Below are 55,581 nucleotides of genomic sequence, written 5' to 3' on the forward strand. Positions count from 1 at the left end.
CCCGGTTACATTCCGAACCCGGAAGCTAAGCCTTTCAGCGCCGATGGTACTGCAGGGGGGACCCTGTGGGAGAGTAGGACGCCGCCGAACAAATTTTGGGCCGTGGCCCCTGGATTTCGATCCGGGGGCCACGGCCATTTTTGCGTTCTGGGGGCATGCGACCTTCTAAGCTGGGTGGCATGACTGAACGCCGACAAGCGGCCGAGGGAGAGCCGGACGGCCCTGAGGACGGCCGGCCGGCTCCTGAGGACGCTCAGACGCCAGCTGAATTCGTCGCGGTGATGCGACAGTTACGGCAGTGGGCGGACCTGAGCTATCGCCAGTTGGAACGGCGTGCCGAGGCAGCGGGCGATGTGCTGCCTCGTGCGACTCTCGCCGGCGCGCTGGGACGCCATGAGTTGCCGAGGGAAGAGCTCCTCTCGGCGTTCGTGCGCGCGTGCGGGGCTGACGACGAGACCGTGAAGTCGTGGATGCGGGCCCGCAAGCGACTTGCTGTAGGGCTTCCGCCGTCGGCCGTCGAGGAGAGTGACGGCGCGGATGAGCCGGTCGAGTCGGATGAGCCGGCCCTGGTCGAGCTGGATGAGCCAGATGAGCCGGACGAGGCACAGTCGTACGAGCCCGAACCCGAGCCCGAGCCGGCACCCGTGCCGGGGCAGGGCGACGCTCCGCGCGCGGCCAAGGTCCTGCGCTTTGTGCGGCGGCCCGTGGTGGTCGTCACCAGCAGCGCCGTAGCGGTCCTGCTTGCCGCAGCCGCCACGTTCGTCTCCTCCCCTCCCGATGAGGGACGCCGGGGTACGGGTCCGGGCGCGCCCGGCAAGGGCGGCACCACCCCCTCCGCGTCGGTGCCGTCCGTCCCCGCCCCGAGCAGCGTCGGGTCCGCCGTCCCCGTCACCGATCCGACCGGTTCCGGGAAGAAGGCCACCCGCCCCGCACCGCAGCGGACGCCGAAGGCCACGTCGTCGAAGTCTCCGGGGAAGACGACTCCACCGCCCGGGCGTGAGGATCCGCCACCGCAGTGGCCCACGCAGGACCCGCAGGACCCGCCTCCGTACGAACCCCCGGATCCGGCCCCGTCGTCCTCGTCGCCGACAGGTGGGGATCCGTTTCCCGAGGAGACCTGTTGGGACGCGACCGAGGACTGCGGGATGTGAGCGCGTTCAGGACGGGGTGACCAGCCGGGTGTCGTACGCCAGGATCACCGCCTGGATCCGGTCGCGGGAGCCCGTCTTCGCCAGGATGCGCGTGATGTGGGTCTTCACCGTGGATTCGGCGAGATGGAGGCGCTCGGCGATTTCCGTGTTCGTCCAGCCCTGACCGACGACCGTGAGGATCTCCCGTTCCCGTTCGGTCAGGTTCGCCAGCCGAGGGTCGGTCGGCGCGGGGGCGCCCGGTGCGGGTGGGGCGGACGGCAGGTGTTGGGCGTACGCGTCCAGGAGGCGGCGGGTGAGGCTCGGGGCGACCACCGCGTCGCCGCCGGCCACCGCGCGGATTCCGGAGAGGAGTTCCTCGGGCAGAGCGTCCTTGATCAGGAAGCCGCTCGCGCCGGCGCGCAGGCCTTCGTAGGCGTACTCGTCGAGGTCGAAGGTCGTCACCATCAGGACGCGGGTGCGGGCGCCGGCCGCGATGATGCGGCGGGTGGCCTCGATGCCGTCGAGGCCCGGCATGCGGATGTCCATCAGGGCGACGTCCGGGTGGTGCGCGGCGACCTGGCGCACGGCCTCGGTGCCGTTGGCGGCCTCGGCCACGACGGTCATGTCGTCCTGGCTCTCCAGGAGCATGCGGAACCCGAAACGCTGCATGGGCTGGTCGTCCGCTATGAGCACGGTCGTCACGAGGGGGTGTCCTCCAGGGGGATGCGCAGCCGGACCGCCCAGCCGCCGGCCGGCAGTGGGCCTGCGTCGAGTCTGCCGTCGTACAGGGCCGTGCGTTCGCGCATTCCCGTGATGCCCTGGCCGTCCGGGGGCGGATGTATGCGCGTGCCGGTGTTGGTGATCAGCGCGTCCAAGGACTTCCGGCCGTACGTCAGCGTCACATCCGCCGTGACGGTGTCCGTGCCCGCGTGCTTGAGCGCGTTCGTCAGGGCCTCCTGCACCACCCGGTAGACCGTCAGTTGGCGGCCGGGGGACGGGGAGAGGGCAGGGCGGCTGCCGTGGATCGTGAGGCGTACGGGAAGGCCCGCGCCGCGGACCCCGTCGATCAGGGCCTCCAGGCTGTCGAGCGTCGGCTGCGGGTCGCGCGAGGCGACGGCGTCGGGGGACTGTTCGCGCAGGACTCCCAGCAGGCGGCGGAGCTCCGACAGGGCCTGGCGGCTGGTGGTGCCGATGGCTTCCAGGGCTTGGGCGGCACGTTCGGGGTGCTGGGCGGCGGCGTACGATCCGCCGTCCGCGAGGCCGGTGATGACCGACAGGTTGTGGCCGATGATGTCGTGCATTTCCCTGGCGATACGGGTGCGTTCGGCGGCCGCCGCCAGCTGGGCCTGCTGGTCGCGTTCGACTTCGAGCTGCCGGGCGCGTTCCACCAGCGAGGACGTGTACTCCTTGCGGGTACGGACGGCGAGACCGAGGAGGGCGAGGAAGGCGAAGCCGTACATCGCCGGGACGAACTGCTGGTCCCAACTGCCCACCGGGTAACGGGTGGCGCCGACGGCGACCGGCACCGCCACGATGGCGCACGACCAGGTGAGCGTACGCAGCGGCAGGCGCAGCGCGATGTGGAAGATGGCGACCAGCTGGAGGAGCGAGGCCTGAAGGTGGGCGCCGGTCCAGGCGTTGGCCAGGGCGAACGGCAGCATGACCAGCAGGGTGGTGAGGGGCCGGGTGCGCCGCCACAGCAGTGGTACGCAGAAGCCGAGGGACATCGCGACGACCAGCGCCACCGGCACGTCCTGGTTGAAGGCGATGTTGCGCCAGCCGCCGGCGGCGTCGACGGCCGCCGCCGCCAGCCACAACCCGGTCAGGAGCAGGTCCCACACCAGGGGCCGGCGGCGGTCGTAGGCGCGGAGCCGTTCGGTGAGGCGGTTCAGTCGGCGGGTCAGCGGCTCGGCGCCCGCCGACCAGCCTTGTCCGCCCGGGTCCCTCGGGGCTTCTTCCGTCATGGGCACGTCGACATCCTCGTGCACAGGCCTCTCATACGTCCCGACGCTTCGTCAGCGCACCCGCTGTCACCAGCGTCACCGCCGCCGTCAGTACCAGTGCCAGCAGAGCGCCGCCCGGTGACGCCGCGCCCGCGGCCTGCTGGGTGGTGGTGAGGGCTTCGACCGCTCTGGCCGGGAAGTACGGGGCGGCGTCGCGGACGATGTCGTACGGAAGCATGGTCAGCACCTCCGGGAGGATCATGATCCCGCCGACGAAGGCGCCGATCGCGCCCGGTACCGAGCGGACCAGTGAGCCGAGGCCGAGGGCGATCAGACCGAGCAGCGTCAGGCCGGCGGCGCTGCCTGCCAGGGCCCGCAGCACACCGGGGTCGTTGAGCGAGGCCGCCTGGTCGGTGCCGGAGAAGAGGGTCTGGGCGGCGAGGAAGGTGGTGAGGTGGGTGAGGAACGTGACGGCGAAGGCGACCGAGCCGAAGACGGCGGCCTTGGACCACAGCACCGGTGTGCGGCGCGGTACGGCGGTCATCGAGGCGCGGATCATGCCGCCGGCGTGTTCGCCCGCGATGGTGAGGATGCCGAGGACGGCGATTGCCACTTGCGCGAACTGGGTGCCCATCAGGGTGATGACGACGACGTCCATGTCGGCGGCGTCGCCGCCGGGCTCGTAGGTCGCGCCCATCATCAGGCCCATGCCGAGCGTCAGCCCGCTCGCGGCCAGCAGGGTGATCCACGTCGAGCGCAGCGTCCACAGCTTGTGCCATTCGGAGCGCAGGACGCGGCCGGGGGTGATGCGGTACGTCTCAGGGGCGATGGGGGTCACGGTGATCATGCCGCGGCTCCTGTCAGGTCCATGAAGGCCTGTTCGAGCGAGGCCGTCAGCGGGGTGAGTTCGTGCAGCGGGATGGCGTGGGCGGCGGCCGTGCGGCCGATGTGCTCGCCGTCCGTGCCGCGCACCTCCAGCTCGCCCGGGGCGCGGGAGGTGATCTCGACGCCCGGTGCGGCGAGCAGCTCGGCGAGGGTCCCTGCCTCGGGGGAGACGACCTTCACGGCGTTCGCGCCCGAGGTCCGTACGAAGTCCTCGACCGTCGTCTCGGCGAGGAGCCGGCCGCGGCCGATGATGACCAGATGCTCGGCCGTGAGCGCCATTTCGCTCATGAGGTGGGACGAGACGAAGACGGTGCGGCCCTCGGCGGCCAGGGACTTGAGGAGCGTACGGATCCACAGGACGCCCTCCGGGTCGAGCCCGTTGACCGGTTCGTCGAGGATCAGGGTGGCCGGGTCGCCGATCAGCGCCGCCGCGATGCCGAGGCGCTGGCCCATGCCGAGGCTGAAGCCCTTGGTGCGGCGGTGGGCGGCGTCGGCCAGGCCGACGGTTTCCAGGACTTCCGTGACGCGGGAGCGCGGGATGCCGTGGGTGTGGGCGAGCGCGCGGAGGTGGTGGTGGGCGGTGCGGCCCGGATGGACGGAACGGGCCTCCAGCAGCGCGCCGACCTGGGTCAGCGGGGCGCGGTGGGCTGCGTAGGCGCGGCCGCCGACGGTGGCGCGGCCCCGGGTCGGGGCGTCGAGGCCGAGGAGCATGCGCATGGTGGTGGACTTGCCCGCCCCGTTGGGGCCCAGGAACCCGGTGACCGTGCCGGGGCGGACGGTGAAGGAGAGGTCCTGGACGACGGTTCTGCCGGTTCGGCCGCCGTACCGTTTGGTGAGTTCGTATGCCCTGATCATGTCGTCGACGCTACGGAGCGGGCGGGGGCGGGGCGTCCGACCGTGGGCGGGAGCGGGGCGCGGGGGGTCGTACCGGGGTACGACGGAATTCCGTTGTCGGGTGTGGGCCGGGCGGGCCAGTATCGGCGGATGGACTACGTCATCCGGCCCGTACGCGCCGACGAGTGGGAGAAGGTCCGCGAGGTTCGCCTCGCCGCCCTCCAGGACCCGGCCGCGCCGCTGGCCTTCCTCGATACGTACGAGCAGGCCGCGGTCCGGCCGGCGGAGCACTGGCAGGAGCGTACGAGTGCCGCGGCGGCGGGGGTGAGGTCCCGGCAGTTCATCGCCGAGGGGCCCGACGGGCGGTGGGACGGGACGGTCACCGTGCTCGTCGAGCGGGTGGGCGACGACCTGCGGTTCGGGGCGGCGGCGCGGGTCGACCAGACGCATGTGGTGGGGGTGTTCGTACGGCCCGGGGCGCGCGGCGGCGGGCTGGCCGATGAGCTTTTCCGGGCGGCGGTCGAGTGGTCGTGGTCGCTGGAGGAGCCGTGGATCGAGCGGGTACGGCTGTATGTGCACGAGCGCAACGCACGGGCCTCCGCCTTCTACCGGAGGATCGGATTCACCGCGTCCGGGGAGACGATGCCGAAGCCCGGTGATCCCTCGGCGCGCGAGGTGGAGTACGAGATCCGGCGCCCGGCGGGGCGGCGTGGGCACCTGGATGCCGGGGAGGGCGGGGGCTCACGCGGGGTGGGGTGAACGGAGGTTCGGTGGCCCGGGTGTCGTGGACACGCGGGGGGCCGACACCGACCGGGGCCGTCGGCTGACCGCTTGTCAGTTCGAGGCTTTCGGTGCGTCTCTCCCTTGCCTCCCTCCACCGATTTGTGAGTGCCGCCGAGAACCGGACGCGTCCCGACGTGCGTGATACCGGAGAACGCGTTGGCATGCACACGGGGGCGGGGGAACGCGAGTGGGATCAACAGCACGCGCGAGAACGGCGGCACTGGCCGCCGTGGTGGCCGGGGCGCTGGCCATGGGAGCGGCATCGGCCGGCGGCCAGGCGGCGCAAGCCGCCGGCTCCGCCGCGCATGAGGGGGCGAAGGCCCCGGCGAAGGCGAAGCCACCGGCGACCGTCACGCTGATCACCGGCGACCGCGTGGTCGTCGGCTCCGACGACCGGGTGGTCCGGCTCGTGCGCGGCAAGAGTCGCGAGGGGATCGGCTTCTCGGTGCGGCGCCAGGCCGGCCACGCGTACGTGATCCCGCAGGACGCCCTGCGCCTGGTCGCCGACGGCGTGCTCGACCAGCAGCTCTTCGACGTCGCGCAGCTGGTCAGGGACGGGTACGACGACGCTCACCGCACCACGCTGCCGCTGATCGTCGGCTACCGGCAGGACGGCGCCGAAGCAAGGGCCTCCACCGCCGCCGACGACCCGTTCGCGGGCGTGGTCGTCCGGGAGCGCCGTGCGCTGCCCGCGGTCGGCGGCGAGGCCTTCGAGGCGCCCAAGGCCGGTGCGCCGGCGCTGTGGGCGGCCGTCACCGGCCGCTCCAAGGCGCGTACGGCAGGCGGTACGGCCGCTCCCGCACGGCCCGTCGCCCACGTCTGGCTGGACGCGAAGGTCCGGGGCTCCCTGGCCGAGAGCGTGCCGCAGATCGGTGCGCCCGCGATGTGGAAGTCGGGCTACACCGGCAAGGGCGTCACGGTGGCGGTCCTGGACTCGGGCGTGGACGAGACCCACCCGGACCTCAGGGGCGTCGAGATCGCGCAGAAGAACTTCAGCGAATCCCCCGACGTCAAGGACCGCTTCGGGCACGGCACGCACGTGGCCTCCGTCATCGCCGGGAGCGGTGCGAAGTCCGACGGCCGCTACACGGGCGTGGCGCCCGGCGTGAAGCTGCTGGACGGCAAGGTCCTGGACGACGACAACATGGGATCGACCTCGAACATCGTCGCCGGCATGCAGTGGGCCGTCGACCAGGGCGCGAAGATCGTCAACCTGAGTCTGGGCTCCCTCGACACCCCGGGGGTCGACCCGAAGGAAGCGGCCATCGCCCGGCTCTCCGACAAGGCCCTGTTCGTGGTGGCCGCGGGCAACTCCGGCGCCGGGCCCCGCACGCTCTGGTCGCCCGGCAGCGCCCCCGCGGCACTCACCGTCGGCGCCGTGGACAAGCAGGAACAGATCGCCGACTTCTCCAGCCGCGGTCCGAACCTCGACGGTACGCCCAAGCCGGACATCACCGGCCCCGGCGTGGACATCACCGCCGCTCTGACCACGCAGAACGAACTGCCCCCGAGTGAGGACTACGTTCCGCTCTCCGGCACGTCGATGGCCACCCCGCACGTCGCGGGCGCCGCAGCCCTGGTGCTCCAGCAGCACCCGGACTGGAGCGGAGCCCGGCTGAAGGCGCTCCTGACCGGTTCGGCCAAGCCCAACCCGCTGCTGAACGCCCATCAGCAGGGCGCGGGCCGGGTGGACCTGGCGCGCGCCGCCACCGCCTCGGTCGCCTCCGAGCCGGGCTCCCTCGGCTTCGGCACGCACGCCTGGCCGCACGCCGACGACAAGCCGGCCGCCAAGACCCTCACCTACCGCAACTACGGCACCCAGGCCGTCACCCTGAAGCTGAGCGCCTCCGGGACCGACCCGGCGGGCCGCCCGGCCCCGGACGGCATGTTCACCGTCAAGGACGCCCAGCTCACCGTTCCGGCCGGCGGCACCGCGAAGACCACCGTCACCGCCGACACCCGCAAGGGCACCGTCGACGGCGTCTTCGGCGGCTCCGTGCTGGCATCGGGAGGCGGCCAGGAGGTACGCACCGGTCTCGTGGTCGAACGGGAGGTGGAGTCGTACGACGTCACGGTGCGGCACATCGACGCCGACGGGGCGAACCCGCCCACCTACGCGACGATGGTCACCCCGGTCGGCGGTCACGGCGCGCGCATCGAGCTCCCTTACCGCGCGAACGGCACGGTGGTCCAGCGGCTGCCCAAGGGCACGTACCAACTGGAGAGCATGGTCTTCGCCAAGGACAACGAGCTGGGCTTCTTCGTCCAGCCGGTTCTGCGGGTGACCGGGAACGTCGCGGTCACCCTCGACTCCCGCAAGGCGAAGCCGTTCGCCGTGAAGGTCCCGGATCCGGCCGCGAAGCTCGTCACCTCCACCGTCGGGTACGACGACGAGGCCACGGGCGCGTCCAACACCTGGTCCAGCAACGGCGTGCCGCCGATGCGCACCGCCGCCCTCGGCCCGGCGTCCGACACGATGCGGGCCCAGTTCATCGGGGTGTGGAAGAACCCCGGCGCGGCCGGCAAGAACGTCGACTACCGGCTCGCCTTCCACCGCAAGGGGAGCTTCTTCACCGGCCTGACCCGCACCGTCACCCGGGCCGATGTCGCCGAGGTGAAGCTCGGCTTCGGCGCCTCCGTCACCGGGGCGAAGGGCCAGGTCCTCATCACGCCGATGGACGAGCGCGGGATGACCGTCGGCACCCAGGAACCGCTGGAGCAGAAGCTTCCGCAGGCCACCACGCACTACCTCAGCACGACCGGCGTGCGATGGTCCTGGTCGGCCACGCAGCTCAACGCCGGCGGCGAGGAGCGCATGCAGTACACGAAGGAGTGGGTGGCCTACCGGCCGGGCTCCAGCCACACGCTGAGGTTCAACACCGGTGTGGTCGGCCCCGATCTCGCGGCGGGGAGCCCGGAACAGCAGGGCGCCGAGCGGACCGGCGACCACATCAGTGCCAGGATCCCGCTGTTCAACGACGGCAGCGGCAACCCGGGGTCCTCGGTCGTCACCAGCGGCTTCGCCCGGCTGGAATCCGGTGGGCGGATCCTCGGCGAGGGCTCGGCCACGGACTGGCTGAGCACCGAAGTTCCCGCCGCATCGGCCGTGTACCGCCTGACGGTCGCGGCGAGCCGCTCCGCCGAGGACACCTCCACCAGCACGAAGGTGGCAGGGGTGTGGACGTTCACCTCGGCCCGGCCGGCGTCGGACGGCACGGCCAGGCTGCCCCTGTCGACGGTGCGGCTCGCGCCGAAGCTGAGCCTGCACGGGACGGCTCCGGCGGGCAGCACGCTCACGGTGCCGCTGAAGCTGAGCGGCGCGGCCGCCGCGGCCGGACAGGTCGCCGCCCTGACCGTGAACGTCTCCTACGACGGCGGCCGGACCTGGCAGCCGCTCACCGTGACGACCGACGCGAAGGGGGCGCGCTCGGTGAGCGTGAAGCACCCGGCGACCGCCAAGGCCGTGTCCTTCCGGGTGGACCTGAAGGACAAGGGCGGCAACACCGTGCGCGAGACGATCACGAACGCCTACCGGCTCGCTCCGTGAGGTGACCCCGCGACGTTGACCCTCCGACGGTGGCCGTGGCACGGCGCCAGGGCCGTCACGAAGGCGATGACGACAACCGGCGCCGGTGCTCAGCAGATGGTGACAACCGGCGCCGGCGCTCAGGAGCTGAAGGTCTGCTCCGGCCAGCGGGACCGGGCCTGTTCGCGGGAGCGGAGCAGGACGAGCGTGGGCAGGCCCTGGTCCTGGCCGCCTGCCAGCAGCTCCGGGAGCTGGGGGAGCGGGGCCACGGCGGCGATGTCGTCGAGGACGAGGGTGAGTGGTGGGTCGAGCCGACCGTCGGATGACCGTGCGGCCATGCGGCGGCCGTGCTCGACCACGCTTGAGGCGAGGGCGGTGAGCAGCGGCATCGCGCCGGGGCGGCTGCGCGGATCCTCGATTGCTTCACCCACCACATAAAGCGTGCCCGCCTCGGCCACGAATGATTCCAGGGCGAGCGAATCGGCTCGGTTGGGCGTGCAGGCCTCGCGGATGTGGATCGAGGCCAGGCAGGCGAGGGCACGGGCCGTCAGTTCCTGGGCGGTCTCGCGCCGTTCGGGATGCGCGGTGAGCGCGGATTCGAGGAGCCCGGCGAACCCGGAGGCGGCCTTGGGGTGGGTACGGAGGATACGTACGGGCTCATGGGCGCCGCTGCCCTGGGCCCACCGGTGGACCTGCTTGAACGGGCGGCCGTCCACGGCGGCGGCGTGCAGCCAGCAGCGCAGCAGCGTCTCGGCGGTGTCGGCGACGGCCGCGTCGATGCGGGCGTGGGGACGTACGGGCGCGAGGAGCGCGACGGCGCGGGCGGCGGCGGCGACCGGGTCCTCGCAACCGGTGGTGGGGGACCAGTGGACGCGGGCGGGGGTGTCGCAGAGGTGGCCGGGGTCGTAGACGAGGACGGGGCCGAGTTTGGCGCGGGCGTCCTTGGTGTCCGCCCAGACGGTGGGGTCGGAGGTGACGACGAGGGCGGGGCCGTCGGCGTCCTGGATGGCCTGGAGGGTGGAGGGGCGGCGGGTGGGCGGGTCGCCGTAGAGGATGTGGGGGGCCGGGGAGGGGGTGCGGGGTTCGCGGGGGGCGGGGACCGTGGGCTCCGCCTGGGGAGGGGTGCTCTCCTGCACGATCGTGGTGGCGGGGACCGGGGCCGGGTGGGGCTCCATGCGTTCCGCGTGGGCGGGCGCGGCCGGGACGTACTCGCGCGGGGCCCGGCCCGCGGCCCGTCGCCGGGCCCGTACCGCACGCCACCGCGCCAGCGTCCCCACGACGAAGACCGCGAGGACCACCAGCACCATCAGCTCACCGATGAGCAGCCCCCAGAACAGGCCGTACCCGGAGAGCTGCCCCGCCGGGGTCCCCGGCCAGGCGCCCGGCAGGTCCTGCGGCTGCGCCACCAGGCCGCGCACGGCCACCGGCGTGTTCCCGAAGGTCACCCCGTCCGGCCACGCCCCGTGCGCGAGGAGCCCCGCCAGGCCCGTCGCCGACCAGACCAGCACGGTCAGGCCGAGCAGCAGGGCCAGCAGGGCCACCAGCAGGCCGTCCGGGACGCCGCCGCGTGCCTCGCGGGGGCGGTCGTCGCGAGCCGTCGCCATCGCCTGCGCCCCCGCCTACGCCACCGTCGACTCGGACGAGTCGCGTTGGTGATGGCGCTGTTGCTGCTGCTCGATGAGGGCCGCGCGCTGTTCCGCCTCCCACTCCGCCGCTCGTACGTCCTCCGGCAGATCGTCGGACAGCCCGTCGGCCGGCGAGGACTCCGTCATCGCCCGGTCCGTGTAGACCAGTGGTCGTTCCGCCTCGGTCACCAGGTGCTTGACCACCTGGACGTTGCCGTTGACGTCCCACACCGCGATACCGGGCGTGAGGGTCGGGATGATCTCGACCGCCCACCGGGGCAGCCCGAGCACCCGCCCGGTGGCCCGTGCCTCGTCGGCCTTCTGGGCGTAGATCGTCCGGGTCGAGGCCATCTTGAGGATCGCCGCGGCCTCCCGGGCCGCCGCCCCGTCCACCACGTCGGAGAGGTGGTGGACGACGGCCACGAAGGACAGACCGAGCCGTCGGCCGAACTTGAGCAGCCGCTGGAAGAGCTGGGCGACGAAGGGGCTGTTGATGATGTGCCAGGCCTCCTCGACGAGGAAGATGCGCTTCTTCCGGTCGGGGCGGATCCAGGTGTGCTCCAGCCACACGCCCACGATCGCCATCAGGATCGGCATCGCGATCGAGTTGCGGTCGATGTGGGAGAGGTCGAAGACGATCAGCGGCGCGTCGAGGTCGATGCCGACGGTCGTCGGCCCGTCGAACATGCCGCGCAGGTCACCGTCGACCAGCCGGTCCAGTACGAGCGCGACGTCCAGGCCCCAGGCCCGTACGTCGTCTATGTCGACGTTCATCGCCTCCGCCGACTCGGCCTCGGGATGGCGCAGTTGCTCGACGATGTCGGTCAGGACGGGCTGGCGGTCGGTGATCGTCTCGGTGACGTAGGCGTGCGCGACCTTGAGGGCGAAGCCGGCCCGCTCGTCGAGGCCGTGCCCCATCGCGACCTCGATGATGGTGCGCAGCAGCGCCAGCTGGCCGGTGGTGGTGATGGACGGGTCGAGGGGGTTGAGCCGGATGCCGCCGTCCAGGGCGGCCATCGGGTCGAGCCGGATGGGAGTTATTCCCAGCTCCTGGGCGATGAGGTTCCACTCGCCGACGCCGTCCTCGCCCTGCGCGTCGAGCACGACGACCTGCCGGTCGCGGAAGCGCAGCTGGCGCAGGACGTACGTCTTCTCCAGCGCGGACTTGCCGTTGCCGGACTCGCCGAGCACCAGCCAGTGCGGGGCGGGGAGCTGCTGGCCGTAGAGCTGGAAGGGGTCGTAGATGTAGCCCTTGCCGCTGTAGACCTCGCGCCCGATGATCACGCCCGAGTCGCCGAGTCCTGGCGCGGCGGTCGGCAGATAGACGGCCTGGGCCTGGCCCGTGGACGTACGCACGGGCAGCCGCGTCGTCTCGACCTTCCCGAAGAGGAAGGACGTGAACGACTCGGTGAGGACGGAGAGCGGATCTCGCATCGGATTCAGGGCCCCTATCGGCGCGCGGCGCTATCGGCGGATGCCGGTCGCGAACGGCAGTGTGTTCACAAAGGCCCGGTGGTGTTCGCGGTCGCACCACTCCAGCTTCAGATACGACTTGCCGGCCGAGGCCCTGATCGTGCGCTTGTCCCTGGCCAGGGCCTCGGGCGTACGCGACGACACAGTGATGTACCCGACAAGGTTGACGCCTGCCGCGCCACTGGCGAGATCTTCACCCCGCTGGTCGAGCCTGCCGTGCGCGGCGATGTCGCGGGGGTCCACGGTGCGGTTCATCTTGGCGGCGCGGCTCGCCTCGGCCTCGTCGTTGGTCTTCTCGGTCAGCATCCGCTCGATGGCGACCTCGGTGGGTTCGAGGTCCATCGTGACCGCGACCGTACGGATCACGTCCGGGGTGTGGACGAGCAGCGGGGCGAGGAAGTTGACGCCGACCGGGGTCATCGGCCACTCCTTCACCCAGGCGGTGGAGTGGCACCAGGGGGCGCGGGTGGACGACTCGCGGGTCTTGGCCTGGAGGTACGTCGGCTCCATCGCGTCCAGCTCGGCGGGCCACGCGTTGCGCTTCGTCATCGCCTGGATGTGGTCGATGGGGTGGTCCGGGTCGTACATCGAGTGCACGAGGGAGGCGAGCCGGCCCTGGCCGAGGGGCTGGCGTACGCGGATGTCGGCCTCGGCGAGGCGGGCGCAGATGTCGGTGAGCTCGCGGGCCATGACGACGGCGAGGCCCGCGTCCTTGTCGAGCCTCTTCGCGCCGGAGGCCTGGCGGGCGGCGCGGGCCATGGCGTGGGCCTCGGCGGCCAGTTCGCGGCTGTAGTGCATGCAGGCGACGAGGTACGCGCGGTGCTGCTCGCTGGAGGTCGACACCATCGACTGGAGCTGCTCGTACGACTGCTGGAGCCAGGTGGGGGAGTTCGCGTCGCCGCGCTGGGCGACGTCCTTGGCGTGCGCGTCGGGGTCGGCGGGCAGGGTGCGGGCCAGCATCTGAAGGCGGGTCACGAAGCCGTCGCCGTTGGCCACGTGCTTCAGCAGGGTGCCGAAACGGTCCACCAGGGCTTCCTGGTCCTCGCTGTCGCGCAGGCCGACGCCCGGTCCCTCGATCTCGATCGCGGCGGTGACGGTACGGCGGTCGGCGTGCAGGAGGACGGCGATCTCGTCCGGACCGAAGGGCGCGGCGAGCCAGTTGATCCGGCCGATGCCCGGCGGCGGGCCGATCTCGACCTCGCGGCCGTCGATGCGGGTGCCGGACTCCATGGCGGCGGAGCGGTAGGTGGTGCCTCGGCGCAGGCTCCGCTTGTAGGAACGGTTGATCTCGAACCAGCGGTAGAAGGTGCGCTGTTTGTACGGGACGTACACGGCGGCCAGCGCGAGCATCGGGAAGCCCGTGAGCAGCGCGATCCGCAGCGGCAGGAGGGGGACCAGCAATCCGCTCATCATGCCGAGGAACGCGCCGGCGATGATCAGGGCGATCTCGCCGGTCTCGCGGTTCTTGCCGACGATCGCGTTCGGCCGGGCCCGGCCGATCAGATACGTGCGGCGGGGCGCGATGGGCTGGGACTGCGTCGTCAACGCCCTCCCCCTCCTGTGTTCCCTGTGGTTCCGGTGCCGCGGTTGGTGCGGCTGCTGTGCGGGGTGCCCGCGGTGGGGCTGGTGCTGCTACGAGGCGGAGGTGCGGCGGAGGGGACAGTTCCGCCGCCGACCCCGCCCCCGGTTCCGATGCCGCCTCCGCCGCCGCCGATGCTGCCGCGTGAGCTGTGGGCGGCGACCCCGCTGGTGACCGCGTTCGCGGGGCGGGGGGCACCGCCGCCGCCTCCGCCCTGCTGGTCGCTGCGGGTGGAGTGGGTCTTGATCCCCTGCGAGACCAGGCTGGCGGGGGAGCTGATGACCGCGGCGGCCTTGTTCTCCGCGCCGCCCTGGACGCGGTTGTTCCGGGAGGCGATGATCTCGTCGCCGAAGCCCGGGACAAAACGGTAGATCATCGCGGACGCGAAGATCGCCAGGAGGATGATGGCGAGGCCTGTGACGACGGCGGACATGGCGTCCGGCCCGTCATCGGTGGCGAGCGCCCCGGCGAGGCCGACCACGATCACGATGACCGGCTTGACCAGGATCACCGCGATCATGATCCCGGCCCAGCGGCGTACGTGCCCCCACAGGTTCTTGTCGACGAGGCCCGCGTACACGACGACTCCGAGTAGCGCGCCGACGTAGAGCAGGATCGCCCGGATGAACAGTTCCAGGAACAGGATGCCCGCGGCGAGCACGGTCACGAGGGACACGATGATCAGCATGATCGGCCCGCCGCCGATGTCGTCGCCCTTCTGGAGCGCCTGTTTGAAGGTCCCGAAGAAGGCGTCCGTCTGGCTGCCCGTGCCGGACGCGATGACCTCGGTGATCGCGTCGGTCGCGGAGACGACCGTGTAGAGGATGAGCGGCGTGAAGGCCGAGGCCAGGACCGTCAGCCAGAGGAACCCGATCGCCTCGGACATGGCCGTCATGAGCGGGACGCCCCGGATGGCGCGCTTGGCGACGGCCAGCAGCCAGAGGAGGAGGGTGAGGAAGGTGGCGGCGGCGAAGACGATGGCGTACTGGGTGCGGAAGGTGGCGTTGGTGAAGTCCACGGTGGCGGTGGAGTTCAGGGTCTTGGAGAGGTAGTCGACGACCCACACGGCGGCGTCGGCGCAGCCCTTGGCCAGGGAGGCGAGGGGGTCGAGGGCGGTGGTGGGGTCGTCGATGGAGGGGGCACGGCGGGCGGGGCCGGTGCCGGCTTCGCCGGTTTCGCAGTAGTCGCGGGCGGGGCCGGCGATCAGCTCGCAAGGGTCGCTGCTCTGGCCGGGTGTCGGGGTGGGGCTTGGAGTCGGTGCCGCGATGGCCCGGGTGGCGAACAGGATCAGCGCGGCCTGGACGGCTGCCAGAGCCGCCAGGATCGAGAAGGGGCGGCGGGGGGCACTAGCGGGCATACGTGAACCCTCCGAATTCCTCGACCGCGCCAGCAATCTCGTCGGACCCCGAAACGGGGTTGTCTCCGGTCACGGGAGTCGGGCCGGTCTTCTGGCTCGTCTCCAGGACCTTCCAGTCGGAGCCGTTCCACTTCAGCTTCACGGTCACTGTGAACCAGCCGCTCGTCACCGGCTTGGTGGACTGCTCGCCGGTCAGCCCGAACAGGCCGACGCACCACACGTCTACCTCGGCCGCGTTGCTGGTGAAGTTGTTGACCTTCGCGCCCGCCGGGAGCGTGCGGTTTACGAACGTCGCCCCGGCAGGAGCGCTGCCGTCCGCCTTGAGGCCGATCTGGGCCAGGAAAGCCGGCGAGTAGTCGGCGTCGAATCCGGACTGGAGCTCGCTCCTGGTGCTGGAATCGGCGATGGAGTCCACGATGTCGTGACGGGACTGTTCGTTGAACATGCCGTCAGAACCGAGCGCCACCGCGTAGTTCGCCGCCGCACTCTGCGCCCCCTGCTCATCCCGCGCGAACCCCGCCGGAATCTGCCCGTTCTTCCCCGCCACCGGCCGCACCCCCGTCGCCGCCGTCGGCTCCGACTGCGGGCCCTTCGCGGTGCTGCCGCCGCCGGACTCCTCCTCGCCGCCCCCCCGATTGGCGAACGCGATCGCCGCGATCAGCAGCACCACCACGCCCACCACGGTGATGAGGGAGCGCGAGCTGCGTACGGGCCGCCGGGCGCCCCCGTAGACGTCGCCGCTGCCGCCGCCGTCCGGGAGCCGGGTACGGGTCTGGCCCGTACCGCCCATGCCTCCGCCCCCGCCGAAGTCGTCGTTCTCGTCGCCGAAGCTCATGCCGTGCACGCCCCCTCAGCCGTGTGCGGTGCCGCGCCATATCCGTAATAGGACGGTAGTAGCAGCCGTGCTGGTTCCCGCGCGGGCGCGGTGTGGTGACTCGACATCAGGGGGACGCAACCTCTGCCGGTGGGCACGACGGGCGGATGGGCTCGGGGGCGGGTGGAGTAGTCGGGTGGTGCGACGGGACGTCAGACAGCCATTCCGTACACAATCGTGAAAAGGGTCCCCAATGACCCGATGATGAAGACTCCGGTCAGCCCGGCGACGATCAGGCCCTTGCCCTGTTCCGCGCTGAACGTGTCGCGCAGCGCCGTCGCGCCGATGCGCTGCTTCGCCGCGCCCCAGATCGCGATGCCCAGGCAGAGCAGGATGGCTACCGCCATCACGACCTCGATCATCACGCGAGCCTCGTTACCCAGGCCCCCGAAAGGCCCCCAGTTCGGGGCGATTCCACCGATGATGGTTGTGATGTCACCCTTCTCGGCTGCCAGGATCATGTAACTCACCGCCCCTGTCGGGTAGTTCGACGCCCCTGCCCCACGGCACGGGTCACCCTCTATCTTCGCTGATGAAATCGGTCTCGTGCGCCGACTTGCCCGGTCTCTTTACCCGACTCTCGCACAGCTGACCGACCCGGCCACCATGACCTGCGGCGGTGGCGGGCTGGTCCTGCGCGAAGAAGCGTATGGTCACTCTGTGTATCACGGTGCGTGACCCCGAGCAATGACTGTCGTTATGCCACCTCTGTGGGTGATCCATGCGGCGAGCCCCCTGGAGTGCATACGCCGAACGGGCCAACTCCACCCCTCGCCCGCCCGGTTCGAACTAGCTTGGCCGCATGACACATGCGACCACGCCCGGCCCGGACAGCCGTATCGACACCTCCCGCCCGCACACCGCCCGTATCTGGAACTACTGGACCGGCGGCAAGGACAACTACGAGGTGGACCGGGAGGCGGGTGACCAGATCCGGAACCTTCACCCCGGTATAGGGGAGTACGCCATCGCCGACCGGCGTTTCCTGGGGCGCGCGGTGCGGTATCTCGCCGCCGAGGCGGGCATCCGGCAGTTCCTCGACATCGGTACGGGGCTGCCGAGCGCGGACAACACCCACGAGGTGGCCCAGCGCGTCGCGCCCGAGTCGCGGATCGTGTACGTGGACAACGACCCGCTCGTCCTCGCGCACGCCCGCGCGCTGCTGACCAGTACGCCCGAAGGCAGGACGGACTACCTCGACGCCGACCTCCGCGATGTGGACGCGATCCTGGGGCAGGCCGAGAAGACGCTCGACCTCAGCCGGCCGGTGGGGCTCATGCTGCTGGGCGTGGTCATCTTCATCGAGGGTGACGAGGAGTCGTCCGGGCTCGTACGCCGCCTCATGGACGCCCTTCCGTCCGGCAGCCACCTCGTCCTGTCCCACACCATCACCAGCCCCGCGATGCCGGACGTGGACGCGGCGGTCGCGTTCTGGAACGAGCACGGCACGCCCCGGCTCACCCAGCGCACGCCCGAGCGCGTCGCGCGCTACTTCGACGGCCTGGAACTGCTGGAGCCGGGGGTTGTCTCCTGCAACCGCTGGCGCCCGGACGCGCGCGTCGTCGGGGAGCCGGAGGAGGTCGCGATGTACTGCGGCGTGGGCCGCAAGCCCTAGCCTTCCGCGACCAGGTGGTCGAACTCGCCGGCCCGTACGCCCAGGACGAAGGCGTCCCACTTCTCGCGGGTGGTCGTGACGACGTCGGCGTCGCCTCCTTGGAGCCGGACGACGTCTCCGGGGCCGTACGCCACGTCACCGCCGCCCCCGGCCCTGATCGTGCGGAGCAGCTCCGCGAACGCGTCGGGGGCGAGGGTGACGATGCCGCGTGAGGGGTCGGCGCTTTCGGTGAGCTTGACCGTGCGATCGGCTGCGCGGGCGACGTGTATGCAGGATTCGCCTTCGCCGCAGTACGACGACTTCTGCCAGTTGTCGGGGAGCAACGGGACTCCTTACAGGTGTTTGGCGATGGTGTGGATGAAGTCGCTGGACGCCGCAGGGGTGAGAGCCAGGTGCTCCAGGCGGTCAAGGATCCGGCGGTACTTGTCGAGCTGGGCCTCGGCGTCCAGCAGGGCGATGCCATGGGACTGGTCCAGCTGCACGGTGTCGAGCTGGGGCACGGGCCCGTGTACGTAGTAGATGGGCTGGCCCGAGCCGGGGTACCCGTCAGCGTCGAACGGGATCACGAGGATGGTGATGTGCTCCCGCTCGCCCATGGCCAGCAGGTGGTGAAGCTGGGCTCGGGCGACGTCCCGGCCGCCGAACCGCATGCGCAGCGCGGCCTCGTGGACGACGGCCCGGTACGGGGTCGGGGCGTCCTGGTACAGGACCGCCTGCCGCTTGATGCGGAACGACATCCGGTGCTCGATCTCGGGAGGGGCCAGTTCCGGTACCACCTGCCGGAAGACGGCCCGAGCGTGGTCGGTGGTCTGGAGGAGGCCAGGCAGGCCTGACGTGTGCGCGGTGCGCAACGCCGTGCCGTGGTGTTCGAGTTCGGCCAGGTCCAGCAGCCCGCTGGAGAGGGTCTCGCGGTACTCCTCCCACCAGCCGCGCCTGCGCTCGCCGGTCATGGCGGCCAGTGCGTCGACCAGGTCCTGGTCGGGGCAGTCGTAGTGGCAGGCCAGAGTGCGCACGCGGTCGGCGCTGACGCCGTAGCGGCCCGCCTCGATGTTGCTGATCCGTGCCTGGTTGCCGCCGAGGAGCTTGGATGCCTGCGTTGCGGTGAGGCCCGCGCGCTCGCGGAGCCTGCGGAGTTCGGTGCCAAGTCGTTGACGACGTGCCGTCGGGGTGGTGCTGGGCGTCATCGACCGCTCCCTGTCTCCCTGGTGTGCGTCACCCACATGAGCGTACCTGGGTGCAATTCCATGGAAGCCCTGGAATGTATTCCATGGAACGCCCTACGGTCATTCCCAGGACAACCGCTTGGAAGTGCACCGCTCGACACAGCGGCAGAGCCACCAGGCGCCCAACAACAGTGCCGCGAAGGAGACTTCCGATGGCAACCGTATCCCCGCCCTGGGCCTACACCCTCCAGCTCCCCCACGACCCCCGCGCCCCCGGCGTCGCCCGTCACGCACTGCGGACCGTGCTGGCCGCGCACGACATGGCCGAGCTGTCCGCAATGGCCGAGCTCCTCGCGAGCGAGCTGCTCACCAACGCGCACCTGCACTCCGACGGGCCGTACACCCTCCGCCTGCGCGTGATGGAGCACGACCGGCTCCGGGTCGGTGTCTGGGACAGCAACCCCGACATCCCGCCGCCCTTCAAAGGCGGCGCCGCCCCGCGCCCGCCCGACGACCAGGAGCGCGGGCGCGGGCTTCACCTCGTCCAGATGCTGGCCGACAACTGGGGCGCGTACCCGCTCGGCGCGGGCGGGCCCCTGGGGGAGGGTGGCGGGAAGCTGCTCTGGGTGGAGTGCAAGCCCTGAACGGCTACGGCTTGGCGAGGACGCCGCCGTACTCGTACAGGCCCTTGTTGCGCTCGGTGGCACCCAGGTAGGGCGCCAGTGCCGGATGTACGGAGGCGAGGGGCGGCTGGCCGGGGTCGGGGCGCCAGTCGGGCAGGTTGACCAGGCCGGGCTCCACCGGCTTCAGCCCGTCCAGGAGAGCGTCGAACTCGGCCGGGGTCCGGGTCTGCCAGGGGATGCCGCTGGCCGTGATGTGCGCGCTCATCTCGGCGCCCCGGGCCGGGTCGTCGCAGACGACCTGCGACAGGGCCACATGGCTGCCGGGTGCCGCGTGGTCGATGACCGTCCGCAGGATGCGGCGGGGGTCGTCCGCGTCCTTCAGGTGGTGGACGACGGACAGGAAGAGCACCGCCACCGGCTCGTCGAAGTCGATCAGGCGCTTGATGTCGGGGTGGTTCAGGACCGCGTCCTGGTCGCGCATGTCGCCCGTGATCACCGTGGTGGAGTCGTCGTCGGCCAGCAGCGCCTGGCCGTGCGCCAGCACGATCGGGTCGATGTCGACGTAGACGACCCGGGCATCCGGTGCGAAGCGCCGGGCGACCTGGTGGACGTTGTCGTCGGTGGGGAGCCCGCAGCCCATGTCGATGAACTGGCGTATCCCCGCCTCCTGCGTCAGGTGGCGCACCGCCCGGTACAGGAACTGACGGTTCTGCCGCGCGATGTCCACGCATTCGGGGAAGGACGGCAGGGTGGACAGGAGGAAGTCCCGGTCGACCTCGTAGTTGTCCTTGCCGCCCAGCATCCAGCCGTAGGCCCGCGCCGAGGTGGGCACGTCGTAGGGGATCGAGGCCGTCCCGGGCTGAGGCCCGTCACCTTCGGGCCGGGGCTCGTGCTCGGGCTCTAACCGGTTCTCGCTCACCACGCGTGCTCCCCGTCTGTCTGTCAGGCCTCGGTCAAAGGCGTGCGCCGCGAGGCTATCAACTCGGCTCAGTCCGAAGGGAGTCGGCGGGGACGGCGGGCTGCGCCGGGTTCCAGTCGTCCGGTACGACTGCCGCCTCGCGGGCGGCCTCGGGGGCGGTGAGGAAACTGCCAGTGTCAGGCCCATGACTTAACGTGACTGAATGGGTGACGAGCCTGCCGATTCGACGGAAGGGGACCGGGATGTCCGAGGCCCACACATACACGTGGCAGTACGGTGGAGGTGCCGCCGAGCGGGACACAGGACCTCCCCCTGACCCCACTCGCGCAGCCGAGAAGCCCGAACCGGCGAGAAGGGGGCCGCACATCATGTCCGAACTGCGCCCCCTGCGCGCGTACCCGGGACAGCTGCGTGAAGTCGCCGAGCAGATCGAAGAAGCAACAGGTCTGCGCGTGCAGATTGTGGGAGGAAGCCTCATGATGTCCCCGACTCCCCGTGGGAAGCACGCGGGTGTGGTCTACCGGCTCGAGGAAGCGATCCGGCCGCATCTGCCGGACAGTCTCGTGGCCGCCGAGCTGGCGTCCATCGAGATGCCGGGTGATCCGGACGACTACGTGACGCCGGACCTCACCGTGTGCCCCGCGGAGTTCCTGGAGTCCGACGACTGGCTGATCGATCCGGAGGACGTCGAGCTGGCTGTCGAAGTCATCTCCCAGTCAGAGAAGGCCCGGGACATCTCCCAGAAGAACGACTGGTACGCCGTCGCAGGCGTCAGGGCCCTCCTCGTCATCGACCCCCGCCACGGCACTTGGGCGCTGCGCACCCGCCCTGCGGACGGTCGCTACGAGGACGTCCTCCCTGGCAAGTACGGCGAGGACATCCCGCTCCCGGAGCCGCTGTCGCTCACCCTGGCCACGGACCGCCTCCCGGTCTATGGGCCCCAGGCGAAGGCGAGCTGAGGGCGGGACAGCCTAGGCCTGTTCGGCGCGGCGACCTGGCCGGACGCGCGGGTGTGGCGCAGGCGGGGGACTTCTGGGGGTGCCTGTGGCCTGCCGCAGCGCGTCGTACGCGTACGCGGCGGATGCTGGGCGCATGTCTCATCACCTCAGCGGACCCAACCTGCGGTCCCCCATGGGCGACGCCCGGCTCGACATGACGGACCTGTTCGCGTTCACCGTGCCCGGCGAGCGCACCGTCCTGATCATGAACGTCAACCCGATCGCGCCGACCGGCGGCGACGCCTTCCACCCGGACGCCGTCTACCGCGTCAACGTCGACACCGACGGCGACCACCAGGCCGACGTGGCGTTCAGCTGCGTCTTCTCGCAGCCGCGCGACGGGCGGCAGACCGTCACCGTCCACCGGGCGACCGGGGAGCGGGCGCGGGACCACGAGCCCGGCGGGGAGGCGATCATCAGCGACGCACCGGTCAGCTTCGGCCCCGAGCCGGCCGTGGTCGACGCCGGGGCGTACACGTTCTCCGCCGGTCTGCGCAGCGATCCGTTCTTCGCCGACCTGGACGGCATCGTCAAGGACTTCCAGTGGACCGGCGTCGACTGGGGCGCCGACAAGAACGTCTTCGGCATCGTGCTGGAAATGCCGAACGAGGAACTCGGCAACGACCCGGCCATCGGGGTGTGGGGCCGGGTCAGTGTGCGGCAGAACGGCCGCCTCACGTCCGTCGACCGCGGCGCCCACCCGTCCCTGACCGCGTACTTCAACGCCGATGAGGTCAAGGACGCCTACAACCAGGGCGAGCCCGCCGAGGACTGGGACACCTACCGCGAGCCCTGGACCGCGGTGCTCCAGCACCTCGGCGGCTACGATCCGCAGGCCGCCGAGCAGGCCCTGCGCACGGTCCTGCCCGACATCTTGCGCTACGACCGCGCCAAGCCCGCCGCGTACCCCAACGGGCGTGCGCTCACCGACGACGTCACCTCGGCACGGCTGGCCATGGTCACCGGCGGGAAGGTCGCCAGCGACCACATCGGCCCGCACACCGACCTGCTGCCGCGGTTCCCGTACCTGGGGACCCCGCATCCCGTGCCGCCGGGCACCTGACGCACGGCGCGCACCGGCCGGCCGCAGGAGAGCAGCAGCCGGGGACCGGCAGCTGGAGACCGGCAGTCCGGTCGGCCTGGTCGGTCCGCTCACCGGTCAGTCCCCTCAGCCCGCCGTGATCCGGGCAGCCAGCTTCAGTCGCTCGTCGATCCCCTTCCTGACCGCGGCGAGCTCTGTCGCGTGCTGCTCGATCATCTGCTTCTGGTGGGCCACGTCGACCGCGTACCAGACCCCGGTGACGTTGTTGTCGATCTTGCACTTGGCGTCCGCGGTGGCCGTGGCCTTCTCCTCGGCGGAGCCCGGCTTGGCGGGCCAGCGCTTGTCGTTGCTCGCCTCCATGGGGCTCGCGTACGCGTACCCCTGCTTCTTCATGCACGCGGACCACTTGGCGAAGGCGTCCTGGACGCGCTTGTCCTCGAGGGACTTGGAGAAGCTGTTCAGGTTGACGTCGTTGGCGATCTGCGCGTCTCCGATACCGGACTCGGGTGTGCCGCCCAGCTTCTGCCTGGCCTCTCCGATGCAGCCGCCCTGCGGCACCTTCTGGCCCCGGAAGTTCTGGCCACCGGTCTTCCCGGCCGAGTGGGCGGCGGCCTTGGGGTCGGTGGTGCCGAGGAGGACCAATCGCTCGTCCTTGGACATCCCGGCGCTGTCGTCCTGCGCGGCAGGCCCGCCGGCCGCGGCCGATGCGGCGAGCGCGGACGGCGTGCGGTAGCCGTGCTTGCTCGTGTACTGCGGGTCGAGCACTCCGTAGCGGTACTCCGACAGGGTCTGCCCCGGGACCTGCTGCTGCGGCGTGGAGGTCTTGTACGTGAGGCCGAACCGCTGCATGCAGCGCTGACGCAGCACCTCGTCGGCCTTGCCGAGCTGGACCCACTGTTTGTCGGACAGCAGATAGCCCTCGATCGGTACGGGCTTCTCCACCCGCGTGGTGAGCGTGGGAATGCTGTCGACGGTTGCCGCCTGGGCGTTCGTATCAGCCCTGCCGTTCCCGGCCGAGGCGCCCTTCGAGGAGCCGTTCGCGGAACCGGCGGAGCAGCCGGTGAGGGCGGCGAGGGTGCCGAGGGCGATCACGGGCAGCAGCGCGGTCAGCTTCGGGGCGCGCGGGCGGAGCTGGGACACGAGCTCAACTTCCTTGGTGCGTCGGTGCGTCGGTGCGGCGGCGCGTCGGTGCGGTGGTGGCTGCCGGTCGGAGGAGAAGCCACAGCGCAGCCCGCGCGGGTGTGGTGCGCGGGCTGCGGGGCATACGCGGCGGGAATACGGGAAGGCGATGAGCGGGGCGCTCCGCCCGATAGCGGCGGGCGGGGCGCCCGTGAGCCTTCCTCGGAGGGCCGCCGGGGTCTTTTCCTTAGATGAAGCGGCCCGAGGCGTTGTTGTTCTTCATCGTCGAGTTGAGGTTTCCGGCCGTCCAGGCACCGAACGTCTGGTAGGCGTAGCTGGTGCCGTAGTTGGAGTTGTAGTAGACGCGGAAGCTCTTGCTGGTGTTGTTGTTGTTCACCGACGCGGCGTTGTTCTTGACGCCCTGGCCGGCACCGCTGCCGCCGTTCGGGTAAGCGGAAGTGACGAACTTGTAGCCGTCGTAATTCGCAATTCCGCCGGTCTGGGAGAAGATGGCGCCCTCGAAGTCCGAGTTGTAGAACAGGCAGGCGGCCTGCGACGGGCAGCCGGCCGCGGCGTTGGCCGGGGCGGCGGTGGCGAGACCGGCACCGGCGATGGCGAGAACGGTGGCGCCGACGGCGGCGAAACGCTTGAACTGCATGAGAAAAACTTCCCTTTGGTAGGTTTTCCAGAACGGAACCGGGAAGCACTGCATAAGCGGACCCCAGCCGCTTATTGCCCCCCGACGGCGATGACCGTAGCACTGATTTTCGGACAATGGATCATCAATTCTTATGCGAATAAAGGGAATTCAAGAATCCGGCAAAGGGTGATGGAATTCAGGTGAACGGCAGGTGGATTTCTCTTGCTGTCGCCGTGGAGGGCCGTATCCAGCGTGAGGCGGAGGCGGATCGTCCGCCGGTGCCCGGCGTCGCCGGCCCGGCCGTGGACATGCCCCGGGCGGCGTAACCGTGGCGCAAAGTCGCCTTCGTGCGCCCCCCTGAACCGGCACCCCCGCGCCTACACTGGCGCTCGGAGGACTCCTGTGTGGTGAAGGGCGGTTGACGGTGCGTAAGGCATGGCTGGTCACGGCAGGCGCCGTCGGGCTGTGTCTGAGCTTCGTCGCGCTGCTCGTCGTCGGGACGTACACCGCCGCGGCCGGGATCGCCAAGGGCGGGGGCGGCGGTGCCGTCGCCCTGGTCAAGGGAGCCGTGCCGGCGCTGTACCAGCCGCTGGTGGAGAAGTGGGGCACCCTCTGCCCGGCCATCAACCCCGCGCTGCTCGCCGCGCAGCTGTACCAGGAGAGCGGCTGGAACCCGAGGGCGCAGTCCCACGCCGCCGCGCAGGGGATCGCCCAGTTCATCCCGGGGACCTGGGCCACGCACGGCATCGACGGCGACGGTGACGGGGACCGCGACGTGTGGGACCCGGCCGACGCGATCCCGTCGGCGGCCTCGTACGACTGCGAGCTCGCCGGGTACGTGAAGAAGGCGCCCGGCGACCCGACGGACAACATGCTCGCGGCGTACAACGCCGGGGCGTACGCGGTCATCAAGTACGGCGGGGTGCCGCCGTACAAGGAGACGCAGAACTACGTCAAGGTCATCCGGTCGCTGGAGAAGAGCTTCGCCAGGCCCGTCGGGCGGGTCGCGCCGTCGCGGCAGGCGGCCGGAGCGATCTACTTCGCGCAGCAGAAGCTCGGTACGAAGTACCTGTGGGGCGGGAACGGGACGCCGGAGCAGGGCGGGCGGTTCGACTGCTCGGGTCTGACGCAGGCCGCGTACCGGACCGTCGGGATCGAGCTGCCGCGCGTCGCCAACGACCAGTACAACGCGGGGCCCCATCCGTCCCGTGACGAGCTGTTGCCCGGGGACCTCGTCTTCTTCTCGGACGACCTCACCAACTCGCGGGCCATCCGTCACGTGGGCCTGTACGTCGGCGGCGGGTACATGATCAACGCTCCGTACACCGGCGCGGTGATCCGCTTCGACAAGATCGACACGCCTGACTACTTCGGGGCGACTCGCGTCACGAAGGACGGCGCCGCCGCGCTGCCGACCGCACGGCCCGCAGCGTAAGGGAATGTGACGGAACGTCGGATGTGTGCCGGCGAAACGTCGGCAATGGCCGGAACTCTTCGTTAAGCGCAGGCCCTGAGCTGCGGTGATGCGTCACTCTTCGATAACGTCATGGTGATCGTTCCGTGGAGAGTGGAACGCCCCCGGCCAAAGGGTCGTTCCCTGGAGTGGAGCAGTAGACCAGTACGGGGGCCAGTACGGGGGTCGGTATCAGGAGCGGCGCACACGGGCGTGTGCCGCAGCAGGCGACAAGGCAAGGGGCCGCAGCAGATGGCTGAACTCGCACTGGACGGGGCGAACCCCGACGTCGGCCTGCTCTACGACATCAACGGGCTGGCGGTGTCCGCGCCGGACTGGTTCGACCGTGTCATGGAGTTCACCGGCGAGTACGGGATCATGCTCGCGATGGTGCTCGTCGTGCTCTGGTGCTGGTGGAGCGTGCGCCGGCGCGGCACCGAGGAGGACGCGGTCGCGACGGTCGCCGGGATGGTCTGGGCGCCGCTGGCCGCCGGAGTCGCGCTGCTGATCAACATCCCGATCCGCGGGTTCGTGGAGCGGCCGCGGCCGTTCCTGGACCACGAGGGGATCGAAGTGCTCGTGGACGGAAAGACCGACTTCTCCTTCGTCAGCGACCACTCCACGATGGCCATGGCCCTCGGCGTCGGCCTCTTCGTCGCCCACCGCCGCTTCGGGCTCGCCGCGATCGGCCTCGCGCTGGCCGAGGGCTTCTGCCGGGTCTACATGGGGGTGCACTACCCGACGGACGTGGTGGGCGGCTTCGCGCTCGGTACGGCCGTCACCCTGCTCCTCGCCCCGCTCGCGCTGGCGCTGCTGACCCCGCTGGTGTCGGCCGTCTCCCGGTCCGCCCATGCCGGATGGCTCGTACGGTCGCGGCGCGCGGCCGTGCTGGACCGGCAGCGGCGGCACGAGACGCTGGACATCGCGGAGCCGCGCCAGGGGGCGGAGCCGGGCGAGCGGGACCTGGCGGCGTAAGCGGCGTAACACGCGCCTCCCGCGAGCCGCTTGCGACGCGTCAGCGACCCGCGCGCGCTGACGCCTGAGTCCTCACGTACGTCCTCACGCCTGAGTCCTCACGTACGTCCTTACGCCTGAGTCCTCACGCCCACGCGCGCACGGCTACGCGTCGACCGGCGGGTTCGCGGCGTGCAACTGGGCATCCGTCCTCGCACGTTCACGTGAGCGGCGGGCCGGGCCCGCCCAGCCACAGCTGCAGCGCGCGATGCAGAAGGAGCCACGCTCGTCGGTGCGAGTGTCGTGTTGCCTATGCACATCCCCACGGTACCCCGGCGTGACGACACGCCGAGGCCGTCGTTATCCGGGGCGGGTGGGTCCAGGAAGGGGATGGCCGGTGACGGTGAAGCGGCAGCACAGGCTCATGGGCGGGGTGTGCGCGGTCGTCGCCGTGCTGGGTGCCGGGGCGAGCACCGGGTGTTCCGCGGGGAAGGACGCCGTGGCCGACGCAGGGCCGCCCGGGGATGCCGTCGCCGCCGTGCGGAGCGCCGCCGACGTGCTGGCCCTCGCAGGGACCTCGAAGGCGCGCACCTCCATGGAGATGGCGGCCGGCGGGACCAGGGTCACGATCCGCGGCGAGGGAGCGTACGACTTCCGCCGGAGCATGGGTCACCTCAGGGTCGTCCTGCCGAAGGACCCCGCCGGGGCGGACGAGCACCGGCCGATCACCGAGCTGCTCGCGCCCGGCGCCCTCTACATGAAGAACCGCGGCGCGGGGGTGCCGGCCGACAAGTGGGTCCGGGTCGATACGACGACCCTTCAGGACGGGAACCTGGTCACCGGCGGCGCGACCGACCCGGCCGCCGCCGCCGAACTGCTGCGCGGGGCGCGGACGGTGACGTACGTCGGCCAGGAGGAGCTGGCCGGGGTGAAGGTCACCCACTACCGCGGCACCGCGGACATCGCGCACGCCGCGAAGGCCGCCTCTCCGCGGGCGCGGGGCGCGCTGGCCGCCGCGGCGAAAGGGTTCACCAAGGACACCGTGCCGTTCGACGTGTACCTCGACGAGGAGGGGCGGCTGCGCAAGGTGCGCCATCAGTTCAGCTTCGTCAACCAGGGGCGGTCCGTGGCCGTCGCCTCGACGACGCTGCTGTACGCGTTCGGCGCGCCCGCCGACGTCACGCTTCCGCGGCGCGGGGACATCTACGCAGGGAAGATCCGCGCCTAGGCCATGCCCGGACACCCTCCGGGGCGGGTCCGGGCTGGCTTGATCTAGACCATCGGGGTGCCGGGAAATGGTCCGGACGTGCCATGCGCGGCAAGTGTCCGGCTCCCTACGCTAGGAAGCCGACGAAGTCGACACGGGCTGACACGGGCTGCCGAAAGTCGACACCGGCCGGAAGAGGTGACCGCACGTGGCTCCGCTCAGTACGCCGACCGTCCAGGACCACGTCGCCCTCGCCGAGATCGAGCTGTGCGGTGAGCTGATGATCGCGGCGTCCGCCGCGAACGAGGAGCGGCTCAGCCCGGACCGTATCGACGAGGTGCTCAATGTGACGGCGTCGTCGCTCGACACCGACTGCGGGGACCGGCGGGACCGTCGGGGCTGACGGGACCCACGGGGTGGGGGCGCGGCGGCCGCGCCCCCGGGTCATGTCCGCATCATCCGGGCGATCGCCTTCGTCGCCTCCTCGACCTTCGCGTCGATCTCGTCCCCACCCTTCAGTGCCGCGTCCGCGACGCAGTGGCGCAGGTGCTCCTCCAGCAGCTGGAGGGCGAACGACTGCAGCGCCTTGGTGGAGGCCGAGACCTGGGTGAGTATGTCGATGCAGTACGTGTCCTCGTCGACCATGCGCTGGAGGCCGCGGATCTGGCCCTCGATCCGGCGCAGTCGCTTGAGGTGCTCGTCCTTCTGCTTGTGGTAGCCGTGCACGCCCTGGTCGTGGCAGGGCTCCTGGTCGGGTCCCTCGCCAGGGGTCGTGCTCGTCTCGTCCGTGACCGGAAGGCCGGCCGTGTCCGTGGTCGTCATCGCGTCCTCCCGTTGTACGCCGATATACCCCTCGTGGGTATATGGTACCGATCCCTGTCGGTTAGTGGGGCCCTGTGCTGATCACAGTGCCTGATGGGCGACACTGAATGGACGCCGGTTAGCCGTGGCCGGATGATGCGCCTAGCATCAGCCTGACCGAAACCCAGCACCCATGAGGACCCCACGTGCGATTTCGTCTGACCCCCAGGGAGACGAGCTTCTACGACATGTTCGCCGCGTCCGCGGACAACATCGTCACGGGCTCGAAGCTCCTGATGGAACTGCTCGGAGCGGATGGTCCCGCCCGAGCCGAGATCGCGGAACGGATGCGGGCAGCGGAGCACGCCGGGGACGACGCCACCCACGCGATCTTCCACCAGCTGAACTCCTCGTTCATCACACCGTTCGACCGTGAGGACATCTACTCCCTCGCGTCGTCCCTCGACGACATCATGGACTTCATGGAGGAGGCCGTCGACCTCGTCGTCCTCTACAACATCGAGGAACTGCCGAAGGGCGTCGAACAGCAGATCGAGGTTCTGGCGCGGGCGGCCGAGCTGACGGCCGAGGCCATGCCGCATCTGCGGACGATGGACAACCTCACCGAGTACTGGATCGAGGTCAACCGGCTCGAGAACCAGGCCGACCAGATCCACCGCAAGCTGCTCGCCCACCTCTTCAACGGCAAGTACGACGCGATCGAGGTGCTCAAGCTGAAGCAGATCGTGGATGTGCTGGAGGAGGCCGCCGACGCCTTCGAGCACGTGGCCAACACGGTGGAGACCATCGCGGTCAAGGAGTCCTGAGGCTTCGTGGAGACCTTTGCGTTGGTCGTGACCATCGGGGTCGCGCTCTTCTTCACGTACACGAACGGCTTCCACGACTCCGCGAACGCGATCGCGACCTCGGTGTCCACGCGGGCACTGACGCCGCGCGCGGCGCTGGCGATGGCCGCGGTGATGAACCTCGCCGGTGCGTTTCTCGGCAGCGGGGTCGCCAAGACCGTCAGCGAAGGGCTGATCGCGACGCCGGAAGGCTCGCGGGGCATGGGCATCCTGTTCGCGGCGCTCGTCGGCGCGATCATCTGGAACCTGGTGACCTGGTACTTCGGGCTGCCGTCGTCCTCCTCGCACGCGCTGTTCGGCGGCATGGTGGGCGCGGCGCTGGCGGGCGGGACCGAGGTCATCTGGTCCGGGGTGCTCGACAAGGTCGTCATCCCGATGTTCGTGTCGCCGCTCGTCGGTCTCTGCGCCGGCTATCTCGTGATGTGCGCGATCATGTGGATCTTCCGCAAGGCCAACCCGGCCAAGGCGAAGCGGGGCTTCCGTATCGCTCAGACGGTGTCGGCGGCGGGCATGGCGCTCGGCCACGGTCTCCAGGACGCGCAGAAGACGATGGGCATCGTGGTGATGGCCCTCGTCATCGCCGATGTCGAGGACTACGGCGACCCGATTCCGGTGTGGGTGAAGATCGTCTGCGCGGTGATGCTGTCGCTGGGGACGTACGCGGGTGGCTGGCGCATCATGCGGACGCTGGGGCGCAAGATCATTGAGCTGGACCCGCCGCAGGGGTTCGCGGCGGAGACGACGGGGGCGTCGATCATGTTCGGGTCGGCGTTCCTGTTCCACGCGCCGATCTCGACGACGCATGTGATCACTTCGGCGATCATGGGTGTCGGGGCGACGAAGCGGGTGAACGCGGTGCGGTGGGGTGTCGCGAAGAACATCGTGCTCGGCTGGTTCATCACGATGCCGGCGGCGGCGGTGGTGGCGGCGTTCTCGTTCTGGATCGTGAACCTGGCGTTCGGCTGACGCCGCGGCTCGGGTGGCGGACGCGGCTGGGGTGCGCGGGTGGGGGCGCCTGCGGCGGGCTTTTCTCCCCGCCCCGCCCCTTCCCGAAAACTGGGGCTCCGCCCCAGCCCCCGTTGCGGGGGCTCCGCCCCCGGACCCCCGCGCCTCAAACGCCGGCGAGGCTGGATTGCGGGGCGGGTAGGGGAAAGCCCCGCGCAGCGGCTCCCGGCACCCGGTCACCGGCCCCGGCACCCGGCCCCGGCGGAGACGGAAATGGGCCCGCCCCCTGCTCGGTAGAGCAGAGGGCGGGCCCGTTGCCTTGCGGTGGCACCGCCATGCAGCACCGTAAGGCAGTCCGGAGGGAGGCCTAGCCGAAGCGGCCCGAGATGTAGTCCTCGGTGGCCTGGACCGACGGGTTGGAGAAGATCCGCTCGGTCTCGTCGAGCTCGATCAGCCGGCCGGGCTGGCCGACCGCCGCGAGGTTGAAGAAGGCCGTGCGGTCCGAGACACGCGCCGCCTGCTGCATGTTGTGCGTCACGATGACGATCGTGAAGCGCTCCTTCAGCTCGCCGATCAGGTCCTCGATCGCGAGCGTCGAGATCGGGTCCAGGGCGGAGCAGGGCTCGTCCATCAGCAGGACGTCCGGCTCGACCGCGATCGCGCGGGCGATGCACAGACGCTGCTGCTGGCCGCCGGACAGGCCCGAGCCGGGCTTGCTCAGGCGGTCCTTGACCTCGTTCCAGAGGTTCGCGCCCTTGAGGGACCGCTCGACGATCTCCTCGAGCTGACGCTTCTTGTAGCTGCCGTTCAGGCGCAGACCCGCCGCGACGTTGTCGAAGATCGACATGGTCGGGAACGGGTTCGGGCGCTGGAACACCATGCCGACCGTGCGGCGTACCGCCACCGGGTCGACGCCGGAGCCGTACAGGTTCTCGTCGTCCAGCATCACCTTGCCCTCGACGCGGCCACCGGGGGTGACCTCGTGCATCCGGTTCAGGGTGCGCAGGAACGTGGACTTGCCGCAGCCGGACGGGCCGATGAAGGCGGTCACGGAGCGGGGCTCCACGGTCATCGAGATGTCCTCGATGGCCTTGTGGGAGCCGTAGTAGGCAGTCAGGCCGCTGACGTCGATTCGCTTGGCCATTTACATCACTTCCAGGTGGCCTTAGCGGCCGGTCTTCGGGGCCTTCCAGCGGGCGATGCCGCGGGCCACCAGGTTGAGGATCATGACGAAGGCGATCAGTACGAGGGCCGCTGCCCAGGCGCGGGCGACGGCGGCGTCGGTGCCGACGGCGTACTGCTCGTAGACGTACAGCGGCAGCGAGGCCTGAGCGCCTTCGAAGGGGTTGCCGTTGATCAGCTTCGTACCGAAGACGAGCAGCAGTACGGGAGCCGTCTCGCCGGTGATACGGGCCACCGCGAGCATGACGCCCGTGGTGATGCCGCCGATCGCGGTCGGGAGGACCACCTTCAGGATGGTGCGCCACTTCGGGACGCCCAGCGCGAGCGAGGCCTCACGCAGCTCGTTGGGGACGAGCTTGAGCATCTCCTCGGTGGAGCGGACGACGACCGGCATCATCAGGATGGCGAGCGCCATCGCGCCGGCGAATCCGGAGGGCCCGAAGCCCAGCATCAGATTCCAGGTGGCGAGGACGAAGAGACCCGCGACGATCGACGGGATGCCCGTCATGACGTCCACGAAGAAGGTGACGGCCCGCGCGAGGCGCCCGCGGCCGTACTCGACCAGGTAGATCGCGGTCAGCAGGCCGATCGGGGCCGCGATCACGGTGGCGATGAGGACCTGCTCGATGGTGCCGAGCAGCGCGTGGTAGACACCGCCGCCCATCTCGGCGTCGAGGACACCGCTCATCGAGTGGGAGAGGAAGTACCCGTCGAGGACTTCCACGCCCTTGCTGATCGTGACCCAGGCGAGGGAGAGCAGCGGGATGACGGCGAGGACGAAGGACACCCAGATGACGCTGGTGGCGACCCGGTCCTTGGCCTGGCGGCTGCCCTCCACCTTCGTGGTGATCAGATAGCTGGCGAGTACGAAGACCAGGGCGGCCAGGAGGCCCCACTGCACCCGGCTCTGCAGACCCGCCCCGACGCCGATGCCGATGCCCGCGGCGAGGGAGCCGACGGCGATGGCCGGCTGGGCCCAGCGGGGGAGGCGGGCGTGGGAGAGGTGGTTGACGCGCACGGCGGGCGCCGGGCGCTCGTCCTGGATGGTGTGGCTCATGCGTTGGCCCCCGAGTACTCCTTGCGGCGGGCGATGATCCACCGGGCCGCGCCGTTGACCAACAGGGTGATGACGAAGAGCACCAGGCCGGAGGCGATCAGGGCGTCCCGCCCGAACTCGTCGGCCTCGTTGAACTTCGAGGCGATGTTCTGGGCGAAGGTGCCGCCGCCCGGGTCGAGCAGGTGCCCGGAGATGAGGAAGCTCGGGGAGAGGACGACCGCGACGGCCATGGTCTCGCCGAGCGCGCGGCCGAGGCCGAGCATGGAGGCGCTGATGATGCCGGAGCGGCCGAAGGGGAGCACCGACATGCGGATGACCTCCCAGCGCGTCGCGCCGAGCGCGAGCGCGGCCTCCTCGTGCATCTTCGGGACCTGGAGGAAGACCTCACGGGTGACGTTGGTGATGATCGGAAGGATCATGATCGCCAGCAGGATGCCGACGGTGAAGAGGCTGCGCGCGGGGCCGTCGCCGGCCTTGTCGAAGATGTACGTCCAGCCCATGTACTCGTCGAGCCACTTGTTCAGGCCGTCCAGGTAGGGCACGAGGAAGATCGCGCCCCAGAGGCCGTAGATGATGCTCGGCACGGCGGCGAGCAGGTCGACGACGTACGCGAGGGGCGCGGCGAGCCTGCGCGGCGCGTAGTGCGAGATGAAGAGCGCGATACCGACGGCGACGGGCACGGCGATGGCCATGGCGATGATCGAGGAGACGATCGTGCCGAAGGCGAGGACGGCGATGCCGAAGACCGGCGGGTCACCGGCCGGGTTCCATTCGAGGGTGGTGAGGAAGTTCCCCTCGTCCTTCGAGATGGCGAGGAACGCGCGGTAGGTGAGGAAGCCCGCGATCGCGGCCATGATCACCAGGAGGGTGATGCCGGATCCACGCGAGAGGCCCAGGAAGACACGGTCTCCCGGGCGGGTCTTGGACTTCATGGTGGCTATGGCCGGCCCCGGTGGGGGCGGAGCTTCGTTGTGTGTGGTGGTTGCCATGAGTTTCTCCGGTCTGCGGAGCCTTGCAGGCTCCCGGCGGCGGTGCACCGGATGCCGGGGCCGGCCCGTCGTGGTGGACGGACCGGCCCCGGTCGGGGTCAGGACAGGGTGGGGACGATCGCGCGGACCTTGGCCGCGATCTCGGCCGGCAGCGGCGCGTAGCCCGCGTCCGAGAGGACCTTCTGGCCGTCCTCGCTGACCGTGTAGTTCAGGAACGCCTTCAGGGCCGGCAGGGTCTCCGCCTTGTTGCCCTTGTCGCAGGCGATCTCGTACGTGACGAGGATGATCGGGTAGGCGCCTTCGGCCTTGGTCTTGTAGTCGAGACCCAGGGCGAGGTCGTTGCCGGTGCCCTTGATCTTGGCGGCGGCGATGGCCTTGGAGGCGTTCTCCGGGGTGGCCTCGACCGGGGCGGCGGCACCGGTGTTCAGCTTGACCGCGTTGATCTTCTGGGCGGTGGCGTAGGACAGCTCGAAGTAGCCGATCGCGCCGTCGGTGCCCTTGACGCCGGTGGCGACACCGGAGGAGCCGCTCGCGGCCTGGCCACCCTTGGCGAGCCACGCCTTCGACTTCGGGTCGTGCTTCCAGTCGGCCGGGGCGGCCTCGCTCAGGTACTTGCCCAGGTTCTGGGTGGTGCCGGACTCGTCCGAGCGGTGGAACGCCTGGATGGTGGTGGCGGGCAGCTTGACGCCGGGGTTCAGCTTGGCGATCGCCGCGTCGTCCCACTTGGTGATCTTGTTGTCGAAGATCTTGGCGATGGTGGCGGCGTCGAGGACGAGGTTGTCCACGCCGTTGAGGTTGTAGCCGATCGCGATCGGGCCGCCGACCATCGGCAGGTTGATGCCCTGGCCGGTCTTGCAGATCTTCTTGGACTCCTCGACCTCTTCCGGCTTCAGCGCGGAGTCGGAGCCGGCGAAGGCGACCTGGCCCTGGTTGAACTTGGTGATGCCACCGCCGGAGCCGATGGGCTGGTAGTTGATCTCGACGCCGGAGCAGGCCGCCTGGAAGTTCTTCACCCAGAGGTCCATGGCGTTCTTCTGGGCGCTGGAACCGGCTGCGAGGAGCTGGCCCTTGGCGTCGTCACACTTGACGTTCGACGCGGCGTCGGTCTTGCCGCCGGAGCCGCCGTTGGTGCCACCAGTGTTGTCGTCCGAACCGCACGCCGTGAGGACCAGGGCGCCGGAGACCGCGAGGGCAGCGAGCGCGGTGGCGCGAAGCCCGTTCTTGCGCTGAAGCTTCACTTTTCGGGTGTTCCTTCCAGGAGCGCCGGTGGTGGACGTCTCGTGACGTTGTACGGCGGCGCGCGTCGGGGTGGATGGTGGCGGCACTGCGCCGGTCACCGTGTAAGCCCGAAATTAGGCAGATCAGGTGAAGCGGCCGACGGAGGAGAGTGAACGGAGGGTGAACCCTGACGGGCGGGGAAGTTCTTGGGCGTGGCGGGCGTGGCGGGGGTCGGCGGAGGGTATTAGGGGGCCCTTCGACCGGCTCGCTCACAACGTGTTTCGGTTACTTGTTCATTGAAGCGCCTGTTCGCCCTCAGGGCGCTCCGAGCGCGCCGCGCGTTCCGAGTTCTGAGATGAGGGCGTCCACGAGGTGGCGGTCGCGGGGCTGGGTGAGGAGGTTGCGGGCCGCGGCAGGGGAGAGCCAGATGATGCGGTCGACCTCGCTGCCCGGGGTGAAGTCGCCGGGGGACTCCGCCTCGGCGGCCCAGTAACTGACCTGCTTGGGGCGGCCGGCGACCATGTAGTGGACGGTGGGGAGGGGCGGGCCGGGGGTGGCGTGATGGCCGGTTTCCTCCAGGACCTCGCGCAGCGCGCCGGACAGCGCGTCCTCGGCGCGCTTCAACTTGCCCTTCGGGTGCGACCAGTCGTCGTAGCGGGGGCGGTGGACGAGGCAGATCTCGATGCCGTGGCCGTCGTCGTCGCTGCCGTCGTCGAAGTGGCCGCTGCCGCTGTCGTGGCCGCGGTGGGGGGAGCGGCGCCAGAGGACACAGCCGGCGGCGTGGACGGTGTCCGGCGTGCTCACGGCGCCGCCACCGCCTGCCGGTGCCAGACGTGGTGGAAGGCGAAGCGGGCGGCCTCGACCTCGTGGCGCTGGTCCGCGTGGAGCACGCCGAGCGCGTACGCCGTCGCCGGGGCGATCCGGGGGGTGCGGGCGGCCGCGGCGGCCGCGCCGGCGGCCTCGGCGGCGTCGCGGTGCCGGTCCAGGGTCTGACCGGCCACGGTCAGCAGCGGGTCGCGGCCGGCGGCCCTGACCTCCTGGGCGTACCGGTGCAGTCGCAGCAGCAGCCGCACCTGGTGCCAGGGGGCGTCCTGGGCCTCGCCGGCGGAGGCGGTGGCCAGGCCGTGCACGAGTGCCTCCGCGTTGTACGGGTGCGCGGCGCGGGCCAGCGGCAGCGCGGTGACCGCGTCGAGCAGGCGCCGCTCGACGGTCTCGGCGTGCGTGTCGAGTACGGCGGCGGGCGCGGCCGCGGCGGCCGCGAGGGGCACCTCGGACGCGAGCAGCGCGACGGCGTCGGCGACCGCGTGGAACCGCGACGACCCGAGGGCCTGCAACGCGGCGGAGTGCGCGCGCGTCCGACCGAGCGTCAACTGCCGCTCCAGCAGCGCCGCGGCCCGCGCGGCCCCCACGGTGAGCGCCCCGCGCGCGGCGGCCTGGGGGGTCGCGCCGCCGGCGGCGCGAGCGCCTCGCCCGGCGGGGCGTGCCGCCGCGTCTTTGAGGGGTCGCGAGCCTCCGGCTTCACGACCGGCCCGCCGGGGCGGGGCGCCGGGAGCGGCGGGTTCCGTGCCGGGCGCCGACAGGCTCGTACGGTCGTCGGCCGGCCCGGACCGGGCGGCCTGTGCGGCCGGGGCGATCCCGGCCCCGGATCCGGATGTCACGTCGGCGGTCGCCGAGGCCTCCCGCCCGAGGCCGGCCGCGTTGTCGCTCCGCGCGGAGTCGGCCCGCGCACCGGTGCCGGGCAGGGCGGCGTGGCCCGCACGGGGGGTGGGCGCCGAAGCGCCGGGCACCGCTGTTGGTGCGCCGGGGGCTGATCCCGCTGCCGCCGCGCCCGGCACCTGGGCGGGCGTTGACGCGCCCGGAGCCGATACGGCTGCCGACGCGCCGGGCGCCGATGCCGCTGCCGAGGAGCCGGGCACCTGGGCGGGCGTCGAGTTGGTCGTCGCCGCGGCCGGTGCGCCCGGAGCCGATACCGCCGCCGGTGCGCCGGGCGTCGAGGTGGTCGCCGTCGGCCCGCCGGGCACGGTCGCCGACGCGCCGGGCACCAGTGCCGCGGCCGACGCGCCGGGCGCCTGGGCGGGCGTCGACACGCCCGGCCCCGCTGCCGCCGCGCCCGGCACCGACGCGGCCGCCGCCGGAAGCGTCTCGCCCCGCGCCGCCGGGACCGCGCCCGCGCCCGAGAGGCGGGCGAGGGCGTCGAGGAGGCGGGTGAGGCGGGCGGTGTGGGCGTGCTCCTGGGCGAGCAGGGCGGAGAGCCAGGCGAGTTCGGTGCGCAGCTGGTCCGCCCAGGCGGGGTCCAGCAGGGGGCGGTAGGTGTGCAGGGCTCCGCTGATGCGGCGCGCGGCGCGGCGCAGGGTGTGGGCCGCTTCCTCCGCGCCCGCCGTGTCCGCGCCGCTCTCGCCGTGCACACGCAGGCCGCGCAGGAAGTCCGCGGCCTGCGTGTGCAGATATCCGGCCAGGACCTGGTCGGCGCCGGCCCCCTGCGGCACCAGGGGAAGGTCAGGGCTGTGCACGCCGGCGCCTCCGCGCGTCAATGAGCATTTCCTGTACGTGCCGCAGCGGCTGGCCGTCGGAGTCCGAGGAGTGCCGGGTCCATTCGCCGTCCGGGCCGAGGTGCCAGGACGTCGTGGAGTCGGCCATGCCGGTCTCCAGCAGTCGGCTCAGGGCCACACGGTGTGCCGGGTCGGTGACCCGGACGAGTGCCTCGATGCGGCGGTCGAGGTTGCGGTGCATCATGTCGGCGCTGCCGAACCACACCTCCGGGTCGCCCCCGTTGCCGAAGGCGAAGATCCGCGAGTGCTCCAGGAAGCGGCCGAGGACCGAGCGGACCCGGATGTTCTCCGAGAGACCCGGGACGCCCGGACGGATCGCGCAGATGCCGCGTACCCATATGTCCACCGGCACCCCGGCCTGCGACGCCCGGTAGCAGGCGTCGATGATCGCTTCGTCGACCATCGAGTTGACCTTGATGCGGACGTACGCGGGGCGCCCCGCCCGGTGGTGGGCGGCCTCCTTGTTGATCCGGGAGATCAGTCCGTCGCGCAGCGACTTGGGCGCGACGAGCAGCCGGCGGTACGTCTCGCGGCGCGAGTAGCCCGACAGCCGGTTGAACAGGTCGGACAGGTCGGCCCCGACCTGCGGGTCGGCCGTGAGCAGGCCGAGGTCCTCGTACAGCCGTGCCGTCTTCGGGTGGTAGTTGCCGGTCCCGACGTGCGAGTAGCGGCGCAGGGTCTCGCCCTCCTGGCGGACCACCAGCGACAGCTTGCAGTGCGTCTTCAGGCCGACCAGGCCGTAGACGACATGGCAGCCCGCCTCCTCCAGCTTCCGCGCCCACTTGATGTTGGCCTGCTCGTCGAAGCGGGCCTTGATCTCGACGAGGACGAGGACCTGCTTGCCCGCCTCCGCCGCGTCTATGAGCGCGTCGACGATCGGCGACTTGCCCGACGTCCGGTACAGCGTCTGCTTGATCGCGAGTACGTCCGGGTCGCCGGCGGCCTGCTCCAGGAAGGCCTGGACGGACGTCGAGAAGGAGTCGTACGGATGGTGCAGCAGTACGTCCCGCTCGCGCAGCGCCGCGAAGATGTCGGGCGCGGACGCCGACTCGACCTCCGCGAGGTCCCGGTGCGTGCCCGCGACGAACTTCGGGTACTTCAGCTCCGGCCGGTCCTGCGAGGCGATCCCGAACAGCCCGGTGAGGTCCAGCGGCCCCGGCAGCGGGTACACCTCGGACTCCGAGATCTTCAGCTCGCGTACGAGCAGGTCGAGGACGTACGGGTCGATGGACTCCTCGACCTCCAGGCGCACCGGCGGCCCGAAGCGGCGCCGCAGCAGCTCCTTCTCCAGGGCCTGGAGCAGGTTCTCCGCGTCGTCCTCCTCGACCTCCAGGTCCTCGTTCCTGGTCACCCGGAACATGTGGTGCGCGAGCACCTCCATGCCGGGGAAGAGCTCTTCGAGGTGCGCCGCGATGACGTCCTCCAGCGGGACGTACCGCTGCGGGGACGCCTCCAGGAAGCGCGACAGCAGCGGCGGCACCTTGACCCGGGCGAAGTGGCGGTGGCCGCTGACCGGGTTGCGTACGACCACGGCCAGGTTGAGCGAGAGCCCCGAGATGTACGGGAACGGGTGCGCCGGGTCCACGGCCAGCGGGGTGAGCACCGGGAAGATCTGCTGGCGGAACAGCGTGAACAGGCGCGCCTGCTCCTTCTCGGTGAGCTCGGGCCAGCGGATGAGGTGGACGCCCTCGTCGGCCAGGGCCGGGGCGATGTCCTGCTGGTAGCAGGCGGCGTGCCGGGCCATGAGCTCGCGCGAGCGGTTCCAGATCAGCTCCAGGACCTCACGCGGCTGCAGGCCGGACGCCGAACGGGTGGCGACGCCGGTCGCGATGCGGCGCTTCAGGCCCGCCACCCGGACCATGAAGAACTCGTCCAGGTTCGAGGCGAAGATCGCGAGGAAGTTCGCCCGTTCGAGGAGCGGCGTCGCCGGATCCTCGGCCAGTTCGAGCACCCGCTCGTTGAACGCGAGCCAGCTGCGCTCGCGGTCCAGGAAGCGGCCCTGGGGCAGCTCCGCACCCTCTGTGTCGTCCTCGTACGCGTCGAGGTCGGCATCGATGTCGTGTTCCAGGTCGGACACCGGGGCGGCGACCGTATGCGGGCGGTGCGCGGCTATGGAACCGACGGACGGCTGAACGTGCTGGACCGGGACCTCGGCGGGCTGCTGGCTCATGACCCCATTCTTCCGCGCGAAGGGGTGCTCGGGCGCGTCGGAGCGGGCCGTGATGGAGGGAGGTCGCCCCTTTTTCGGGGCCGGCACGGCGGGCTGCATTCAGAGAGGGTCGCAAGGATCCCTGAATGCCCGGTAACGAGAACATGACACCTGGGCACCGCGCCGGTTCCCGGCGCGGTGCCCAGGGGCCTACGCGTGGTGCCGGCGCAGCACCCGGAAGGCGACGGTCGTGACGAGGACGGCGAGAGCGAGGACGATACCGGTCTCGACGAGCTGGAGCGGCCAGAAGTGGGAGACGGGGTGGTGCTCGACGAACTCGGTGTAGGCCCCCGATTCGTCGTTGCACCACGCGGGCGCCGGGGCGGAGCAGTCCTCCCAGTACAGGCGCTCGCCGGAAGGGCTCAGCCTGCCGTACTCCACCCACCAGTCGTCGGCGGTGTTGGTCAGAGTGTTGGGCATGCCCTTTCCGACCGACAGGACCATGGGCCACAGGTGCTCGCGCACCTGGGCGAGCGCGAGCAGTACCCCGCCGGTGGCGAGACCCGCCAGGCTCATCGCGACGAGCGTACGGCGCACCAGCAGTCCGCCGAGCGCCCCGAACGCGGTGGCCAGCAGCCCGTACGCCACGGCTACGGTGCCGGAGGAGGCGTACACCTGCTTGTCCCAGAGCTGGAGGAACATGCTGTCCTCCACGGCGCCGCGGGTCCACCGGAAGAGGGCCACCAGCAGGGCTCCCCCCGCCACGACGACCACCGTCGGGATCGCCAGCCGGCTCGCGAGCCAGCGGGCGGGCGAGACCGACTGCGTCCAGGCCAGGCGGTACGTCCCCGACTCCAGCTCGCGGGCGACGAGCGGCCCTGCGACGTAGGCGGCGACGAGCAGCGGCAGCAGCATGATCGCCGTGCTGGAGTAGTCCAGCACGATCAGCAGCCAGTTGTACGGGTCCACCGAGGCCGTGACCGGGTCCGCGGTGACGTACCAGGTGCGGGCCACGATCAGGACGGTGGCGCCGACCGCCGCCAGCGCCAGCGTCGTCCTCAGCGCCCGCCGGTGCTGCGCGACGACGACCCAGTGCGTACCGGACAGCCCGCTCATGCGGAGACCTCCTCGGCGGCCTCGGCGGCCTCGGTGGACGCGGAGCGCATATGGGCCAGCAACAGTTCCTCCAGGGACGGTTCCGCGCTCTGCCAGTCGTCGGCGAGCGGAGCTTCGGGGCGCAGGCGTACGAGCGCGGTGCGCTGTCGCCCCGTCGTGCGGGACTCGACGACGGTGTGCGGGGCGAGGCTCGCGGCCGCGGGGCCGGTCACCAGGCGGTGCGCGGCGATGAGGTCGTCGATCGGGCCGGCGAGCCGTACGCCGCCGCCGTCGACGAGCAGGAGGTGGTCGCAGCCGCCCTCCAGCTCGGCGACGACGTGCGAGGACATCACGACCGTCGTGCCGCGCTCGGCGGCGTCGGCGAGCAGCAGGCCCGTCAGCTGGTGGCGGGCGAGCGGGTCGAGGTCGGCCATCGGCTCGTCGAGCAGCAGGAGTTCGGGCCGTTTGCCCATCGCGAGGGCGAGGGCGACGCGGGTGCGCTGGCCGCCGGAGAGGGTGCGGACGCGTGCGCCGAAGTCCAGGTCCCCGGCCTCGACGATCCTGGTCGCGGCCTCGTCGTCCCAGCGGCCGGGGTTGAGCTCGCGCCCCATGCGCAGGGTGTCGTCGATGGTGAGCTGCGGCGGGAGCGGCTTGTCCTGGCCGACGTACGCGAGCTTCTCGCGGGCGGATGCGGGGTCGGTGCCGAGGACGCGGATGGTGCCCTCGGTGGGGCGCAGCAGGCCGGCGGCGAGCGTCAGCAGGGTGGACTTCCCGGCTCCGTTGGGGCCGACGACGGCGCAGATCGCTCCGGCCGGCAGCCGGAAGGAGCAGTCGCGCAGGGCCCAGGCCCGCCGGAACCTCCTGCCGAGCCCGTCGGCCTCAAGTGCTGTGTCCGTCATGTCTCGTCCCCCTTGCGGTCGTGCGTGAAGTGCTCGTCGAGTACGGCGCTGAAGAGTGCGGCCACGTCGTCCCGCTCCAGGCCCGCCGCCCGTGCCCGGCGTGCCCAGTCGGCGAGTTCGCCGCGCAGGGGGGAGTCGGCGGGGGCGGTGCCCAGGGATTTGCGTACGAAGGTGCCGAGGCCGCGCCGGGCCTCGACGAGGCCCTCGCGTTCCAGCTCGCGGTAGGCCTTGAGCACGGTGTTCGGATTGATCGCCGTCGCCTCCACCACCTCGCGGGCGGTGGGCAGCCGGTCACCGGGCTCCAGCAGGCCGAGGCGCAGGGCCTGTTTGGTCTGCTGGACGATCTGCAGATAGGTGGAGACGCCGCTTCTCCGGTCGATCCGGTATTCGATCATGCCTGCATCACCACCCTTTCACTAATCAAGTAGTGAAAGGGTGGTGCAAGAAAGGGGGCGGTGTCAACCGCCCCCTGTCGCGCTACGCGGTCGCGGTCACGTCTCCGTGCGGTACATCAGGTCCACCTCGTGCGTGACGAAGCCGAGCCCCTCGTACACCCGCAGCGCCGCCGGGTTGTCCGCGTCCACGTACAGCATCGCCGTCGGCATGCCCTGCGCCGCCAGATGGCGCAGGCCGATCGCGGTGAGCGCCTTGCCGAGGCCGGTGCCCTGGGCGTCCGGGCTGACGCCGAGCACGTACACCTCGCCGAGCTGCTCCTCGGCGTGGATCTTCGTCCAGTGGAAGCCGACGATCTTGCCGGTGCCGCCCTCGGTGCTCTCGCGCTCCGCGAGGAAGAAGCCCTTGGGCTCGAACCAGGGCTCTTCCTTGCGGTCGTCGAGGTCGCGCTGGGTGAGCGAACCCTGCTCGGGGTGGTGGGCGAAGGCCGCCGCGTTCACCGCGAGCCAGGCCGCGTCGTCCTGGCCGGGGAGGAACGTACGGACCGTCACGCCCTCGGGGAGCCGCGGCTCCGGGATGTCGAGCGGGCTCAACGAGCGGCGCAACTGGCGCAGTTCGCGGAACAGGGTCAGCCCGAGGACCTGGGAGAGGTGGCGGGCGGCCGACTTGCCGCCGTGCGCCCACACCCGCAGCCGCTTGCCGGACGCCGCGAGCAGCGCGTTGCCGAGCGCCCGGCCGTGGCCGCGGCCGCGGTGGCCGGGGTGGACGACCAGCTCGGCGGCCGGGGCCTCGACCGGGTCGGTGTCCTCCAGTTGGGCGTAGCCGCGCAGATCGCCGGCGACGGTGAGCAGGAAGTGCCGTACGCCCTCGCGCCGCCCGTGGCGGAGTACGAGCCGGCCCTGCTCGGAGACGGCCTGCATGCCGTCGGCGCGGGCGGCCACGGACAGCAGAGCGAGGACGTCCTCGGCCTGCTCGGGGGTGAGTTCGTCGAGGATCTGGATCTGCCGGCCGGGCTCGAGGGCGGGGGCTGCGTCAGTCATACGACGAGGGTACGGCGCCGGGCCGCACCTGACGGAAACCCACCCGTAACCCGTTACCCCCTGTCGCGCTACGCGCGTTGACCCTAGGCTGCCCGGCTGAGTACCAATGTCCAAACGCTGAGACTGACAAGGGGACAGATGTCAGCGACACCGCATCAGAAGCGCCGCCGCCTCATCACCGCCGTCGCCGGACTGACCACCATCGGCGCGCTGGTCGCCGCGATGCCCGCCGGGGCCCAGGACCGCGGCCAGAGCCGCGACACTGGTCGCGGCCACGACCACGGCCACGGATACGGCCGCACCGTGGACGTGCAGCTGCTGTCCTTCAACGATCTGCACGGGAACCTGGAACCGCCGGCCGGCTCGGCCGGGCGGCTCACCCACATGAACCCGGACGGCACCACGAAGACGATCGAGGGCGTGGGCGGCGCCGAGTACCTCGCGACGCATCTGCGCGAGGCCCGCAAGGGCAACCGGTACTCGATCACCGCCGCCGCGGGCGACATGATCGGCGCCTCGCCGCTGCTCTCCGGGCTCTTCCACGACGAGCCGACGATCGAGGCGCTGAACAAGCTGGACCTCGACGTCACCTCGGTCGGCAACCACGAGTTCGACGAGGGCGCCAAGGAGCTGGCCCGGATCCAGAACGGCGGCTGTCACCCGACCGAGGGCTGTTTCGAGAAGAAGCCGAACGGCAAGCCCAAGAAGTTCAAGGGCGCGGACTTCCCCTTCCTCACCTCCAACGTGACGCACGAGAAGAGCGGCGAGCCGCTGCTCGACCCGTACTTCATCTGGGAGAAGAACGGGGTGAGGATCGGCTTCATCGGCGTCACCCTGGAGGGCACCCCGGACATCGTCTCCGCCGAGGGCGTCAAGGGCCTGAAGTTCGGCGACGAGGTCGAGTCGATCAACAAGTACACCAAGGTGCTGGAGCGCAAGGGCGTCAAGTCGATCGTCGCCCTCCTCCACGAGGGCGGGGCCCCGGCGTCGCCCGCGTACAACTACAACTGCGACAGCCCCGGCCCCGGTGACGGCATCTCGGGCCCGATCGCCGACATCGCCAAGAACGTCAGCCCGCAGGTCGACGCCCTGGTCACCGGCCACACCCACCAGGCGTACGCGTGCACGATCCCCGACCCGGCCGGCAAGCCGCGCACGGTCACGTCGGCGGCGTCCTTCGGCAAGCTCTACACGGACACGACGCTCACGTACGACCGCCGCACCCGCGACATCGTCCGTACGTCCGTGGCCTCGGCCAACCACGTCGTCACGCGTGACGTGGCCAAGGCCGACGACATGACCGCGCTCATCGACCGCTGGAACACGCTCGCCAAGCCGATCGCGAGCCGTCCCGTCGGCCACATCGCCGCCGACATAGACAACCCCTTCGAGGCGATCGAGAAGCCGCTCGGCAATCTGGTCGCGGACGCCCAGCTGGAGGCCCTCGCCCCGGCCGACAAGGGCGGTGCGCAGCTCGCCATCATGAACCCGGGCGGTATCCGCGCGCCGCTGACGCGCGCGTCCTCCCCCGGTGGTGAGGGCGACGGGGTGGTGACGTACGGCGAGGCGTTCACCGTGCAGCCGTTCACCAACATGATGACGTCCGTCGACCTGACCGGAGCCCAGCTGATCACCGTGCTCCAGCAGCAGGTCAGCGGCGCGAACCAGGCGGCCCCGAAGATCCTCCAGGTGTCGAAGGGCTTCACGTACACCCTGGACATGACGAAGTCCGGCGCCGACCGGATCGTGACGAGCTCCGTGAAGCTGAACGGCGAGGCGATCGACCCGGCGAAGACCTACCGGGTCGCGATGAACGAGTTCCTCGCGGGCGGCGGCGACGGCTTCCCCGTCCTGAGGGAGCACAAGAACAAGCTGGTGGGCGCGTCCGACCTGGACGCCCTCATCGCCTACTTCGCCGCGCACTCCAGCGCGAGCGCCCCGCTGGCACCGCCGGCGACCGACCGGATCACGGTCATCAAGTAGCAGCAGCCTGAGTGAGGGGCGGCGGATCTTTGGTCCGCCGCCCCTCACGTCTTTCCGTGCGCCCCGTAGTTGTGTCATGGCCATGTCTGCCATCATCCGGGTGCCGACCGCGGCTCCCCCACGCCGCGGAGGCCGACGAAGGAGACGGCACATGTCCCTGACCAGACGTGGTTTCCTCATCAGCGCGGCGGGTGCGTCCGCATCCGCCCTCATCGGGGCGGCACCCGCCGTCGCCCGTGTCCTGGGCACCCAGGACTGGATGAGCGGCATCGACGGCGGGCGGTCGCTGGGATCGCTCACCATCCCCGGAACGCACGACTCCGGCGCCCGCTTCGGCGGCCCCTGGTCCGAGTGCCAGAACACCACCATCGCGCAGCAGCTCGACTCCGGGATCCGGTTCCTCGACATACGCTGCCGGGTCACCGGCGGCTCCTTCGCCATCCACCACGGCGCCTCGTACCAGAACATGATGTTCGGCGACGTGCTCATCGCCTGCCGCGACTTCCTCGCCGCCCACCCCGCCGAGACCGTCCTCATGCGGGTCAAGCAGGAGTACTCCCAGGACGGCGACGCCACCTTCCGCGGGATCTTCGACGACTACCTCGACAACCGCGGCTGGCGCCCGCTCTTCCGCATCGGCGACACGCTCCCCGCCCTCGGCGAGGCCCGCGGCAAGGTCGTCCTCATCGCCGACAACGGCGGGCTGCCCGGCGTCAAATGGTGGGACGGCGGCCTCTTCGACATCCAGGACGACTGGAACGCCGCGCCGAACACCAAGTACCCCAAGATCGAGGCCCACTTCCGCAAGGCGGCCGCCGCCCCGCAGCCGGGCAGGCTCCACATCAACTTCGTCAGCACCGCCGCGTACCTGCCGCCCCGCTGGAACTCCGACAACCTCAACCCGCGCGTCCACCGCTTCCTGGACGGCGCCGAGGCGGGCGGCTGGAGGGGGCTCGGCATCGTGCCGATGGACTACCCGAACACCCGCTCAGGGCTGGTCGACTCGCTGATCCGCCACAACTGACGGCGGGACCGGCGGGAGGGGCGGGTCCGGCGGCGGTGTCGGGGCGCCCGGCAGCCGGATGACGGCGACCGTCCCGCCGCCCTCCGCCGGGCGCAGCTCCACCTCGCCGCCCGCCTGCCGCACGGTCCGGGCCACGATCGACAGACCGAGGCCCGATCCGGGCAGCGCGCGGGCGGACGGGGAGCGCCAGAAGCGTTCGAAGACGTGGGGGAGTTCGTCGGGCGGAACGCCCGGCCCGTGATCGCGTACGGTCAGCACGCCGCGGTCCAGCAGCACCTCCACCGCCCCGCCCGGGGGCGAGAACTTCACCGCGTTGTCCAGCACGTTCACCAGCGCCCGCTCCAGCGCCGCCGGCTCCGCCCGTACGTACCAGGGCCGCAGCTCGGCGCCGATCGTGAGCTCCGGGCCACGCAGCCGGGCCCGCTCCAGCGCCGTGCGCGCGATGTCGTGCAACGCCACGACCTGGACAGGTCCCGGCGTCGCGCTGTCCGGACGGGACAGCTCCTGGAGATCGCCGATCAGCGCCGCCAGCTCGGTCATCTGCGCCTTCACGGAAGCCAGCAGCGCGGCCCGGTCCCCGGGCGGCAGCGCCCGGCCCGTCTCCTCGCTGCGCGCGAGCAGCTCGATGTTCGTCCGCAGCGAGGTCAGCGGGGTGCGCAGCTCGTGCCCGGCGTCGGCGATCAGCTGCGCCTGCCGGTCGCGGGAGGAGGCGAGCTGGGCGGTCATCTGGTTGAAGGAGCGCGACAGCCGGGCGATCTCGTCCTCGCCGTCGACGGGGATGCGTACGGTCAGATCCTCGGTACGGGCCACGTGCTCGACCGCGTCGGTCAGCCGGTCCACCGGCTTCAGTCCGGTACGGGCCACCCACAGTCCGGCCGCTCCGGCGGCGACGACGCCGACGCCCGCGAGGGCGGTCAGCAGCAGGGCGAGCCGGTTCAGCGCGGCGTCGATCTCGTGCAGCGGGCGGGCGACCGAGACGGTCACCTCGCCGATGCCCCGCAGCGACATCCGTGTGGTGTGCACCCGTACGTCGGCGCCGTCGTCCGTCGTGCTGCTGTGCAGGGCGTCGGTGCTGAGGCCGCGCGCGACCGCGATGTCCTCCGACTGGACCTTCACCGGTACGGAGTACGGGGTGACGCAGCGGCCGCCGGCCGCGTCGACGACCTGGACGTACGCGAAGGTCGTGCCCGTCCCGGCCACCGCGTTGAAGTCGGAGTCACGGCACTGGGCCAGGGCGGTCGTCACCGCGTCGGCCTGGGCGGTGCTGTTGCGCAGCGAGGTGTCGAGCTCGTGGTGCAGCTGCGTGCGGGCGAGCAACCAGCACGCGACGGCCACCGCCGCCACCGCGACCGCGACGGCCGTCGCGGTCAGCAGCGCGAGCCGGGAGCGCAGGGGCAGCGCCTGGAACCGTCTGATCACTCGGGCGACCCTTCCCGGAGCGCGTAGCCGACTCCCCGCACGGTGTGTACCAGGCGCGCTTCGCCGCCCGCCTCCGTCTTGCGCCGCAGATACATGACGTACACGTCCAGCGAATTGGAGCTCGGCTCGAAGTCGAAGCCCCAGACGGTCTTGAGGATCTGCTCCCGGGTCAGCACCTGACGTGGATGCGACAGGAACAGCTCCAGGAGCGAGTACTCGGTACGGGTCAGCTCGACGCGGCGCGCGCCCCGGGTGACCTCGCGGGTGACCAGGTCCATCCGCAGATCGGCGAAGGACAGCGCGTCGCTGGGGGCGGGCGTGTACGAGCTGCGCCGCAGCAGCGCCCGGATCCGGGCGAACAGCTCGTCCAGCTCGAACGGCTTGACCAGGTAGTCGTCCGCCCCGGCGTCGAGCCCGGTGACGCGGTCGCCGACGGTGTCGCGGGCCGTGAGCATCAGGATGGGCAGCGTGGATCCGGAGGCACGGATGCGGCGGGCCGCCGTCAGCCCGTCCACGCGGGGCATCTGGACGTCGAGCACGACGAGGTCGGGCGCGTACGACTCCACTTTGGCGAGGGCGTCCGCGCCGTCGACCGCGACCTCGGTGGCGTACCCCTCGAAGGCGAGGCTGCGCTGGAGGGCCTCGCGTACGGCGGGCTCGTCGTCGACGATGAGGATGCGATCGGTCATTGCCCCAGCGTCGCACGCAGGCTGTCGAGGTCGGCCTTGACCGTGTTGACCGGGATGGCGAAGCCGAGCCCGACGCTGCCGGGGGCCTGGGCGCTGTTCGCCGCACTCGGCGCGTACATCGCCGAGTTGATGCCGATGATCTCGCCGTTCATGTTGATCAGGGCGCCGCCGGAGTTGCCGGGGTTCAGCGAGGCGTCGGTCTGGATGGCCTTGTAGGTGGTCTTCGAGTCGCCGGTGTCGCCGTTGAACTCCTGCCCGCCGAATTCGAAGGGCCAGTTCTGCCGGGGCTCCTGCTGCGTGCCCCGGTCCTTCGCCACGGTGACGTCTCTGTCAAGCGCGGAGACGATTCCGCTGGTCACGGTCCCGGTGAGGCCCTCGGGCGAGCCGATGGCGACGACCTGTTCGCCGACCGTGAGGCGGTCGGAGTCACCGAGGGTGGCGGCCTTGAGCCCGGTCGCGCCCCGCAGCTTGACCAGGGCGAGGTCCTTGTCGGGGTCGGTGCCGACGACGTCCGCGGTGTACGACTTGCCGTCGCTGAGAGTGACCTTGACGGTGTCGGCGCCGGAGACGACGTGGTTGTTGGTGACGACCTCGCCGTCCGCGGTGATGATCACGCCGGAGCCGGTGGACCGGCCGCCGGTGGTCTCCGCCCCGATCTCCACGATGCTGGGGGAGACGGCCTGGGCGACCCCGGCGACGGTCCCCTTGCTGCTCCGCGCCACATTGCTGCCGCTGACCCCGACCGACACCCCGACGACCTCGCCCCGCTCCACGAACGTGGCCACCCCGCCCCCGACCCCCGCGGCGACGACCGCGACGGCGACGAGCAACGCGACGGGCCGCTTGGCACGCGGGGCGGGCGCGGGTGCGTGCGGGGGCGGAGGCGGGTAGCCCCACTGCGCGTGCGTGCTCCCGTCGGCTTCGCTGCTGCGGTAGTAGTCCGTCATGCTCCCGACTCTGGCCCCCACACATGAGAACGCCCTGAGGCTCTCCTGAGAACGTTGTGGGCATTCGTTCCGCAGGGCGGAACGGGTGGGCACAACCCCCGGGGGCGGCGCCGTTACGTCCCGGGCCCACCCCGGCGGGCCCCGGGCCCCCGGCCGCGCGCCGGAGAACGGGGCCCTCGGGCCCGGCGCCTTTACACCGCACGCCCCCGGAGGGTCACGCCTCGCAGCCGCACGACCGCCGCACGATCAGCGCCGACGGGAACTGCTTCACACGTTCCCGGCGCGACCCCACGACCCGCAGCCCGTCGTCCAGGACCAGATCCACCGCCGCGCGGGCCATCGCGGGGCGGTCCGAGGCGATCGTCGTCAGGGGCGGGTCCGTCAGACCCGCCTCCTTGACGTCGTCGAAGCCCGCCACCGCCAGCTCACCGGGCACGTCGATACGCAGCTCGCGCGCCGCCCGCAGTACCCCGATCGCCTGGTCGTCGGTCGCGCAGAAGATCGCCGGGGGCCGCTCCGGGCCGGAGAGGATCTTCAGGGCGACCAGATACGCGTCGTAGCGGTTGTACGGGGCCTGGAACAGCCGGCCCTCCACCGACCGTCCGGACTCCAGCATCGCCCGGCGCCAGCCCTCGACGTGGTCGGCCACCGGGTCACCGACCGCCGGGGTGTTCTCGATGCCGCCCAGACACGCCACGTACGCGTGCCCGTGCTCCAGCAGATGCCGCGTCGCCAACTGCGCGCCGCCGATGTCGTCCGTCACGACCGCGACGTCGTCTATCGCCTCGGGCCGCTCGTGCAGCAGCACCACCCGCGCGTCCCACGCCTCGATCTCCGCGGCCGCCCGCTCGCTCATGCCCTGGCTGACCAGGATCAGCCCGGCGACGCGCATCCCGAGGAACGCCCGCAGATAGTGGACCTCGCGCTCGTCGCGGTAGTCGGAGTTGCCGACGAGGACCATCTTTCCGCGGTCGGCCGCGGCCCGCTCCACCGCGTGCGCCATCTCCGCGAAGAACGGCTGCCGGGCGTCCGGGACGATCATGCCTATGAGGTCCGTGCGCCGCGAGGCCATGGCCTGGGCGACCCGGTCGGGCCGGTAGCCCAGCTCCTTGATCGCGGCGAGTACACGCTCGCGCGTGGCCGGGGCGACCGGCCGGGGTCCGTTATTGATGACGTAGCTCACGACCGCGGTCGAAGTACCCGCCAGTCGCGCTACATCGTCCCGCGTCACCTTGGCCACGCGCGAAAGTCTACGCGGGGTGACCTACCCCTGGGCAGGGCGTACGGCCGCTTCGACCTTCTGCGCGGACTCCGGAGCCGGAGCCTTCGCCGAAGCCTTCGCCGAAGCCTTCGCCTTGTTGGCGGTCTCCTCGGCCGCCCGCTCCACCTTCTCCGGCGTGACGAAGCGGTACCCCACGTTCCGTACGGTCCCGATCAGCGACTCGTGCTCCGGCCCGAGCTTCGCCCGTAGCCGCCGTACGTGCACGTCGACCGTGCGCGTACCGCCGAAGTAGTCGTAGCCCCAGACCTCCTGCAGCAGCTGCGCCCGGGTGAAGACCCGGCCGGGGTGCTGCGCCAGGTACTTCAGCAGCTCGAACTCCTTGAAGGTCAGGTCCAGGACCCGCCCCTTCAGCTTCGCGCTGTACGTGGCCTCGTCGACCGACAGGTCGCCATTGCGGATCTCCATCGGGGAGTCGTCCACGCCGATCTGCTGGCGCCCCGTCGCGAGCCGCAGCCGCGCCTCGACCTCGGCGGGGCCCGCCGTGTCGAGAAGTACGTCGTCCACGCCCCAGTCGGCGGTGACGGCCGCCAGGCCGCCCTCCGTCACGACGAGGAGCAGCGGGCAGCCGGGCCCGGTGGAGCGGAGGAGCTGGCAGAGGCTGCGGATCTGCGGGAGATCGCGCCGGCCGTCGACCAGGATCACATCGGCACCGGGGGTGTCGACGAGAGCCGGTCCCTCGGCGGGGGCCACCCGCACGTTGTGGAGGAGCAGGCCGAGGGCGGGGAGCACCTCCGTCGACGGCTGAAGAGCGTTCGTGAGGAGCAGCAGAGAGCTCATCGCACGCCACCTGCCCCTGCCATTGCCACTGCCAGGGTTTTCGTCCTGCGGTCGTGCACGGTTCGCTCGCCCATAACGTCGGTTCCTCCTCGGTCCCTGCGAGGACGTTTGCGGCACTGCTTCTTGCAACCGGCCGCGGCCCCCGCGCCCTGGGTCCGCGATCGTTTCGTTCACCTGCCTGTAACAACGGGCAGAAAACACAAAAGGACCCGGGGGCTACGTCGCCAGGGTCCTCTGCCAAGCAGAATAGCCCACATGAGTTCCGTGGCAGAGGGCCGAATCACAGGATCTCCTGTCACCTCCGTCACTGTGGGGGTGCTCCGGACCGAGGACGACGTCCTTATCGAGGCGGTGTACGAGCCGTGTACGTCCGGGGAATCCGACACGGCGATCGTGATCGCGCACGGCTTCACCGGGTCGGCGGGGCGCCCCTCGGTCCGGCGCGCGGCGCGCGTCTTCGCCGGACACGCGGCCGTCGTCACCTTCTCCTTCCGAGGTCACGGCGGCTCCGGCGGCCGCTCCACGGTCGGTGACCGCGAGGTGCTGGATCTGGCCGCCGCCGTCGCCTGGGCCCGTTCGCTGGGCCACCGCAGGGTGGTGACTGCCGGCTTCTCCATGGGCGGGTCGGTGGCGCTGCGGCACGCGGCGCTGTACGGAGCGGTAGGCGCGGCGCACGCGGTGGGCTTCCCCCCGCACGCCCAGGCGCATGGGGGGCACAACGGGGCACACACCGACGCCGTCGCCGCCGTGAGCGCCCCCGCCCGCTGGTACTACCGGGGTACGCCCCCGATGCGCAGGGTGCACTGGGTCGTCACCCGGCCCCTCGGCCGCCTCGTCGGGCGCTACGGCTTCGGCACCCGTATCCACCACGAGGAGTGGGACCCGGTCCCCCTCTCCCCGGTCGAGGCGGTCCCGCTGATCGCCCCGACCCCGTTGCTCATCGTGCACGGCCACCGCGATCCGTACTTCCCGCTCGACCATCCGCGGATGCTGGCCGCGGCCGGGCCCTCGGAACTGTGGCTGGAACCGGGCATGGGACACGCGGAGAACGCGGCGGACGACGCACTGCTGGACAGGCTCGCGCGCTGGCTCGTCCGCGCGTAGCCCATCATGGGTAGCTGACGAAAGGAGTGCCGCTATGGCAGCGGGGACGATCCGCTACTGGGCGGCGGCCAAGGCCGCCGCCGGAGTGGCCGAGGAGCCGTACGCGGCGGAGACCCTGGCAGAGGCGCTCGACGCCGTCCGCCAGAAGCACCCGGGTGAACTCGCCCAGGTACTCCAGCGGTGTTCGTTCCTGGTCGACGGCGCCGCCGTGGGGACGCGCGGACATGAGACCGTACGCCTTGCCGAGGGCGGCACGGTCGAGGTGCTCCCGCCGTTCGCAGGAGGGTGAACCGCACAGCATGAGCAGCAGCGATCAGCAGTATCCGTACGCGCAGGAGCCGTACGCCCACGAACCGTACGCCCACGAACCGTACGCGGACCCCGACGTCACCCAGACGTGGGAGGGCCAGACCTGGGACACCCAGTACCAGCCGGTGTACCAGCCCGCCTCCGAGACGGCGTACCTGCCGAACCCGGCCACGGGTTCGTACCCGCTGCCTCCCGAGGCGGCGGCACCCGCGTACGAACAGCCGTCGGTGCAAGAGGCAGCGGCACCCGCAGCCGCATCCGCAGCGGCACCCGCGTACAACCCGCCGACGACGATGGGCAACGCCCGGATCACCGACGCGCAGCGCGCCCGCGCCGAGGGGCGGTCGCCGATCATCCCGCCCGGCATCCAGCCCGCCGGGCTGACGGCGGTGCTCGGTCTGCTGCTCGCGGGCGCCGGCGCCATCGGCTCGTCGTACGTCCTGCTCGTTCCGCTGATCCTGCTCCAGGGCCTCACCGCCGCCGGCTGGTTCCGGCTGAACGGCATGTGGCCCGCCCGCCAGGGCATCGCGCTCGCCTTCGCCGGCGGCCTCGCGGCGGACGCCGCGCTGCTCGCCGCGGGCCGCGAGCACGCACCCGCGGCCATCATCGGGACGCTCGGCGTCTGGGTCCTGCTCACCCTCGTGCTCCAGCTGCGCAGCCGGGCCGACGCCGACGAGCGGATGTACGGCCTCATGGCCACGGTCGCCTCCGCCGCGCTGACGATCCTCGCGGCCGGGTACCTCGCCGCCGCGCCGGACGCCGTCGTCGTCGGCGGTGCGGCGGTCGCCGCCGCCACCCTCGCCCGCGCGCTGCCGCTGCCGGGCGCCGTGTCGGTCGTCGTGGCCCTGCTGGCCGCGGCGGGCGCCGCGGTCGCGGCCGGACCGGTCGCCGGTACGGGCGCGGGCGGGGCGCTGCTGGGCCTCGGAGCCGGGGTGTGCGCGCTGGTCGGGCTGCGGGTGGCGAGCTACGACTACCCGTCGCGGTTCGTCCACATGACCGCGGGCATCGCGCTGCCGCTGACCGCGGCTGCGCCGATGGTGTACCTGCTGGGGCGGGCACTGGTCTGAACTGCACGGAACTAATAGCGTGCGGTCGGACGTAGATCACACGTCGACCGAAAATAGGTGGGGGAACACCGAACGATGCGCGCACTTCGCATACTGCTGATCACCGTCGTGATCCTGGGCGGTCTCTTCGCGATCGCCGACCGGCTCGTGCTCAACTTCGCCGAGTCGGAGGCCGCGGACAAGATCAAGGCCAGCCAGGGCCTGGGGGGCACGACCGAGGTCTCGATCGCGGGCTTCCCCTTCCTGACCCAGGTCGCCGGTAAGGAACTCGACCGCGTCGACGTCACGGTGACGGGCATCGAGACGACCGCCGGCGGCAGCAACGTCCGCATCAGCGAGATGACCGCCTCGCTCCACGACGTACGCCTGGAGAACAACTACTCCTCGGCCACCGCCGCGACCGCGACCGGCACGGCCGTCGTCTCCTACGCCGACCTGACCAAGGCCGCCGAGGGCGAGGACGTCGTGGTCGCCTTCGGCGGCAACGGCAAGGTCAAGGTCACCGGCTCGGTCCAGGTGCTCGGCCGGTCGGTGTCGCGCAGCGTGCTCTCCACGATCAGCGTCGTGAACGGCGACACGCTGCGGGTGCGGGCCGACAAGGTGCCCGGCGAGGGCATTCCGGGGCTGGAGGAGATGGTCCGCGAGAAGACGGACTTCGACCGCAAGATCGGCGGGCTGCCGAACGGTCTCAAGCTGGACAAGATCGAGGCGCGTGAGGACGGCGTGGCCATCACGGTCACCGGCACGAACGTTCCGCTGGCGGGCTGATCACCGTCCGCGCGGGGCGGCGATGACGCCCCGCGCGGACGGGGGTGAGCCCCGCGCCCCCGGACAGCGGCGGCGCCCGCCGCCCCCGCATCCCGGCCGTGACGCGCCGCCCCGGCAGCGACGTCACCCGCACAGACCGCGCTGATCGGATCGTGAGACGGCGACGTCCGGTCCGCAGATGGCGGGCGGTCTCCGGAGGCCGCCCGCCGCGTCGTACGGCGCCCGACCTCCCCGCAGGTACCACGATACGGACGATCGCGTCTCAAAATACGACACGCCGGTGACACGGCAGCCTGGTCGTCCCTACGATCGGACGCATGAGGCGACAGGTGGATCTCACGAAGCGGCGGGCAGTAGACCTGTGTCGCGTCGCCACCATGCTCTGTCGCGCCATCTGAGCGGAAGCCCTGCTTCCGTATCTCTCGGGCCCCGCGCGCCCCTACCGGGCCAGGGCCACCCCCGTGCCGTACGCCGATCCGGCGTACCCCCGCACACCCCTCACGCATCACACCCGCCGCACACTGCCCCGGAGGAGAAACAGCATGAGCCGCAGCGACGTCCTGGTCGACGCCGACTGGGTCGAGGCCCACATCGAGGACCCGAAGGTCGTCATCGTCGAGGTCGACGAGGACACCTCCGCGTACGACAAGAACCACATCAAGAACGCGATCCGGATCGACTGGACCAAGGACCTCCAGGACCCGGTCCGCCGCGACTTCATCGACCAGGACGGCTTCGAGAAGCTGCTGTCCGCCAAGGGCATCGCGAACGACTCCACGGTCGTCCTCTACGGCGGCAACAACAACTGGTTCGCCTCGTACGCCTTCTGGTACTTCAAGCTCTACGGCCACCAGGACGTGAAGCTCCTCGACGGCGGCCGCAAGAAGTGGGAGCTCGACTCCCGCGACCTGGTCGACGGCTCCGAGGTCCCCAGCCGCCCGGCCACCGAGTACAAGGCCAAGGCCCAGGACACCTCCATCCGCGCCTTCCGCGACGACGTCGTGGCCGCGATCGGCAGCCAGAACCTGGTCGACGTCCGTTCGCCCGACGAGTTCAGCGGCAAGCTGCTCGCCCCGGCCCACCTCCCGCAGGAGCAGTCGCAGCGCCCGGGTCACGTCCCGTCCGCCCGCAACATCCCGTGGTCGAAGAACGCCAACGACGACGGCACCTTCAAGTCGGACGACGAGCTGAAGGCGCTCTACGCCGACGAGCAGGTCGACCTGGCGAAGGACACGATCGCCTACTGCCGCATCGGTGAGCGCTCGGCCCTGACCTGGTTCGTCCTGC

General features: G+C 71.1%; 53 protein-coding genes, 1 rRNA gene and 1 pseudogene (1 of these 55 only partly in view). 22 read left to right on the top strand and 33 right to left on the bottom strand.

Going from position 1 to position 55,581, the window contains the following annotated elements; genetic code table 11:
• Nucleotides 1-90: ribosomal RNA gene (gene rrf, locus ABT342_RS25790) — 5S ribosomal RNA — on the top strand; the annotation flags it as partial.
• 89 nt (nt 91-179) lie between these two features.
• Complete coding sequence (locus ABT342_RS25795) at nt 180-1,151, top strand: helix-turn-helix domain-containing protein (protein ID WP_351578400.1); 972 nt, start codon at nt 180-182, stop codon at nt 1,149-1,151.
• 6 nt (nt 1,152-1,157) lie between these two features.
• Here the strand turns inward: ABT342_RS25795 and ABT342_RS25800 are convergent, their stop codons facing one another.
• Genes ABT342_RS25800 through ABT342_RS25815 form a run of 4 tightly spaced genes read right to left on the bottom strand, consistent with a single transcriptional unit; the run spans nt 1,158 to nt 4,813 of the window.
• Nucleotides 1,158-1,832 (bottom strand): response regulator, encoded by a 675-nt coding sequence (locus tag ABT342_RS25800; protein ID WP_351578403.1) that lies wholly within the window; start codon nt 1,830-1,832, stop codon nt 1,158-1,160.
• Nucleotides 1,829-3,094, bottom strand: a complete 1,266-nt coding sequence (locus tag ABT342_RS25805; protein ID WP_351578406.1) for a sensor histidine kinase — start codon at nt 3,092-3,094, stop codon at nt 1,829-1,831. The genes ABT342_RS25800 and ABT342_RS25805 overlap by 4 nt, the downstream gene beginning before the upstream one ends.
• Before the next feature lie 31 nt (nt 3,095-3,125).
• Nucleotides 3,126-3,920: an ABC transporter permease gene (locus ABT342_RS25810; RefSeq protein ID WP_351578409.1), complete on the bottom strand. Its 795-nt coding sequence runs from the start codon at nt 3,918-3,920 to the stop codon at nt 3,126-3,128.
• Nucleotides 3,917-4,813: an ABC transporter ATP-binding protein gene (locus ABT342_RS25815; protein WP_351578412.1), complete on the bottom strand. Its 897-nt coding sequence runs from the start codon at nt 4,811-4,813 to the stop codon at nt 3,917-3,919. The genes ABT342_RS25810 and ABT342_RS25815 overlap by 4 nt, the downstream gene beginning before the upstream one ends.
• Before the next feature lie 129 nt (nt 4,814-4,942).
• Here ABT342_RS25815 and ABT342_RS25820 point away from each other — a divergent pair, with 129 nt between their 5' ends.
• Both ABT342_RS25820 and ABT342_RS25825 read left to right on the top strand, forming a co-directional pair.
• Nucleotides 4,943-5,551 (top strand): GNAT family N-acetyltransferase, encoded by a 609-nt coding sequence (locus tag ABT342_RS25820; RefSeq protein ID WP_351578415.1) that lies wholly within the window; start codon nt 4,943-4,945, stop codon nt 5,549-5,551.
• 211 nt (nt 5,552-5,762) lie between these two features.
• A complete protein-coding gene (locus tag ABT342_RS25825; protein ID WP_351578418.1) occupies nt 5,763-9,122 on the top strand; it encodes a S8 family peptidase in 3,360 nt (1,119 codons plus the stop codon).
• Nucleotides 9,123-9,241: 119 nt separating this feature from the next.
• On the opposite strand, the gene ABT342_RS25830 is transcribed toward ABT342_RS25825, so the two are convergent.
• From ABT342_RS25830 to ABT342_RS25855, 6 genes are all read right to left on the bottom strand, one after another.
• Nucleotides 9,242-10,705 carry a P-loop NTPase family protein gene (locus tag ABT342_RS25830; RefSeq protein WP_351578421.1) on the bottom strand — a complete coding sequence of 488 codons (1,464 nt, stop codon included), beginning with the start codon at nt 10,703-10,705 and terminating at the stop codon, nt 9,242-9,244.
• Nucleotides 10,706-10,720: 15 nt separating this feature from the next.
• Nucleotides 10,721-12,160 (bottom strand): ATP-binding protein, encoded by a 1,440-nt coding sequence (locus ABT342_RS25835; protein WP_351578424.1) that lies wholly within the window; start codon nt 12,158-12,160, stop codon nt 10,721-10,723.
• A gap of 30 nt (nt 12,161-12,190) precedes the next feature.
• Nucleotides 12,191-13,744 carry an SCO6880 family protein gene (locus tag ABT342_RS25840; protein WP_351578427.1) on the bottom strand — a complete coding sequence of 518 codons (1,554 nt, stop codon included), beginning with the start codon at nt 13,742-13,744 and terminating at the stop codon, nt 12,191-12,193.
• Nucleotides 13,741-15,135, bottom strand: coding sequence for a TrbL/VirB6 family protein (locus ABT342_RS25845; protein WP_351578430.1), 1,395 nt, complete (start codon nt 15,133-15,135; stop codon nt 13,741-13,743). The genes ABT342_RS25840 and ABT342_RS25845 overlap by 4 nt, the downstream gene beginning before the upstream one ends.
• Entirely contained in the window at nt 15,125-15,970 is an 846-nt protein-coding gene (locus ABT342_RS25850; RefSeq protein WP_351578433.1) for a hypothetical protein, read from the bottom strand. The genes ABT342_RS25845 and ABT342_RS25850 overlap by 11 nt, the downstream gene beginning before the upstream one ends.
• Nucleotides 15,971-16,161: 191 nt before the next feature.
• The gene (locus ABT342_RS25855; RefSeq protein WP_351578436.1) at nt 16,162-16,470 is read right to left on the bottom strand and encodes a DUF8827 family protein; all 309 of its coding nucleotides are present in this window, start codon (nt 16,468-16,470) and stop codon (nt 16,162-16,164) included.
• Between the two features lie 341 nt (nt 16,471-16,811).
• On the opposite strand from ABT342_RS25855, the gene ABT342_RS25860 reads away from it, so the two are divergent.
• Complete coding sequence (locus ABT342_RS25860; protein ID WP_351578440.1) at nt 16,812-17,624, top strand: SAM-dependent methyltransferase; 813 nt, start codon at nt 16,812-16,814, stop codon at nt 17,622-17,624.
• On the opposite strand, the gene ABT342_RS25865 is transcribed toward ABT342_RS25860, so the two are convergent.
• Both ABT342_RS25865 and ABT342_RS25870 read right to left on the bottom strand, forming a co-directional pair.
• A complete protein-coding gene (locus ABT342_RS25865) occupies nt 17,621-17,947 on the bottom strand; it encodes a DUF397 domain-containing protein (RefSeq protein WP_351578443.1) in 327 nt (108 codons plus the stop codon). The genes ABT342_RS25860 and ABT342_RS25865 overlap by 4 nt on opposite strands.
• 9 nt (nt 17,948-17,956) lie before the next feature.
• Entirely contained in the window at nt 17,957-18,808 is an 852-nt protein-coding gene (locus ABT342_RS25870; RefSeq protein ID WP_351578446.1) for a helix-turn-helix domain-containing protein, read from the bottom strand.
• Between the two features lie 191 nt (nt 18,809-18,999).
• Between ABT342_RS25870 and ABT342_RS25875 the strand changes: the two genes are divergently transcribed.
• Nucleotides 19,000-19,431: an ATP-binding protein gene (locus tag ABT342_RS25875; RefSeq protein WP_351578448.1), complete on the top strand. Its 432-nt coding sequence runs from the start codon at nt 19,000-19,002 to the stop codon at nt 19,429-19,431.
• A gap of 4 nt (nt 19,432-19,435) precedes the next feature.
• Here ABT342_RS25875 and ABT342_RS25880 read toward each other — a convergent pair whose 3' ends face one another.
• Nucleotides 19,436-20,332, bottom strand: coding sequence for an SAM-dependent methyltransferase (locus ABT342_RS25880; RefSeq protein WP_351578451.1), 897 nt, complete (start codon nt 20,330-20,332; stop codon nt 19,436-19,438).
• 365 nt (nt 20,333-20,697) lie between these two features.
• Here ABT342_RS25880 and ABT342_RS25885 point away from each other — a divergent pair, with 365 nt between their 5' ends.
• Nucleotides 20,698-21,288, top strand: a complete 591-nt coding sequence (locus ABT342_RS25885) for a Uma2 family endonuclease (protein ID WP_351578453.1) — start codon at nt 20,698-20,700, stop codon at nt 21,286-21,288.
• A gap of 133 nt (nt 21,289-21,421) precedes the next feature.
• Nucleotides 21,422-22,390 (top strand): DUF4331 family protein, encoded by a 969-nt coding sequence (locus ABT342_RS25890; RefSeq protein WP_351578456.1) that lies wholly within the window; start codon nt 21,422-21,424, stop codon nt 22,388-22,390.
• Between the two features lie 105 nt (nt 22,391-22,495).
• On the opposite strand, the gene ABT342_RS25895 is transcribed toward ABT342_RS25890, so the two are convergent.
• On the bottom strand, nt 22,496-23,509 hold the full coding sequence (locus tag ABT342_RS25895; RefSeq protein WP_351578459.1) for a hypothetical protein: 1,014 nt from the start codon (nt 23,507-23,509) through the stop codon (nt 22,496-22,498).
• Between the two features lie 226 nt (nt 23,510-23,735).
• A complete protein-coding gene (locus tag ABT342_RS25900; protein WP_351578462.1) occupies nt 23,736-24,146 on the bottom strand; it encodes a peptidase inhibitor family I36 protein in 411 nt (136 codons plus the stop codon).
• 406 nt (nt 24,147-24,552) lie between these two features.
• Here ABT342_RS25900 and ABT342_RS25905 point away from each other — a divergent pair, with 406 nt between their 5' ends.
• The 4 genes from ABT342_RS25905 to ABT342_RS25920 all read left to right on the top strand — a co-directional run bounded on the left by ABT342_RS25905 (nt 24,553) and on the right by ABT342_RS25920 (nt 28,145).
• Nucleotides 24,553-25,563: a C40 family peptidase gene (locus ABT342_RS25905; protein WP_351578465.1), complete on the top strand. Its 1,011-nt coding sequence runs from the start codon at nt 24,553-24,555 to the stop codon at nt 25,561-25,563.
• Nucleotides 25,564-25,833: 270 nt separating this feature from the next.
• Entirely contained in the window at nt 25,834-26,556 is a 723-nt protein-coding gene (locus tag ABT342_RS25910; protein WP_351578468.1) for a phosphatase PAP2 family protein, read from the top strand.
• Nucleotides 26,557-26,959: 403 nt separating this feature from the next.
• On the top strand, nt 26,960-27,763 hold the full coding sequence (locus ABT342_RS25915; protein WP_351578651.1) for an SCO4651 family lipoprotein: 804 nt from the start codon (nt 26,960-26,962) through the stop codon (nt 27,761-27,763).
• Between the two features lie 187 nt (nt 27,764-27,950).
• On the top strand, nt 27,951-28,145 hold the full coding sequence (locus tag ABT342_RS25920; RefSeq protein ID WP_351578471.1) for a hypothetical protein: 195 nt from the start codon (nt 27,951-27,953) through the stop codon (nt 28,143-28,145).
• Between the two features lie 41 nt (nt 28,146-28,186).
• Here ABT342_RS25920 and ABT342_RS25925 read toward each other — a convergent pair whose 3' ends face one another.
• Complete coding sequence (locus ABT342_RS25925; RefSeq protein WP_351578474.1) at nt 28,187-28,564, bottom strand: metal-sensitive transcriptional regulator; 378 nt, start codon at nt 28,562-28,564, stop codon at nt 28,187-28,189.
• Nucleotides 28,565-28,749: 185 nt separating this feature from the next.
• Here ABT342_RS25925 and ABT342_RS25930 point away from each other — a divergent pair, with 185 nt between their 5' ends.
• Entirely contained in the window at nt 28,750-29,370 is a 621-nt protein-coding gene (locus ABT342_RS25930; RefSeq protein ID WP_027731940.1) for a DUF47 domain-containing protein, read from the top strand.
• A 6-nt stretch (nt 29,371-29,376) separates the two neighbouring features.
• The gene (locus tag ABT342_RS25935) at nt 29,377-30,375 is read left to right on the top strand and encodes an inorganic phosphate transporter (protein WP_351578478.1); all 999 of its coding nucleotides are present in this window, start codon (nt 29,377-29,379) and stop codon (nt 30,373-30,375) included.
• A gap of 346 nt (nt 30,376-30,721) precedes the next feature.
• On the opposite strand, the gene pstB is transcribed toward ABT342_RS25935, so the two are convergent.
• From pstB to mshD, 12 genes and pseudogenes are all read right to left on the bottom strand, one after another.
• Nucleotides 30,722-31,498, bottom strand: coding sequence for a phosphate ABC transporter ATP-binding protein PstB (gene pstB, locus ABT342_RS25940; RefSeq protein WP_351578481.1), 777 nt, complete (start codon nt 31,496-31,498; stop codon nt 30,722-30,724).
• Between the two features lie 21 nt (nt 31,499-31,519).
• Nucleotides 31,520-32,593 (bottom strand): phosphate ABC transporter permease PstA, encoded by a 1,074-nt coding sequence (gene pstA / locus ABT342_RS25945; protein ID WP_351578484.1) that lies wholly within the window; start codon nt 32,591-32,593, stop codon nt 31,520-31,522.
• The gene (pstC, locus tag ABT342_RS25950; protein WP_351578487.1) at nt 32,590-33,582 is read right to left on the bottom strand and encodes a phosphate ABC transporter permease subunit PstC; all 993 of its coding nucleotides are present in this window, start codon (nt 33,580-33,582) and stop codon (nt 32,590-32,592) included. The genes pstA and pstC overlap by 4 nt, the downstream gene beginning before the upstream one ends.
• A 98-nt stretch (nt 33,583-33,680) precedes the next feature.
• Nucleotides 33,681-34,820, bottom strand: coding sequence for a phosphate ABC transporter substrate-binding protein PstS (pstS, locus tag ABT342_RS25955; RefSeq protein ID WP_351578490.1), 1,140 nt, complete (start codon nt 34,818-34,820; stop codon nt 33,681-33,683).
• Between the two features lie 295 nt (nt 34,821-35,115).
• Entirely contained in the window at nt 35,116-35,604 is a 489-nt protein-coding gene (locus ABT342_RS25960) for an NUDIX hydrolase (protein ID WP_351578493.1), read from the bottom strand.
• Nucleotides 35,601-36,821 (bottom strand): CHAD domain-containing protein, encoded by a 1,221-nt coding sequence (locus ABT342_RS25965; RefSeq protein ID WP_502965619.1) that lies wholly within the window; start codon nt 36,819-36,821, stop codon nt 35,601-35,603. The genes ABT342_RS25960 and ABT342_RS25965 overlap by 4 nt, the downstream gene beginning before the upstream one ends.
• A 192-nt stretch (nt 36,822-37,013) precedes the next feature.
• Nucleotides 37,014-37,310 (bottom strand): annotated as a pseudogene (locus ABT342_RS25970) (CHAD domain-containing protein); the annotation flags it as partial.
• Complete coding sequence (locus ABT342_RS25975; RefSeq protein ID WP_351578496.1) at nt 37,297-39,519, bottom strand: RNA degradosome polyphosphate kinase; 2,223 nt, start codon at nt 39,517-39,519, stop codon at nt 37,297-37,299. The gene ABT342_RS25975 and the pseudogene ABT342_RS25970, both read right to left, overlap by 14 nt.
• Nucleotides 39,520-39,708: 189 nt before the next feature.
• Complete coding sequence (locus tag ABT342_RS25980; protein ID WP_351578499.1) at nt 39,709-40,614, bottom strand: ABC-2 membrane transporter-related protein; 906 nt, start codon at nt 40,612-40,614, stop codon at nt 39,709-39,711.
• Entirely contained in the window at nt 40,611-41,492 is an 882-nt protein-coding gene (locus tag ABT342_RS25985) for an ABC transporter ATP-binding protein (RefSeq protein ID WP_351578502.1), read from the bottom strand. The genes ABT342_RS25980 and ABT342_RS25985 overlap by 4 nt, the downstream gene beginning before the upstream one ends.
• Nucleotides 41,489-41,887 (bottom strand): GntR family transcriptional regulator, encoded by a 399-nt coding sequence (locus ABT342_RS25990; protein ID WP_351578505.1) that lies wholly within the window; start codon nt 41,885-41,887, stop codon nt 41,489-41,491. The genes ABT342_RS25985 and ABT342_RS25990 overlap by 4 nt, the downstream gene beginning before the upstream one ends.
• 96 nt (nt 41,888-41,983) lie before the next feature.
• The gene (mshD, locus tag ABT342_RS25995; RefSeq protein WP_351578508.1) at nt 41,984-42,925 is read right to left on the bottom strand and encodes a mycothiol synthase; all 942 of its coding nucleotides are present in this window, start codon (nt 42,923-42,925) and stop codon (nt 41,984-41,986) included.
• Nucleotides 42,926-43,063: 138 nt separating this feature from the next.
• On the opposite strand from mshD, the gene ABT342_RS26000 reads away from it, so the two are divergent.
• Nucleotides 43,064-44,908, top strand: a complete 1,845-nt coding sequence (locus ABT342_RS26000) for a bifunctional metallophosphatase/5'-nucleotidase (protein ID WP_351578511.1) — start codon at nt 43,064-43,066, stop codon at nt 44,906-44,908.
• Nucleotides 44,909-45,059: 151 nt separating this feature from the next.
• Nucleotides 45,060-45,932: a phosphatidylinositol-specific phospholipase C gene (locus tag ABT342_RS26005; RefSeq protein WP_351578514.1), complete on the top strand. Its 873-nt coding sequence runs from the start codon at nt 45,060-45,062 to the stop codon at nt 45,930-45,932.
• Here the strand turns inward: ABT342_RS26005 and ABT342_RS26010 are convergent.
• The 5 genes from ABT342_RS26010 to ABT342_RS26030 all read right to left on the bottom strand — a co-directional run bounded on the left by ABT342_RS26010 (nt 45,897) and on the right by ABT342_RS26030 (nt 51,046).
• Nucleotides 45,897-47,351: a HAMP domain-containing sensor histidine kinase gene (locus ABT342_RS26010; RefSeq protein ID WP_351578517.1), complete on the bottom strand. Its 1,455-nt coding sequence runs from the start codon at nt 47,349-47,351 to the stop codon at nt 45,897-45,899. The two genes, ABT342_RS26005 and ABT342_RS26010, sit on opposite strands and share 36 nt — an antisense overlap.
• On the bottom strand, nt 47,348-48,040 hold the full coding sequence (locus ABT342_RS26015; RefSeq protein ID WP_351578520.1) for a response regulator transcription factor: 693 nt from the start codon (nt 48,038-48,040) through the stop codon (nt 47,348-47,350). Before ABT342_RS26015 ends, ABT342_RS26010 begins: the two co-directional genes overlap by 4 nt.
• Entirely contained in the window at nt 48,037-48,987 is a 951-nt protein-coding gene (locus ABT342_RS26020) for a S1C family serine protease (protein WP_351578522.1), read from the bottom strand. The genes ABT342_RS26015 and ABT342_RS26020 overlap by 4 nt, the downstream gene beginning before the upstream one ends.
• Before the next feature lie 214 nt (nt 48,988-49,201).
• On the bottom strand, nt 49,202-50,227 hold the full coding sequence (locus ABT342_RS26025) for a LacI family DNA-binding transcriptional regulator (protein ID WP_351578524.1): 1,026 nt from the start codon (nt 50,225-50,227) through the stop codon (nt 49,202-49,204).
• Between the two features lie 24 nt (nt 50,228-50,251).
• The gene (locus ABT342_RS26030; RefSeq protein WP_351578526.1) at nt 50,252-51,046 is read right to left on the bottom strand and encodes a response regulator transcription factor; all 795 of its coding nucleotides are present in this window, start codon (nt 51,044-51,046) and stop codon (nt 50,252-50,254) included.
• A 255-nt stretch (nt 51,047-51,301) separates the two neighbouring features.
• Here ABT342_RS26030 and ABT342_RS26035 point away from each other — a divergent pair, with 255 nt between their 5' ends.
• The 6 genes from ABT342_RS26035 to ABT342_RS26060 form a co-directional block, all read left to right on the top strand.
• Nucleotides 51,302-52,150 carry an alpha/beta hydrolase gene (locus ABT342_RS26035; protein ID WP_351578529.1) on the top strand — a complete coding sequence of 283 codons (849 nt, stop codon included), beginning with the start codon at nt 51,302-51,304 and terminating at the stop codon, nt 52,148-52,150.
• A gap of 34 nt (nt 52,151-52,184) precedes the next feature.
• Nucleotides 52,185-52,439 carry a MoaD/ThiS family protein gene (locus ABT342_RS26040; protein WP_351578531.1) on the top strand — a complete coding sequence of 85 codons (255 nt, stop codon included), beginning with the start codon at nt 52,185-52,187 and terminating at the stop codon, nt 52,437-52,439.
• On the top strand, nt 52,375-53,526 hold the full coding sequence (locus ABT342_RS26045; protein WP_502965617.1) for a hypothetical protein: 1,152 nt from the start codon (nt 52,375-52,377) through the stop codon (nt 53,524-53,526). The genes ABT342_RS26040 and ABT342_RS26045 overlap by 65 nt, the downstream gene beginning before the upstream one ends.
• A 75-nt stretch (nt 53,527-53,601) precedes the next feature.
• The gene (locus tag ABT342_RS26050) at nt 53,602-54,294 is read left to right on the top strand and encodes an LmeA family phospholipid-binding protein (RefSeq protein ID WP_351578536.1); all 693 of its coding nucleotides are present in this window, start codon (nt 53,602-53,604) and stop codon (nt 54,292-54,294) included.
• A gap of 317 nt (nt 54,295-54,611) precedes the next feature.
• Complete coding sequence (locus ABT342_RS26055; protein ID WP_351578657.1) at nt 54,612-54,692, top strand: putative leader peptide; 81 nt, start codon at nt 54,612-54,614, stop codon at nt 54,690-54,692.
• A gap of 144 nt (nt 54,693-54,836) precedes the next feature.
• Nucleotides 54,837-55,581, top strand: the 5' portion of a protein-coding gene (locus ABT342_RS26060; RefSeq protein WP_351578538.1) for a sulfurtransferase. It continues 101 nt past the right edge of the window; only the first 745 of its 846 coding nucleotides appear in the window; the start codon lies at nt 54,837-54,839; the stop codon falls past the right edge of the window.

This window comes from Streptomyces sp. NPDC000410, assembly GCF_040300305.1.
Lineage (GTDB): Bacteria > Actinomycetota > Actinomycetes > Streptomycetales > Streptomycetaceae > Streptomyces.

What these genes read in the sequence shown, in the direction of transcription:
- ABT342_RS25985 (WP_351578502.1), bottom strand. Translation starts at nt 41,492, where the DNA reads ATGACGGACACAGCACTTGAGGCCGACGGGCTCGGCAGGAGGTTCCGG.
- ABT342_RS25990 (WP_351578505.1), bottom strand. Translation starts at nt 41,887, where the DNA reads ATGATCGAATACCGGATCGACCGGAGAAGCGGCGTCTCCACCTATCTG.
- ABT342_RS25810 (WP_351578409.1), bottom strand. Translation starts at nt 3,920, where the DNA reads ATGATCACCGTGACCCCCATCGCCCCTGAGACGTACCGCATCACCCCC.
- ABT342_RS25795 (WP_351578400.1), top strand. Translation starts at nt 180, where the DNA reads ATGACTGAACGCCGACAAGCGGCCGAGGGAGAGCCGGACGGCCCTGAG.
- ABT342_RS25815 (WP_351578412.1), bottom strand. Translation starts at nt 4,813, where the DNA reads ATGATCAGGGCATACGAACTCACCAAACGGTACGGCGGCCGAACCGGC.
- ABT342_RS25860 (WP_351578440.1), top strand. Translation starts at nt 16,812, where the DNA reads ATGACACATGCGACCACGCCCGGCCCGGACAGCCGTATCGACACCTCC.
- ABT342_RS25915 (WP_351578651.1), top strand. Translation starts at nt 26,960, where the DNA reads ATGGGCGGGGTGTGCGCGGTCGTCGCCGTGCTGGGTGCCGGGGCGAGC.
- ABT342_RS26000 (WP_351578511.1), top strand. Translation starts at nt 43,064, where the DNA reads ATGTCAGCGACACCGCATCAGAAGCGCCGCCGCCTCATCACCGCCGTC.
- ABT342_RS26040 (WP_351578531.1), top strand. Translation starts at nt 52,185, where the DNA reads ATGGCAGCGGGGACGATCCGCTACTGGGCGGCGGCCAAGGCCGCCGCC.
- ABT342_RS26045 (WP_502965617.1), top strand. Translation starts at nt 52,375, where the DNA reads ATGAGACCGTACGCCTTGCCGAGGGCGGCACGGTCGAGGTGCTCCCGC.
- ABT342_RS25975 (WP_351578496.1), bottom strand. Translation starts at nt 39,519, where the DNA reads ATGAGCCAGCAGCCCGCCGAGGTCCCGGTCCAGCACGTTCAGCCGTCC.
- ABT342_RS26030 (WP_351578526.1), bottom strand. Translation starts at nt 51,046, where the DNA reads ATGAGCTCTCTGCTGCTCCTCACGAACGCTCTTCAGCCGTCGACGGAG.
- ABT342_RS26020 (WP_351578522.1), bottom strand. Translation starts at nt 48,987, where the DNA reads ATGACGGACTACTACCGCAGCAGCGAAGCCGACGGGAGCACGCACGCG.
- ABT342_RS25835 (WP_351578424.1), bottom strand. Translation starts at nt 12,160, where the DNA reads ATGCGAGATCCGCTCTCCGTCCTCACCGAGTCGTTCACGTCCTTCCTC.
- ABT342_RS25830 (WP_351578421.1), bottom strand. Translation starts at nt 10,705, where the DNA reads ATGGCGACGGCTCGCGACGACCGCCCCCGCGAGGCACGCGGCGGCGTC.
- ABT342_RS25910 (WP_351578468.1), top strand. Translation starts at nt 25,834, where the DNA reads ATGGCTGAACTCGCACTGGACGGGGCGAACCCCGACGTCGGCCTGCTC.
- ABT342_RS25875 (WP_351578448.1), top strand. Translation starts at nt 19,000, where the DNA reads ATGGCAACCGTATCCCCGCCCTGGGCCTACACCCTCCAGCTCCCCCAC.
- ABT342_RS25870 (WP_351578446.1), bottom strand. Translation starts at nt 18,808, where the DNA reads ATGACGCCCAGCACCACCCCGACGGCACGTCGTCAACGACTTGGCACC.
- ABT342_RS25805 (WP_351578406.1), bottom strand. Translation starts at nt 3,094, where the DNA reads ATGACGGAAGAAGCCCCGAGGGACCCGGGCGGACAAGGCTGGTCGGCG.
- ABT342_RS25900 (WP_351578462.1), bottom strand. Translation starts at nt 24,146, where the DNA reads ATGCAGTTCAAGCGTTTCGCCGCCGTCGGCGCCACCGTTCTCGCCATC.
- ABT342_RS26050 (WP_351578536.1), top strand. Translation starts at nt 53,602, where the DNA reads ATGCGCGCACTTCGCATACTGCTGATCACCGTCGTGATCCTGGGCGGT.
- ABT342_RS25890 (WP_351578456.1), top strand. Translation starts at nt 21,422, where the DNA reads ATGTCTCATCACCTCAGCGGACCCAACCTGCGGTCCCCCATGGGCGAC.
- pstA (WP_351578484.1), bottom strand. Translation starts at nt 32,593, where the DNA reads ATGAGCCACACCATCCAGGACGAGCGCCCGGCGCCCGCCGTGCGCGTC.
- pstB (WP_351578481.1), bottom strand. Translation starts at nt 31,498, where the DNA reads ATGGCCAAGCGAATCGACGTCAGCGGCCTGACTGCCTACTACGGCTCC.
- ABT342_RS25820 (WP_351578415.1), top strand. Translation starts at nt 4,943, where the DNA reads ATGGACTACGTCATCCGGCCCGTACGCGCCGACGAGTGGGAGAAGGTC.
- ABT342_RS25925 (WP_351578474.1), bottom strand. Translation starts at nt 28,564, where the DNA reads ATGACGACCACGGACACGGCCGGCCTTCCGGTCACGGACGAGACGAGC.
- ABT342_RS25885 (WP_351578453.1), top strand. Translation starts at nt 20,698, where the DNA reads ATGTCCGAACTGCGCCCCCTGCGCGCGTACCCGGGACAGCTGCGTGAA.
- pstC (WP_351578487.1), bottom strand. Translation starts at nt 33,582, where the DNA reads ATGGCAACCACCACACACAACGAAGCTCCGCCCCCACCGGGGCCGGCC.
- ABT342_RS26055 (WP_351578657.1), top strand. Translation starts at nt 54,612, where the DNA reads ATGAGGCGACAGGTGGATCTCACGAAGCGGCGGGCAGTAGACCTGTGT.
- ABT342_RS25850 (WP_351578433.1), bottom strand. Translation starts at nt 15,970, where the DNA reads ATGAGCTTCGGCGACGAGAACGACGACTTCGGCGGGGGCGGAGGCATG.
- ABT342_RS26005 (WP_351578514.1), top strand. Translation starts at nt 45,060, where the DNA reads ATGTCCCTGACCAGACGTGGTTTCCTCATCAGCGCGGCGGGTGCGTCC.
- ABT342_RS25980 (WP_351578499.1), bottom strand. Translation starts at nt 40,614, where the DNA reads ATGAGCGGGCTGTCCGGTACGCACTGGGTCGTCGTCGCGCAGCACCGG.
- ABT342_RS26015 (WP_351578520.1), bottom strand. Translation starts at nt 48,040, where the DNA reads ATGACCGATCGCATCCTCATCGTCGACGACGAGCCCGCCGTACGCGAG.
- ABT342_RS26035 (WP_351578529.1), top strand. Translation starts at nt 51,302, where the DNA reads ATGAGTTCCGTGGCAGAGGGCCGAATCACAGGATCTCCTGTCACCTCC.
- ABT342_RS25845 (WP_351578430.1), bottom strand. Translation starts at nt 15,135, where the DNA reads ATGCCCGCTAGTGCCCCCCGCCGCCCCTTCTCGATCCTGGCGGCTCTG.
- mshD (WP_351578508.1), bottom strand. Translation starts at nt 42,925, where the DNA reads ATGACTGACGCAGCCCCCGCCCTCGAGCCCGGCCGGCAGATCCAGATC.
- ABT342_RS25855 (WP_351578436.1), bottom strand. Translation starts at nt 16,470, where the DNA reads ATGATCCTGGCAGCCGAGAAGGGTGACATCACAACCATCATCGGTGGA.